This window comes from Pseudidiomarina donghaiensis, assembly GCF_900116895.1.
GTDB classification, from domain to species: Bacteria; Pseudomonadota; Gammaproteobacteria; order Enterobacterales; family Alteromonadaceae; genus Pseudidiomarina; species Pseudidiomarina donghaiensis.
On sequence record NZ_FPCF01000007.1, the window covers coordinates 1 to 57,671 of the forward strand.

Sequence of the window (57,671 nt, forward strand, 5' to 3'; positions counted from 1 at the left end):
CGCAAGGTGTAGGTGATGTCGTAGCGCGGTGCAGTAGTACCTAAGGCTGTACTTTTGATAACCGCAATGTCATCAACATAGGTGCGGGTGATGGTCTCACCGTTGACCAGCTCAATTTCAACCGTACCGTCAATGTAATACAGTGTGTTATCGCCGCCAATAACCTTCTTATAGCGCTGTCCATTGGCAGCATAGGCAAAGCTGACCGTGGTGCCACCTGCATTAATGTGGGTCGGCTTGTTCATGGGATTGTAGGTAATACGCTTGCCTGCGCCACTAATTAAGTTGCCGTTATTGTCATAACTGAAATTTGCGTTGCCACCACCACTAAGTGTCGCGCTAAGTACCGCGTTCGGCCCTGCATTACCGATATTGCTCTTACCGCTTGCGCCGTAGCTCATACTGCTCGCGTAATCGCTTTTCTGCGTTAAGTTACCAATTGCATCGTAGCTGTACGAAATCGTTCCGCCTGAGCTTAAACTACTACTCGTTAAACGGTGCAGGTCATCGTAGCTATACCATTCGCTGGTACTGCTCGCCCCGTTGTTGCTATGTACGATCTGGCTAGCAAGGTTACCGAAGCGACCATACGTATCGGTGATTTTACTCGATGAAGCAGGCCAATTAGCTACCCCGGATTTACTGCTACTGATGCAGACGGCGCACCGTGCTGTAGCCAAGCTGGTACTGGTCGGCGAGCAGCAGCAAATGGATGCGAGCACCCATGGCGGCAGTCTGCGCTATTTGTCACAGCGTCAGGGCTGTGCCCGAATAAATACCATCCGCAGGCAACGGGAAGCGTGGGCGCGTACGGCGGTTAACGACCTGAGAGGCGGCAACGCCAAAGCGGCGCTGGACAGCTTTCAGGGCAAGGGCTTGTTGCATATCGAGGACGACAGCCAAACCGCCCGTGCGCAACTGGTCAAGCTCTGGCAAGTCTACACTGAGGCCAATCCGGATAAAGAAAGCATGATCCTGGCGCAGCGCTTGAAAGACGTAAAGCCGCTCAACGAATTGGTGCGCAAGGTGTATCAGAACCAAGGCAAGCTGGGCACAGAAAACATTATGACCGAGTGTGTGGTGTCCAACCAGAGCCTGTATTTTGCGTTCTCAACAGGTGAGCGGGTGCGCTTTACCAAAAACGATTATAAGCGCGATTTCACCAATGGCGTGCAAGGCACCATTACCCAAGTGTTACAGCTAAAAGATGATATTCGCTATACCGTCAGGCTCGATTCAGGCCGCACGGTCAGCTTTTATCAGTCGGATTACTCGGACGAGCAAGGCAGGCTGCAATTGGTGCAGGCTTATGCCTGTACGATTTACTCAAGCCAGGGGGCTACCGTTGATGGCGATACCTTTGTGCTGTATACAACGGCGATGGACAGAGCAGCCAGCTACGTGGCCGGAAGTCGCCACAAAGATAACTGCAACTGGTTTATCAATGGCCAGGAGCTGGATGCGCAAAGCGGGCAACGTGATAAAGGCGAAACCCCAACCCTTGAGGCAAGGCTGAAAACCTTAGCCCGCTGCATGAGCATCAATAAACACAAGGCCATGGCCAGTGAGTATATCGCCGGGCAACAGGCAGAGCAGGAAGCCACGAAATAGGCCGAACAGTCCAACGACAACGAGTTGGCGGCATAGGCCAAGACATAATAAAGCCCGCAAGTGCGGGCTTTAAACAAGTTAATGTACTTTCCATTCAGAAAGTTTTGTTCTTATTAAATATCTGACATCCTGATGGTTCGATATATTGCTGCCACTTAATGAAAAAGTGTAATACACACCATCATCTACAAAGCCGAAAGTACAAGATGCTGGAGATGATTTAAGCTGTGAACACGTCGCAACAGGCTCAACATCAACAAGTGTCTTTCCATTATATTCAGGTGAGACTAATTGCCAGTGTATTGACTCTTTATCCTGAGACAATTTATACAAGCCAGATCCGTGTTGTTCTAGAATCCCACCACCTGTTGCTAAATTAAGTGCTCTTGCCTTTGCTTCATCATTCGAGAAATTACTTGCCGGTGTTAAGGTGTATTGCACATACTTGCCAACGATAGTATCCGATTGAAGTTCAACAGTTACATCATCTCTTGTTTCAGCCCCTATGCTATACAACCCCGAACCTCCTATTTCACCAAGAATATAGGATGCAGGTATTGAATAATCATGCCACTTTACAAACTCTGGATTTGTATCGGAACAACTTGCAAGCAAGCTAAAGATCAAAATACTTAAACGTTTCATACTTTCTTCCTTAATTGCTATCGCATGCAGGCTGGCAATAAAATAACTTTGAAAAGTTACGAACTGCATTGGATATTGGCGTTGGTAACTCTCCGTGGCCTAGAGTTCCTCCATATCTACCTACGTTAGCATTAAATTCCCTAAACACTTTATGGTGATAACTGGTGATCTGTCTCTCTGATAACATGCCTCGAATGCCTGTTCGATCATTGTTATAATCATTTTGAACGGCGTTAAGGTGCTCCTGCGCAATTCTAATAGCCATAGGTTTATTATGGATATGTGCCATCATTAATTTTACATTTGAATTTTCCATAAACGGAAAATATGCGGCATCACCTGATAAAGCAGCGTAACTGTTCAATTTTGTCAATGAGCCTACAAACGATTTCCAATAAATAGCACCTAAGAAGCCATGAACATCTTCATTATCTTTAAAGCTTCCCCACACCCCAAGGCCAACATTGCCTACATTGTCACCTTTCAAGGCTCTTGATTTATACAATGCGCCTAAATCACCTTCAGCTAGAGAGTCCCACTCGTTTTGGCTTACACTGAGGTTACTGGTTTGCCCTCCGTTCGAAACAGATATTTGCTGCTGCCCGCCGATATCTGTAATTGAGACACTATTTTTTCCATTGGTTGCACTTACCCCCTTAACTGAACCGTTATCACCAAATGTAGTCGTTACATTGGTACTTCCTTTGGTAACGCTCACGGATTCAACTTTAACGAGAGAATCTCCTCCTTGATCTACATATCTATTCCCATCAGCATCTTGAACTATTTTGTCACCTTCTTTTAGTTCAATGGTTTCTTTTTCAGGACTGTAACCCGTTGGATCCGTTCCTGACAGCGGGTTATTCATCATGTATGAATAAGGGTTGATACCTTGTGAGCCTTCATGAACGAATGGATCAACCGACAAGAACCTGCCGAGGTTGTAATCATACCCCCCGCCCGTTCATGTGAATCAACTGCGCTTCGTCTAAATGCTCGTGGTCAGTGAAGCCGCGCAATGTAATGGGGTCATTTCCGCCCAGTAAACCGCGCAGGGTTGCAGGTAAGTTCGCTTCCAGGCTGCCGTGGCGAGGTTTTCCAAAAGGGTCGTAGCTGCGGTGCTCAATCACGATGTTATCGGCATTGCTCAGCGTCACCACCGAGCCTAAACGGTCGCGGTGTGTATATGCAATGCTGTGATGGGCGCCCTCGGTGCCTGGCGCGTGGTTTCAACCCCTCGGGCGCTTGAATTGACTTGCTTGACCCGCATGCCATCCGCACCATACACCAAGGTACTCACCGCCGTCGGGCTTTCAATGCGGATTGGTTTGTTGTCGGTGTTGTATACAATGCTTTTGCCATCGCCACTGAGCAAGTTGCCGTTGTTGTCATATGTGAATGTGGCCGTGCTTCCGCTACCTTTTAGAACACTATGCACGGCGTTCGTGCCCTGTGACTAATTGGCTGACACATAATTCTGAACACCCTCGTCAATGCGCCTTACCAAATTTAAAAATCGCTTCTAAAGGATTAGTAAGGATGCCACTAAACCAAGAAAACTCATTAAAGTTCGTAATAATCCACGAAAACATCGCGAGCAAAAATATACTACTAAATAATGCCCCAATAATCGCATGATTCCTTAATACAGGTGAAAATTCTCCATTAGAAGGAATGAAAAAAGTCGTATACCAATAAATCACGTATCCAACGAACCAGACCAAAAAGAATGCAATATCTAGAGTAAATTGATTTGAATGTCTAAAGGCTACAATGATATATGATCCTGAAAGCAGCATTCGATAGAAAGCAAAATAGTAATCACTACTGAACTCAACCAAATTTTCTTTATCAAAAAAAATCTTTCCGGCAAGTTGCTCTTTAGCAATACATCTCGAACAAACAATAGCAATTAATATAAATAGCCCAGGCAAAAACGGCTCAACTAATAATATGCCGAACACAAAAAATGCTGCAATGATTGCAATATTTTTCCATCTGCTTTCCTCGCTAAAAATAAACATATTTTATCCATCTACTCCTGAAGCACGACTTCTATCTATAAATCGCCTTGGATGTATAATATGCCCACCAGCGGGCGCAAGCTTACTAGGTCCCGGTTGAGGCATAGTGTAAGGTGATTTAGGTTTGAGCAAATCATCCACTGGGCTTCCCGGACCACAGAGATTTAATGCAATCCCTACGCAGGCTTCCTTCTGGGCTTTAGGTAGCTCTCCGAACTTTCGAAATGGTTTAACTAGCCCAACGATTGTGGAGGTTCCTACTTTCGGTAGAGCCACCATAACTAACGGAATAGCTAGAACCGTCCCAGACGCAACTGCAGCTTGTCGACTACTATTTCTTATACTTATTTGCATTGCTGCGCGAGATAAATCGTTAGCAGTTATTTGACCAAATTCAGCCGCCTCTCGCTGGCATGAGTAATCACACAAAACTTCAGCACTACTGATATGCCCATTTTCATTGAGTGAAATATCTCCCCACTTAGCATCAACACCTCCATAATTAACATACGACCCATATCCCATTTCTACGCCAAGGTCCTCACCACCACGAACTATCGAATTATGAGCATCTGATTTGATTTGATCTTGGAGTGAGCCACTTCCTTGACTTGTCCCGCTATTTCCTCCGCCTGAGTTTTGAGTTATGTCCTTCTGCGACCCTATATCCATCGGTTTACCGACATTCGCGATTGAGCTTGCCTCAGCAGTTTGACCGTTGCTGGAACCATTACTCGATAACTGAGCGTAATCTTGGGTTCTAGATATTATTCGGACGCCATTTATCGGCTCATCACTATCACAGTGTATCGATAACACACACTTGGCAATATACCCGCTCGGGTCTGTTCCCGCCAGCGGGTTGTTCATAATGTAAGAATACGGGTTCAGGCTTTGGCTGTTGCCCGGCGCTTGTATGAACGGGTCGACACTTAAAAAGCGGCCAAGGTTGTAATCGTACACCCGCCCGTTCATATGAATCAACTGCGCTTCATCAATGTGCTCGTGGTCGGTGAAGCCGCGTTGGGTGAACGGTGTGCCGCTGGCGATGGTCAATAGCGTGGCCGTGGAGCTAGCCTGCATGGTGCCATAGCGTGGCTTGCCAAATGGGTCGTAGCTACGATGCTCCATAATGAGGTTGTGGTGGTTGGTTAGCGTTACCACCGAGCCTAAGCGGTCACGCAAGGTGTAGGTGATGTCGTAGCGCGGTGCAGTAGTACCTAAGGCTGTACTTTTGATAACCGCAATGTCATCAACATAGGTGCGGGTGATGGTTTCACCGTTTACCTGCTCAATCTCAACCGTACCGTCGTATGCATCGGCGACAAGCCCTCCAGAATGCGCCCACGGCGCGCAAAAGCGGGGTACTTCCTTGTTGAGTTTGCATGAGCGTCCGTGCTTTTATTGGTTTGTTATAAAGCGTTTATAACAATTTAATAACTAAAAGCAACAAGATTTTTAATCAACTCAATAGATTCTTAAATGTTTCATACCAACATATTTACCCTAGTTTCATGACCCATCTTAACGGCAGACGCTTCATTAAAAAGCCAATCAACGCCCAAGGCCAGCCCGGGACAAAAGCCTGTACGGGCTCTTTTTCAATGGCTTGCACTAACTTGCGACAGCCGGTTTCGGTGTCGATCATAAACGGTGTGTTTTTTACTTTTTCGTTTATTTCTGAGCGTATATAGCCAGGCAGTATTGCACTTACTTTTATGGGCGAGCGTGATTTGATTAAGTCAGCACGAATGCCTTCGGTTAAGGCCAGTAAGCCTGCTTTTGTGGCCGCGTAAACCGTCATGGCCCGCGGCATGCCGCGCAAGGCACTAATTGAACTAATAGTCACCAAATGCCCACTGTTTTGCTCACGGAAAATTTCTAAAGCGGCTTCACATTGAGCCAATGCCGCAACAAAGTTAGTTTGTGCGGTTTGCACGTTGGCATAAAAGTAGCCGGTGCCCAGCGAAGCGCCCTTGCCCATTCCTGCGTTCACGATCACGCGGTCAATGCTGCCGAATTCTTCTTTAAAAGCTTTAAACACCTCGAAAACATCGTCATGTTGATTTACGTCAAGCGCTTTCACTGACACTTTTATGCTTGGGTACTTTTGCTCAAGCTCTTGTTTTAACGCGTCTAAACGCTCGGTACGGCGTGCGCATAGGGCTAAATTACGGCCCTGTTTGGCAAATTCACGAGCCATACCTTCGCCTAAGCCAGAACTGGCGCCGGTAATTAATATTGTTTTACGCATGTCATTCCTTATTTAATTTATTCTTCATCAGTTTACGGGCACGCCAATGCAAGTAATTCACCAAAAACCAAAAGTTTTTGAAGGCTGGATTGCGAGTTTGCTTATGGTGATAGCGGTAGTAAATTTGCTGCGCGATAACGCTTAAACGAAATAGCCCAAACACTTCGTAAAAACGAAAATCGGCGACATTCACGCCCATTTTTTCGCAATAGTAGTTAATGACTTCGGCGCGGGTGAACATGCCCGGTAAATGGGTAGGTTGACGCCTTGTCGAGCGCGCAATACGGTCGTCATCCGCTTGAATCCAGTAGGCTAAGCTGTTACCGAGGTCCATCAGCGGGTTACCTAAAGTGGCTAACTCCCAATCTAATACGCCAATAATTCGAGTTGGGTCATTCACATCAAGCACAAGGTTATCAAAGCGAAAATCGTTATGCGTCATGCAAATGGTTTCGGTGGCAGGCATATTAGCTTTTAGCCACTGCATAATGCCCTTGCCTGACGGCACATTCCAGGTTTTGGCTTGCTTATAACGCTCACACCAGCCGCTAACTTGGCGTTCGGTATAGCCGGCACCTTTAGCTAAGTCTGTCAGGCCGGCAGCTTCAATATCTACTTGGTGCAGTTCAATTAACACATCTAAAGCGTTTTGACACAGTTGACGGGTTTGTTGCTCAGATAACTGCAGTTCGCGCGGCATGTTCTTGCGAGGAATAATGCCAGCCACCCGGTCCATAACATAAAACTCATCGCCAATAATAGTGTCATCATCGGTGTACAAGCGCATAGACGGCACATACGAAAATACCGGCTTTAGCGCTTTTTGAATACGATATTCACGGCCCATGTCATGGGCTGACTTGGCTTTGGTGCCAGCTGGCGGACGACGGAGAATTAAATCGGCGTTATCAAACTGCAAGCGGTAGGTCCAATTTGAGGCGCCGCCGCTATACTGGGTTACTTGCATGGCCCCCTGCAACTCAGGTAACTGTTGCTGTAACCACGCCGCTAGCTGTTCCTCAGGTAGTTGTTCGCCCTCGCGCACTTGCCCAGCAACGTCTTCAATGTGACTGGCCACTTATGCCTCCCGATACTTGGCTAATTCAACTTTAGCAATGGTATTGCGATGCACCGCGTCTGGGCCATCGGCAATACGCAGCGCACGCGCCATAGCAAACAAACCAGTTAACGGTGTGTCATGGCTCATGCCGGCACCACCAAACAGCTGAATCGCTTCATCGACCACTTGTTGTAGCACGTTAGGGGCAACCACTTTAATTGCTGAAATTTCCGCCAGCGCCTTCATGGCGCCAACTTGGTCAATTTTCCAGGCTGCATAAAAGGTGAGTAAACGCGCTTGATCAATGGCAATACGCATGTCCGCCACGCGCTCTAAATTGCCATTCAGTTGCAATAACGGTTTACCAAAGGCTATCCGTTCTTGGCCACGGCGCATAAACAGCTGTAAAGCTTTTTCAGCAGCGCCAATGGCGCGCATGCAATGATGAATGCGGCCCGGGCCTAAGCGCCCTTGGGCAATTTTGAAGCCATCACCCAAGTTTCCGATCACATTGGTTTTTGGCACCCGAACTTGGTCAAACAGCACCTCTCCGTGGCCATAGGGCGCGTCATATTCACCAAAAGCCGGCAACATGCGCTCAATAGTTACGCCTGGGGTGTCTAAGGGTACGATGACCATGGAATGGCGTTGATGTTTTGCCGCATCAGGGTCGGTAAGGCCCATCACAATGGCAAATTTTGCATTGGGGTGACCAAGGCCTGTGGACCACCATTTGCGACCAGTTATCACCACCTCATCACCGTCTGCGACAATGCGGGCTTGCATATTGGTAGCATCCGACGAAGCCACATCCGGCTCGGTCATGCAAAACACTGAGCGTATATCGCCATTGAGCAACGGCGTCAGCCACTGCTCACGTTGCGCGTCACTGCCAAAGTGGTACAACACTTCCATATTGCCGGTATCGGGCGCATTACAATTGAATATTTCAGGCGCGAGCAAACTATGCCCCATAACTTCGGCCAACGGCGCATATTCTAGCGTCGACAACCCAGCGCCTAACTTTTCATCCGGTAAAAACAAGTTCCACAGCCCCGCTGCTTTTGCCTTAGCTTTTAACGCTTCAACCGCTGGCGGCACCTGCCATTCACGCCAGTTCGCATCGCCATTTAAGCGGCGGTTTTCTTTGTGGTAATCCGCTTCAATTGGCTCAATGTGTTCACGCATAAACGCAATGAGTTGTTTGCGGTACTGCAACGTTTTTTCACTGGGAGTAAAGTCCATAACCGTGCCTTATTGTTATTTTTAAACGCTTGTTTGAATGATTGTAGTGGCTTGGCTTAAAAATAAAAGCCCTTATGTCGTATTTAGTGAGCGTTGCGCCGTAGTTGGTAAATGTTCAGCCAGATAATCGACAAAGACACGCACGGCCGGCAATAGCCCTCGTCGATAAGGATAGACCATGTGCATAATGCCCATAGGTAACGACCACTTGGGCAGCACCGGTTCAAGCAAACCGGCAGCAACAGCCTCTTCGCACATATAATTGGGTAGCGCAACAATACCAAGCCCTGCTATTGCAGCCTCGCGCAATACAATCATGTCGTCGGTGATCAAACGCGGACGAAAGCTCACCGTCAGCTTTTCGCCATGACTAGTCGTTAAATCATAACGATAGCGCCCGCTCGTGTAATGCAAACTTAAATGAGGAAAATGCACCAGATCAAGTGGGTGCTGCAACGACTGTTGAATGGCGCCAACGTCACCCTTGTTGGGGCTTTTGTATAAAGTTTGCGGTGCGTCAGATAATGGCCGCGCAATCAATGATGAGTCTTCAATAGTGGCGCGTACCCGCAGCGCCACATCAATGCCTTCGTCAATAAGATTAACCGGCCGATTGGTCACCATGAGGTTCACTCTAACCTCGGGGTATCGCGCTAAGAATTCTGGCAACAACTGCACCAACATGCTTTGGCTGATGGCGTAAGGCGAACTCACGTGAATATCGCCGCGCGGGGTTTCTTGCACCAATTGGGTCACTTGTTGCGCAGCCTCTGCAGCAGCCACCATGGTTTCACAATGCACTAAAAACGCTTGCCCAATATCGGTTAGCTTCAACCCTCGCGTACTGCGGTGCATTAATCGAACGCCTTGGGCTTCTTCAAGTTCGGTTAACCGGCGGCTAATGGTCGACTTGGGCATATTCAACTCGCGCGCACCGGCGCTAATACTGCCGGCAGCAGCAACCCGCGCGAATATCATGTAGTTGGTTAAATCTGGTAAGCTCATGGTGCCTCTCGCTGCTAGATGATAGCAATACCAACCGTTCCACTTTTGGAACGGTAATTCCCAATATAGCCCACTACCACTTAAAACGGAACGCTTATATCATAGCCACCATCAGCTTTTTAGCATACAGCGCACAACCGTTTTGAGAGGTTTTTATATGAACATTCTACACATTGATTCAGGTATTTTTGTTGAGCAATCGGTAAGCCGCAAACTAAGCCGTGACGTGGTAGCGCATTTAACTCGCAATGGCGATGCGCAAGTAACCCATCGCGATTTAGTTGTGAACCCGGTCCCCCACTTAGACGCAGAAACGCTATTGGCCGAGCAAAATGAGCTTAGCGAAGAATTACTGGCTGAATTACAAGCGGCCGACGTATTGGTGATTGGTGCACCTATGTACAATTTCACCATTCCTACGCAATTAAAAGCCTGGCTTGATCGCGTTCTTAAAGCCGGCGTAACGTTTAAATACACCGAGCAAGGTCCACAAGGCTTGTTGCAAGGTAAAACGGCGTATATCGCCTCAGGTCGCGGTGGTGTGTACAGTCAAGGCGAAGCCGCAGCGCTTGACCATCAAGAAAGCTACTTACGCAACGTATTGGCGTTTATTGGCATTACCGACGTACATGTTGTCCGCGCCGAGGGTGTTAACCTAGGTGATGAGCCTCGCCAGCAAGCCTTAGCGGCCGCTGAAGAAGCCATTGCTGCGCTATAACGCACATTTGTCATGGCTAAGAAAATAAGCTTAGCGCTGCTGCATAAATCGTAGCAGCGCAGCTTGTCGTTCATGGGTAGGTAATCGTAAAGCCCCTTCATAAACCGCGATAGTCGCCTGGCAAAGCAACCGGGCATGGGGCCGATAGTCACTAGGTTGCTGAAATACCTGCGGGTACAAGACGTCATATCGGCCAACTTCGCTGAGCACTTGTTCTAGCATGACGTTGGCAGTACCTGGTTGATAGCGAAAGTTATTTCTCAGTTGCGTACGTTCAACCAAATTGGTTTTGGCTTGGCGATATGCGCTAATCAAATTAATCGGTATCAGCGCTTCAACATCAATCGGTTGTTTGGCCCATTGCGGGTACAAATAGTCCACGCAATATTGCGCATCAACATAATTCAAATAGTTCATGATATCGACATTGGCACGCCAATAGGCCACTAACTCGTCGTCAGGCCCTTGCATGAGCAGCTCCGCGCGCCAGGTAGTCGCCAAGCTGTGGGTTGCATTACTTGGCGCAAAGCGCTCACTTTGCACTAATTCATCCACCACCCGCGCCTCAACCAACTCTAACGGCCCTGGGTACCATATATTTGCCCCGTCTACCCGCACGGCTTGGCGAATAAAGCTTTCGGAAACCCCATGCAGGCGATAAATGCGCTTAAAGTCGTCATTAATTTCTTGCACATCGGTGCCATCAATTTGGTGCAGCGACGCACTATGAAAGCCCAAAATTCCACGCTTGCTTAAGTACCGTTGTTGGCCGCCCATAAAAGCGATAGTACAGGCACTTGAGCATTCACTAGGCACATAAGTGTCTAGCTGATATTCTTGAATTAAATGATATAAATTCACACCTTCGCTAATACGTCCACCGGGCGAGTTTAAATGAATCACTCGCACTGATGAAAAACGCTGCAATATAGCTTGAACACTTTCACTGGTGCCTTGCGGCAACGGGCCTATCAGCTCTAGTTCCGTGCCTTGATTGAGCACTCGAAGTTCAACGCGACGGGTTAATTCGCTGGTGTTCATTAACCCCACGCTGCCTTGCATCATCGGCAATCCAAACTGGTTGAAGTCAAACACCGCACGCAACGCGGCAACCACCACCATCACTTGCGCGGCGGTTGCCCAACCTTGACGCCCACCGTGCGAGGTGTGGTACTTGGCGGAGCGCCAAATACCAACCAACTGCCAGATGGTAAATAGTGCGGTGAACGAATATAAACCGATCACTAAGGTGCTAAATAGCGACTGCCCAATCTCTAAACGAAGCAACAATTGATTGAGCGCATACGCCAGCAGACTTAAGCAGCAGGTTAAGCCAACACCAATAAGCCAATAAGCCTTACCAAGCGAATAATCGCCATGCCAGTGTTTCTTAATAAGATTAAAAACGCGCATCATTTTCACAAGGTATACCGTTGTGGTTGTCGTCTAGCTGCGCGTCAGGACAGAATCGTAGAAAGTACTCGGCCTCTTCACGAGAGGTCATTTCCGGGCAGTATTTTCGGGCATCGCATTGAAATTTAGGGTCTTTTTTTAATACTTGCCCCTGTACGCTTTGCACAAACTCAGCCAGTAAACCGCTACGGTTTTCTGGGCGAGGTTGTTGCTCTTCGTAGTAATTCCAAATTGCGAGTATTAGCGCAGCAATAAGTATTATTTTTTTCATGGAGAGAATCCTTATAGTTTTTAACACTCTCACCACATTTGTTATGCACTAATAGTAGACAGGTAATTCAAATATTACAATTTTATAAAGATCATAGTGACGCGTAGAGAATTTCAATTATTTTGTCGATTTTCGAATGACGATCAGCATGCCGCCAACAATAAGCGCCGCAGCAACCACTAATTGTTGGGTGATTAATTCGCTCGCGAATAGCACCCCGCCCGCTGCGGCAATCAGCGGTACCGAAAGCTGGCCAATAGCTGCCGTTGACACCTTGAGTTGAGGTAGCACCAAATACCAGATCGCGTAGCCAAGCCCCGAGGTCACCACGCCAGAAAATACAGCCAGAACCACCCCCTGCGTGCTAATGACCATGTCGCCCCACTGCCAGATAAGTAGCAAGGCCGCAACCGGCGTTGCGCGCACGAAATTAAAGGTGGTGTCTGTTAATGGTGAGGCACTGCCGCGACCATGCAGTGAATAAAGCCCCCAAGCGGTGCCGGCTGTCACCATGGCAACACAGGCCCATAGCGAACTCGGCACGCTAAGCGTTGGATAAACCAAATACATAAGCCCGGCCAGGGCCAAACTGCTACCAAGCGCTTCCTTTGTTGTGAGTTTGTTACCCTGTAACCAGCCAACGGCAAGCATGGATAACTGCACTGAAGCAAACAAGATGAGTGCACCAAAGCCTGTTTCCAATTGATTATAAGCTAACGAAAACGCGACCGCATATAAGGCTAATGTAAACGCGCCCCACCAAGTTCCGCGGCGGGCAACCTTAGTTATAGCTTCAGTAACCGCTGGCTGTTGACGCTTCGCTTGCCGCGATTTTATAACAACCGTCACCGCATACCATATTGCCAGCATGGCAATCGCGCCACTGACAATGCGCACCGCCACAAATGTATTCGGGTCAATATTCTGGTTCAATAACGCGTAGCGGTTAATCACCGAATTGCCGGCAAACGCGAGTAGCGATAATAAAAACAACATAGCGGTTCTGAACATGTTTATCCTTGTTGCTACAGCGCGTTAGTTACAAAAAAGCCGCTCAAATGAGCGGCTTTTATCGTAACAGACGTTGCAGTTAAAAACGTAGCTTACCAGCCAGTTTTCTCACGTAACGCTTTACCGATATCGGCAAGGCTACGTACTGTTTTAACGCCCGCAGCTTCTAATGCTGCAAATTTCTCGTCAGCAGTACCTTTACCACCAGAGATAATCGCACCGGCGTGGCCCATACGCTTACCTGGAGGAGCTGTAACACCAGCAATATAAGATACAACTGGCTTGGTTACGTTGTGCTTGATGTACTCAGCCGCTTCTTCTTCTGCAGTACCACCAATTTCACCGATCATGACGATCGCTTCAGTTGCTGGATCTTTCTCGAATAATTCAAGAATATCGATGAAGTTTGAACCAGGAATTGGGTCACCACCGATACCAACACAGGTAGACTGGCCGAAACCTTCGTCAGTCGTCTGCTTAACCGCTTCATAAGTCAAAGTACCTGAACGCGATACGATACCTACTTTACCTGCTTTGTGAATGTGACCAGGCATGATGCCGATCTTACACTCGTCAGGCGTGATAACACCTGGGCAGTTAGGACCGATCATACGCACGCCTTTGTGCGTCAAGTATTCTTTCACGTAAAGCATGTCTAACGTTGGAATGCCTTCAGTGATACATACAATCAGTTCGATACCGGCGTCTGCAGCTTCAATAATTGAGTCTTTACAGAATGGCGCTGGTACGTAGATAACTGATGCCGTTGCGCCAGTTGCTTCAACTGCTTCACGTACAGTGTTGAATACTGGTAAACCAAGGTGCGTTTGACCGCCTTTACCTGGAGTTACACCACCAACCATTTGCGTACCGTAAGCAATAGCTTGCTCAGAGTGGAAAGTACCCTGGCCGCCAGTGAAACCCTGGCAGATAACTTTGGTATTTTTATCGATCAAGATAGACATTATTGACCTCCTGCCGCAGCAACCACTTTATCAGCAGCGTCAGACAAGCTCTCTGCTGCAATGATGTTCAGGCCACTTTCTGCTAATTTCTGACGACCTAAGTCTGCGTTGTTACCTTCTAAACGCACAACTACAGGCACTTTCACGCCGACTTCTTCAACGGCGCCCATGATACCTTCAGCGATCATGTCGCAACGAACGATACCACCGAAAATGTTAACCAATACCGCTTTAACAGCGCTGTCAGACAGGATGATTTTGAATGCTTCAGTAACGCGCTCTTTGGTAGCGCCGCCACCAACGTCCAAGAAGTTCGCTGGTTGGCCACCAGACAATTTAACGATGTCCATTGTACCCATCGCCAAACCTGCACCGTTTACCATGCAGCCAATGTTACCGTCTAGTGCAACATAGTTTAGTTCCCATTTAGCCGCTTGTGCTTCACGCTCGTCTTCTTGCGACGGGTCGTGCATTTCACGGATTTTTGGCTGACGATACAACGCGTTGCTGTCAATGTTGATTTTACCGTCTAAGCAATGCAAGTTGCCTTGCTCAGTAATAACCAACGGGTTGATTTCTAACAATGCGAAATCATATTGTTCGAACATTTTCGCCAAACCCAAGAAGATTTTGGTGAATTGCTTCACTTGCTCTGGGTTTAAGCCTAATTTGAAGCCAAGCTCACGACCTTGGAATGGCTGTGCGCCTACCGTTGGGTCAATGATTGCTTTCAAGATTTTTTCTGGCGTTTCTTCAGCAACTTTCTCGATTTCAACACCACCTTCGGTTGACGCCATGAACACGATTTTACGTGTAGCACGGTCAACAACTGCGCCTAAGTACAGTTCTGAAGCGATATCAGTCAAGCTTTCTACCAAAATTTTAGCAACCGGCTGACCGTTTGCGTCTGTTTGGTAAGTCACCAAGTTTTTACCTAACCAGTTGCTCGCAAATGCGTGCACTTCGTCATGGCTAGAAACTAATTTAACACCGCCCGCTTTACCGCGGCCGCCTGCGTGTACTTGAGCTTTAACAACCCAACGATCACCGCCGATTTTTTTGGCAGCTTCAACGGCTTCGTCAGCAGTGTCAACTGCAAAGCCTTCAGATACTGGCAAACCAAACTCTTTAAAGAGTTGTTTAGCCTGATACTCATGCAAGTTCATGATGATCTTCCGATTCGTTTGAACAACAAAAGCAGCGTCATGCTGCTTACCCGAAAATTCGCGCGTATTTTACAGTTTTGCGCGCAAAAAATACAGCCGCTGCTTCAATTGACACGCAATTGCAACACAGCGGCTGTGCATTATGTTATAGGTCCAACAACAAACGTTGCGGATCTTCTAACAACTCTTTGATGGTTACTAAGAAACCAACAGATTCTTTACCGTCAATAATGCGGTGGTCATACGACAATGCTAAGTACATCATCGGCAAAATTTCCACTTTACCGTCAACAGCCATTGGGCGATCTTGAATTTTGTGCATGCCCAAAATAGCGCTTTGTGGTGGGTTCAAAATTGGCGTTGATAACAATGAGCCAAATACACCACCGTTGGTAATGGTGAAGTTACCACCTTGCATGTCGTCCATGGTCAACTTACCGTCACGGCCTTTGATAGCGAGGTCACGGATACCATTTTCAATTTCAGCAATGCTCATCTTGTCGGTGTCACGCAATACTGGTGTCACCAAACCACGTGGCGTTGATACCGCAATGCTGATATCAAAGTAGTTGTGGTACACAATGTCGTCACCGTCAATTGACGCGTTCACTTCTGGGAAGCGTTTCAATGCTTCAGTAACAGCTTTCACGTAGAAGCCCATGAAACCTAAGCGCGTGTCGTGACGTTTTTCAAATTCGTCTTTGTACTTCGAACGCAAGTCCATAATTGGCTTCATGTTCACTTCGTTGAACGTGGTCAACATAGCGGTTGCGTTCTTCGCTTCTAACAAGCGCTTCGCAATGGTTTTGCGCAGACGTGTCATTGGCACACGTTTCTGGTCACGGTCACCGGCAGTTGGCGCTGGAGCACTTGCAGCCTTAGCTGGCTCAGATTTCTTCGCTGCACCGTCTTTCAAGTGTTTCTCAACGTCTTCTTTCGTCACGCGCCCGCCTTTACCAGTGCCTTTTACGTCAGACACTTTCAAGTTGTTTTCCGCCAACATGCGACGTACAGCTGGGCCAGCAACTTCGCTATCGCCTTCGTCTGCAGCGTCTTCTTTGCTGTCGCTAGCCGTTTCTTTTGACGACTCGCTTGAGCCCGCTGACGCACCAGCTTCAACAATACCAATCACGTCATCAGCACCGACTGTTGCGCCTTCTTCTTGCTTGATTTCCGCCAACACACCGTCAGCTGGGGCAACAACTTCAAGCACAACTTTGTCGGTTTCAATATCAACTAAGTTTTGGTCGCGAGTCACTGCTTCACCAGCTTTTACGTGCCAGGTAGCAATAGTTGCGTCAGCAACAGACTCAGGTAACTGAGGTACCTTCACTTCAAGCTTTTCGCCTGAACCAGACGCTTTTTTGTCGGCTTTTTTGTCCGCTTTCTTGTCGTCTTTCTGCTCAGATTTTTTGTCATCCGCTTTCGCGTCAGATTTGTCGTCTGATTTGTCCGCAGCAGCACCGTCGCCTTCTTCAAGCTTGCCAATCACTTCTTCGGCGCCAACAGTGGCACCTTCTTCAGCGATGATTTCACCGATTACGCCATCAGCAGGTGCAACCACTTCCAACACCACTTTGTCGGTTTCGATATCGACCAGATTCTGATCGCGCGAGACTTTGTCACCTGGCTTCACGTGCCAAGTAGCCACTGTTGCGTCTGCAACAGATTCAGGAAGTTGTGGAACTTTAATATCAATAGCCATGGTCAATTGTCACCTATTTAATGGTTAGCGCGTCATCGACTAATTTTTGTTGCTGTTTGTTATGCTCAGATAAATAACCTACTGCTGGTGCTGCCGAAGCTTCACGACCTGCGTAAGTTAGTTCTGCGCCCTTAGGAATTGCCGCCCGGAAGTTGTGCTGACTACTGTACCAAGCACCTTGGTTTTGCGGTTCTTCCTGACACCAAACAAAATCTTTTACATGCTGATAATCTTTCATGATTTCAGCGACTTCTTCTGCAGGGAACGGATACAATTGTTCAATACGAATAATTGCAACGTCCTCTTGCTCACGCTTGCGGCGCTCTTGTAACAGGTCGTAGTACACTTTGCCTGAACAGATTACCACGCGTTTCACTTTTTTCGGCGCCAAAGAATCGATTTCACCAATCGCATTCTGGAACGTACCGGTGGTCATTTCATCCAGCTCAGAAACAGCTAACGGATGACGTAACAATGACTTCGGAGTCATGACAATAAGCGGACGGCGAACCGGGCGCAATTGCTGACGACGAATCATGTGGAACACCTGCGCTGGCGTGGTTGGCACACACACCGACCAGTTATGGTCAGCAGAGAGCTGTAAGAACCGCTCTAAACGCGCCGAACTATGTTCTGGGCCTTGACCTTCATAGCCATGCGGTAGCAATAATGTTAGACCACATAAGCGGCCCCATTTTTGCTCGCCTGAGCTTAAGAATTGGTCAATAACCACTTGCGCACCGTTCACGAAGTCACCAAATTGCGCTTCCCACATAACCAACGACTTTGGTTCTGCAGTGGCGTAACCGTATTCAAAAGCAACAACTGCCGCTTCTGACAACACCGAGTCATAAATTTCGATTTGGCCTTGGCCGTCACGAATATTGTTCAGCGGCATATACGTGGCTGCGTCTTTTTGATTGTGCAGCACCGCATGACGATGGAAGAAGGTTCCGCGGCCACTGTCTTGGCCGGTTAGGCGAATATGCACGCCTTCGTCAACCAAAGTGGCATAGGCTAAGGTTTCAGCAAAGCCCCAATCGGCGGCTTTTTCACCATTCGCCATTTTCATGCGTTCTTCATAAACTTTTTGCACGCGCGAATGCAGCTTGTGCTCTTTTGGCACCGTACTCATGGCAACGCCAATTTTCTCAAGCTGCTGCTTGCTAATTTTAGCGTCGTACTCAACGTCCCATTCTTGACCAATATATGGCGTCCAGTCAGATGAGTGGCTCTTCATTTCGCGCCATTCATCTACCACAATTTCCCCTTTATCTAGGGCATCGCGATAGTCGCTCACTAATTGATCATCGTCGCCAGATTCTAATACGCCAGCTTTGCTCAAGCGCTCAGCATAAATAGCTCGCGCAACCGGGTGTTTTTTCACCTTGGTGTACATCAATGGCTGAGTTGCACTTGGCTCGTCGGCTTCGTTATGGCCATGACGGCGATAACACACCAAGTCGATCATCACGTCGCGCTTAAACGTATTGCGGAAATCAAGCGCTAATTGAGTCACAAACACTACCGCTTCTGGGTCATCTGCGTTCACATGGAAAATTGGCGCCTGCACCATTTTTGCAATATCGGTACAGTACTGAGTTGAGCGTGTGTCTTCGCGTTTTGAGGTGGTAAAACCAACTTGGTTATTCACTACAATACGAATTGAACCGCCAACTTGGTACGCACGTGTCTGCGACATGTTGAAGGTTTCTTGCACAATGCCTTGGCCAGCAATGGCTGAGTCACCGTGAATAGTAATCGGCAACACTTTAGCGCCAGTTTTGTCGCCTAAGCGGTCCATACGCGCACGCACCGAGCCCATAACCACTGGGTTAACGATTTCTAAGTGCGACGGGTTAAACGCTAGGGCTAAATGCACATCGCCGCCTGGAGTAGCAAAATCAGACGAAAAGCCTGAGTGGTACTTCACGTCACCCGAGCCTTTGTTGTTGCTATGCTTACCGGCAAATTCGTCAAACAAGTCTTGCGGCTTTTTACCCAGTACGTTCACTAGCACGTTTAAACGGCCACGGTGCGCCATACCAATAACGACTTCTTTGCCGCCCTGCTCACCCGCGCGACTAATCAAGGCTTTAAGCATTGGAATAAGGCTATCGCCGCCTTCCAACGAGAACCGTTTTGCGCCTGGGAATTTAGAGCCTAAGTATTTTTCTAAGCCGTCAGCTGCAATCAATTCTTTAAGAATTTTTTGCTGTTGCTCAGATTTGAATTCCGGACGACCACGAACGCCTTCTAGGCGCTGTTGAATCCAACGTTTTTCTTCGGTTGAAACAATATGCATGTACTCGGCACCAATGGGGCCGCAATAAATATTGTTCAACACCTCGAAAATTTCACCAAGCTTCATGGTCTCTTGACCAACCGCTAGTGAGCCGACGTTAAACTCTTTATCGAAGTCGTCTTTTGATAAGTCGTGGTGCTCTAATGATAAATCGGCAACCGGTTCTTGTTTCCATAAATCGAGTGGATCAAGATTCGCGTGCTGATGACCACGGAAGCGATACGCGTTAATCAATTGCAGTACTTTCACTTGCTTTTGATCAGGAGCCCCCGCAGTTACCGTGCCGGCTTGCTTCAGCTTATTTTTTGCCAGCGTACGGAATTGCTCACGAACTGCACTGTGCTTTGTATCAACACCAGCGCCTTCGCGCGGCAATTGATCAAAGAACTTGCGCCACTCATCACCAACCGCTGTCGGGTCGTCAAGATATAACTCGAACAACTCTTCGACATAGGCCATATTACCACCAGCCAGGTGGGAGGATTCTAGCCAGGCTTGCATTACGCCATCTTGCATCGCTGTTCCTTCACACTCGTTTTATAAAAAAATAGCCATCCAAGCTGGATGGCTATTTCGATACAGCTCGGCCATTACTATAGCAAATCTAAGCAATTTTATTAAATTGCGCGATTCAATAGCATGGATTTGATGTTACCAATAGCCTTCGTTGGGTTAAGACCCTTAGGACATACGTTTACACAGTTCATAATGCCGTGGCAGCGGAATACGCTGAACGCGTCATCAAGCTCATTTAAGCGTTCTTCAGTTGCGGTATCGCGGCTATCAATTAAGAAGCGATACGCATTCAATAAGCCCGCTGGACCGATAAACTTGTCTGGGTTCCACCAGAACGAAGGACATGAGGTTGAACAACATGCACACAGAATACACTCGTACAAGCCGTCCAACTTCGCCCGATCTTCAACCGACTGCAAACGCTCACGCGCAGGTGGTGTTTTGTCGTCGTTGATAAGATACGGTTTGATTTTTTCGTACTGCGTATAGAACTGACTCATATCCACAATCAAGTCGCGGATAACAGGCAGACCAGGCAATGGACGAATCACGATTTTCTTGTCGCCGCCTTTCAGCGCAGACAATGGCGTAATACACGCCAAACCGTTTTTACCATTCATGTTCAACCCGTCAGAACCACACACGCCTTCACGGCATGAGCGACGGAACGCCAACGTTGGGTCTTGCTCTTTTAACAACAACAGCAAGTCGAGCACCATCATGTCACGGTTTTTTTCCACCTCAAGGGTGTACTCTTTCATGTAGGGTGCGTTATCAACGTCTGGGTTGTAACGATAAACTGAAATATTCAACTTCTTCATCGTTGTCACCTAACCTTAGTAAGTCCGCGCTTTTGGCGGGAATGCTTCACGCAGTTTTGGCTGCATATTCACTTCGCGCTTCACAATTGACTCGTCCTGCGGGCGGTAAACTGTGTGCACTAACCAGTTGTCGTCATCACGCTCTGGGAAGTCGGCACGACTGTGTGCGCCGCGACTTTCAGTACGGAAGTTCGCTGCAACCGCAGTTGAGTATGCGGTTTCCATTAAGTTATCTAACTCTAAGCACTCAATGCGCTGCGTGTTAAATTCTTTACTGGTGTCGTCCAGACGAGCGTTTTTAAGGCGTTCGCGAATTTTCTTAAGTTCTTCCAAACCTTCCGCCATTGACTTACCTTCGCGGAATACAGAGAAGTTAAGCTGCATGCACTGCTGCAAGTCTTTCTTGATTTGTACTGGGTCTTCGCCGTCTTTGTTGCCTTCCCAACGACGAACGCGTGCAAGTGCTGCATCGATATCGTCTTGTGAAGCTTCTTTGGCGTCGCTGAGTGACTTCATTGCGTCAGCTAAATGCAAACCGGTTGCACGACCAAATACCACTAAGTCTAACAACGAGTTACCACCTAATCGGTTGGCACCGTGAACCGATACACAGGCAATTTCACCACAGGCAAATAAGCCATGAATTGGGGTTGCGTTACCGTTGTCGTCAATTTGCAATGCTTGGCCGTTCACGTCCGTCGGAATACCACCCATCATGTAGTGACAGGTTGGAATAACTGGAATTGGTTCTTCCGCTGGGTCAACGTGAGCGAAGGTTTTCGCCAAGTCACACACGCCTGGTAAGCGGCTTTCCAATACGTCGCGACCTAAATGGTCAAGCTTAAGTTTCAAGTGCGGGCCTAATGGACCATCGCAACCACGACCTTCACGAATTTCGGTCATCATTGAACGTGCGACCACGTCGCGTGACGCCAAGTCTTTCGCGTTCGGTGCGTAGCGTTCCATGAAACGCTCACCGTCTTTATTCAACAAGTAACCACCTTCACCACGGCAACCTTCAGTCACCAAGGTACCCGCGCCGGCAATACCGGTTGGGTGGAACTGCCACATTTCCATGTCTTGTACTGGTACGCCAGCACGAAGTGCCATGCCAACGCCGTCACCAGTGTTAATGTGTGCGTTCGTGGTTGAAGCGAAAATACGACCAGCGCCACCCGTTGCTAACACAACGGCCTTGGCTTTGACGTAGAAAATTTCGCCAGTTTCAATATTCAGGGTGGTCACACCCACAATAGCGCCGTCTTCGTTTTTCACGAGGTCTAACGCATACCACTCAGAAAATACCGTGGTCTTGTTTTTAACGTTTTGCTGATACAGCAAGTGCAATAATGCATGACCAGTACGGTCAGCTGCAGCTGCTGTACGCGCCGCTTGCTCACCACCGAATGCTTTTGATTGACCACCAAATGGGCGCTGATACACTTTACCGTTTTCAAAACGTGAGAACGGCAAGCCCATGTTTTCCAGTTCCAAAATTGCTTCTGGACCGGTTTTACACATGTACTCAATGGCGTCTTGGTCGCCGATATAGTCTGAACCTTTGACGGTATCAAACATGTGCCATTCCCAGTTATCTTCGTGCGCGTTACCTAAGGCTACGGTAATACCGCCCTGCGCCGATACCGTGTGTGAACGGGTTGGGAATACTTTAGACATCAAGGCACAAGTCATGCCTGACTGAGAAATTTGCAAAGCAGCGCGCATACCAGCGCCACCAGCGCCGATAACTACGGCATCAAATTCGAGTGTTTGTACGCTCACTTAGACACCCTCCACAGGCCACACAACCAATAAACCAGCTAACCAGTAAACGATTAATGCGACGCAGACTGCGTATTGAAGAAAAGCTCGTAAGCCAGTGTGTTTAACGTAGTCGGTGAGTACTTGGAAAATACCGATCCAACCGTGAATAAGCACGGCTGTTAACGCCAACATAGTGAAGATTTTCATACCTAGGTGCGCGAACAAGTTGGTCCACGTTGCGTAGGTAATGGCGTCTGCAGAAACTAAGAAGCTCACCATAAAAATGGTGTACAGAGCCATAATAATGGCCGATGCACGCAGTAGAATAAAGTCGTGGCTACCGGTGCGGCCGAAAGTTGAAGCAGCTTTTACCATAACCAAACTCCCGCCAATACTGAAAGAATGATAGCCAGAACGAATACAATTTTGGCGCTAATGCGGCCAGAATCGAGTTCTTCAAAGTGGCCCATATCCATGAACATATGGCGAACACCGGCTAGCAAGTGGTAACCCAACGCAGTCATAATGCCCCAAGCAATGAACTTAGCAATAAAGCCAGTCAATAAGCCGTGCACCATGTCAAAACCTTCTGCTGACTGCAATGATGTCGCCAGTGCCCACACCAAAAAGCCGACGCCGACCAACATGATCACGCCAGAGATACGGTGCAAAATGGAACTAATGGCTGCAGCTGGAAAGCTGATAGTGTTTAAATCTAAATTTACAGGTCTTTGTTTTTTCACGATTGTTGTGCCTTAACGAAAAGCATTTGAAACATGCTCGGAACTTCAAACATCCTCGCCCTATCCAATTCAGAAGAGGACCCTGTGAGATCGCCGCCAAAGTATATAAGCCATGCTTATGAATTACAATTCCTTAGCGGTGTGTTTCCTATAAAAACGTAAATTTTTTCTGACTAGATCAAGACAATAAAATCCAGTACCGAAAGACAATTCTACCTTAGTCGCATTCAACGGGTTTTGATTTCAGCGTATAACATGCTGAGTCATCCAAATGTCACATTGATGCGTAACACTGTACGACTGAAATTTGCCAACGGATTGCATGCCATTTACCAAAGCTATGGACTGTTAAGTTGACATGAGTCATCAGTTTAATGCAGTTTAAACGACCGTTTGAATTGACATTGACGGTTAAGATCAAGTAAATTCTATCGCCCTTTTTAGTGATGAAGCAGACTTAAACAAGGAGATTTCCTTATGGCTGATCGTAAAGCCACCCTGCAGATTGACGGCCAATCCATTGAATTGCCAGTTTTATCTGGTACAGCCGGCTATGATGTAATTGACGTGCGTACTCTAGGCAAGCATGGGTTTTTCACCTTTGACCCAGGTTTCTTAGCAACCGGTTCATGTGAATCGAAGATTACCTATATTGACGGTGAGAATGGCATTCTACTGCATCGCGGATATCCAATTGATCAGCTTGCAACTCAAGCGGATTATCTCGAAGTATGTTACATGCTGCTGCATGGCGAAGCGCCAAACGAAGAACAATACGCGGCCTTTAAACAGACAATAACTAAGCACACTATGGTGCACCAAGGTTTGCATAACTTCTTTAATGGTTTCCGTCGCGACGCACACCCAATGGCAATGCTATGTGCGGTAACCGGCGCTCTGTCATCGTTTTATCATGACGACTTAGACATCCATGACGAAAAACAACGTCTTCGCAGTGGCTATCGCTTAATCGCCAAAATGCCAACGATTGCTGCCATGGCTTATAAATTCAGTATTGGCCAACCGTTCGTGTACCCACGCAACGACCTAAGCTACTCAGAGAACTTCTTAAACATGATGTTCTCGGTTCCAGCGGAAGATTACAAAATCAGCCCAATTGTTGCCAAAGCAATGGATCGCATCTTCACCTTGCATGCTGACCACGAACAAAACGCGTCAACTTCAACCGTACGCTTAGCCGGTTCTTCAGGTGCTAACCCGTATGCATGTATTGCTGCTGGTGTTGCGTCATTGTGGGGCCCTGCGCACGGTGGTGCTAACGAAGCTTGCTTGCGCATGTTGAAAGAAATTGGTTCGGTTGAAAACATTCCAAAATACATCGACAAAGCCAAAGACAAAAACGACCCGTTCCGTCTTATGGGCTTCGGTCACCGTGTTTACAAGAACTTTGACCCACGCGCTACTGTAATGCGCGAAAGTGCACACGAAGTACTGAAAGAGCTAAACATCAATGACCCATTGTTAGATGTTGCAATGGAACTTGAGCGTATTGCGCTTGAAGACCCATACTTCGTTGAGAAGAAGCTGTACCCGAACGTCGACTTCTACTCAGGTATTATTTTGAAAGCAATTGGTATTCCAACCAATATGTTCACAGTTATCTTTGCCTTGTCACGTACCGTGGGTTGGATTTCTCACTGGCACGAAATGATGGGTGAAGCGAATCAGAAAATTGGTCGTCCACGTCAGCTATACACTGGCGCGGCCCAACGCGAATTCAAACCAATTAAACGTTAATTTGTAAAATTCGCTAACTATTCGTCAAAAAGCACTCTTCGGAGTGCTTTTTTTTATTTTGTCACACCACTCAACCTTTTGCTCATCCCCACCATCTAAACACTAACCTTCTGCTAAGCCCTTTACTGACATAGCTTTTTCAAGATTTTTTAAACACTGAAAAAAGTTGGCACGAAGCCTGCATAACTCTACCCAGGTAGATACAAGAGCGTTATGGGTACGCTTCGCTGTTCGTCCGTTCACTACGTTCACTGGTTGAAGGTGCTCTGCACTGCTCAATCAGCCGAGCGGACGAACAGCGAAGCGCACGAAAAACGAATAACGAAAACGAATTGAGGACCAGAGTCATGAACAATACCAAGTTAACCTTAAGCGCCCTAGCTGTAGCTGCAATACTTGGGCTTAGTGGGTGTAGCGACGCCGGCGCGAGTAATGAAACCGCCAAAGCCGAGGCTGTTGCGCGCATTCCGGTAGCCACCCAAGTTGTTACCCTGGGTGAAATAACCTCAAGCTTTAAAACCACAGCAACCCTAGAGGCTCGTGCGGAAGCTGACGTAACCAGCAAGGCCAACGGTATTGTCGAGTCGGTTCTGGTTGAAGAAGGTGACTATGTTGAAGCAGGCCAGTTATTAGCGCACATTCGCGACGCCGAATACCGCATTCAAGTTGCCCAAGCCAAAGCCGATCTGAACTCAATTCAGCAAGAGCTGAAACGCGTGAAAGACATGGCAGAACGAGACATGATTAGCGCCGACGCCTATGACAAATTGCGCTTTCAAGCTGACATGCTGAAAGCCAAATACGACATGGCCGCTTTAAACTTGGCAGAAACCGAAATTCGGGCGCCAATTAGCGGCTATATTGCCACTCGCTACGTTAAACCAGGCAACTTGGTGCGCCAATACGAACAACAAAAGCTATTTCATATCGTTGCGTTAGACCAACTGCAAGGCAACGTTTATCTACCTGAGCGCGAATTACAGCACGTGCGCGTTGGGCAAACGGCACAGCTGCATTTGAGTGCCCTGCCCAATCAAGTGGTTGATGCCCAAGTAGAGCGCATTAGCCCTGTGGTAGACACCAGTTCAGGTACCTTCAAAGTCGTGCTTAACGTACCGAATCAGCAAGCCCAATTAAAAGCCGGTATGTTTGCCCATGTAGACTTGAACTACGCCACCAGCAAAAACACCGTTACCGTGCCACGTTATGCAGTGCAAAGTTTAGATAACCAGCACAGCGTGTTTACCGTTGATAGCGAAGGTGTTGCGCATAAAGTCGATGTTCAAATTGGCTTTGAAGACGAGCACCGATTAGAAGTTATTGGTGGATTACGTGCTGGTGAAGCCATTGTCGTCAGTGGTCAAGCTAACCTGAAAGATGCCGCTTTGGTGGAAGTGATTCGGGTAGATGACCAACCTGTGAACGAGCAGCCAGATGCCGCTCACCCCGTAGCAGCAGCAAGTGAGCAACAATAATGAGCATGGTTAAACTTGCGGTAAAACGTCCCGTAACCATTGCCATGCTTACCCTTGCCGTCTTGTTGTTTGGCATGGTCTCGCTCGGGCGCATTCCGGTTACTTTATTACCAGACTTAGCCTACCCAACCCTCACCGTACGCACGGATTACCCTGGTGGCGCGCCTGGTGAAGTTGAGCAGCTAGTGAGTAAACCCATTGAGGAAAACCTCGGTACGGTGAAAGGCTTACGCCGAATTGAGTCGATATCTCGCGCTGGCCAAAGCGATGTCTTGCTGGAGTTCAGCTGGGGTTCAGATATGGACATGGCAAGCCTGGATGTACGTGAAAAACTCGACTTGGTTGAGCTACCACTCGACATTGAGAAGCCGATACTGCTGCGTTTTAATCCAGCTGAAGAGCCGGTATATCGCCTTGCTTTAGGTTTTAACACCGATCAAGCGCCGTCTGTGACGCAACTCAAACGCTTGCGCACCTATGCCGAAGAAGACCTAAAACGACAACTTGAGAGCATTGAAGGCGTTGCTTCAGTGCGCTTAGGCGGCGGTTTAGAAGATGAAATACAGGTATTAGTGAACGAGCGCCAAGCGGCCAGTTTGCAAATTCCCATGACGCTTATTTCACAGCGTTTGCGCGAAGAAAACATCAACCTTTCGGGCGGCCGTATTGAAGCCAATCGCGCTGAGTTTTTGGTACGAACCTTAAACCAGTTTGAAAATCTTGACGATATTCGCTCCATTTATCTAACCACCCGCAACAATCGCCCGGTACTACTCAAAGACATAGCCACGGTAGAAAATAGCTACAAAGAGCGTGATTCTATTAGCCGTGTGGCCGGCATGGAAGCCGTTGAAGTGTCGCTTTACAAAGAAGGCGACGCCAACACCGTGCAGGTATCCAAAGCCATTCAGTCGGCGTTACGCCAGCTTAATGATGCCAAATTAATACCGAGCGACTATCAAGTAAAACCCATTTATGACCAAGCGGTATTTATTAGCGCCGCCATTGCTGAAGTTCGCGATGCTGCCATTATGGGCGGCTTGCTGGCCATGGTTATTATTTATCTGTTTTTACAGCGCGTTTGGCCAACAATTATTATCAGCTTGGCTATTCCTATTTCAATTATTGCCACCTTCAACTTGCTCTACGGTTATCAGGTTTCACTGAACATGATGTCACTTGGCGGCATTGCTCTCGCTGTGGGTATGTTGGTTGATAATGCCATTGTGGTGTTGGAAAACATTGCTCGGCATCAGCAAGATCAAACCAGTGAGGTCGCGGCTGAACGCGGCACACAGGAAGTTGCTGGGGCAATTACGGCCTCTACGCTCACTACCATGGCAGTATTTTTCCCATTGGTGTTTGTGGAAGGTATTGCTGGCCAGTTGTTCCGTGACCAGGCACTCACAGTGACCTTTGCATTAGCGGCGTCATTGTTGGTTGCGCTCACCTTAATTCCCATGCTGTCGAGCCGCAAAAAATCGACTGATAACGCCAATAACGCCGCACCACTGCCCTACGCTTCCGGCTGGCGTTTTTGGCTAAAAACGCCATTGTATTTGGTATTTCGTTGGTTGCCGTTGGCCATCATGACCGCAGTTATCGCCGTTTGGCGCCTGTTAGCGTGGTTGTTCTTCTTCGTTACCAAACCCGTATTAGCCCTATTCAATCGCGGCTACAATGTGTGCGAGCGGGCCTACCAAGGGTTACTACAGCGCTCCTTGCGGCGCGCTGGCCTTACCTTAAGCGTTATTTTGTTAAGTTCAGCCGCGTGCTACGCGCTGTTGCCGCAATTGCCGGTCGCGTTATTGCCAAACATGGCTCAAGGTGAGTTTTACGTTGAAGTTGAATTACAACCCGGTGCAACCATTCACGAAACCGACCAAGTACTTGATCAGCTCGGCCAAGTGATTGCTGACAACCCAGCGCTGAATTCAGCGGTGAATCGCTATTACACCATTGCCGGTACCGGCAGTTTACTGAACGCAGCGCCCGGGCAAAGCGGTAACCAGTGGGGCCGTCTAAATGTGGTGATGAACTCAGGTGCCGATGTCACCCCCGTACACCAAGCGTTGCGTGAGCGGGTACAGCGTATTCCTGGTGTCATGGCTAAATTTGGTTCGCCAGAGTTGTTTAGCTTTGCCAGCCCCATTGTTATTGAGTTAACTGGTTACGATTTGGCATTGCTGCAACAAGCTGCCGAGCAAACGGCTGAGCAACTTGGCGCCAACGAGCGATTTACCGATATTCGCGTGAACATGACCGACGGCCAACCTGAATTAGCGGTGTATTTTGATCAAGCTAAATTAAGCCAATACGGCTTAACCAGTGCCGAAGTGTCTGAGTTACTTGCCACCAAAATTGGTGGACGCGTGGCCAGCCAGTTTAGCCTTGCCGATCGCAAAATTGATATTTTAGTGCGTAGCCAAGCGGTAGATAGAGACTCTCTGCGTGACTTACAACAAGTGATCATCAACCCTGGTGCTGCACGTGAGGTACCCTTACAAGCCGTTGCTCGTGTGGTGCCGGTTATAGGCCCCAGCGAAATCACCCGTGTTGATCAACAACGCACGGCATTGGTAGAGGCCAACATTGCCTTTGGTGATCTTGGTGCTGGCGTTGCCGAAGCCGAGCGTTTATTAGCGCAAACTCAACTGCCACTGACCATTAACGGCCGAATTGCTGGGCAGAACGAAGACATGCAGCGTTCATTTACGTCGCTACAGTTTGCGCTATTACTTGCGGTATTTCTTGTCTACCTGGTGATGGCGTCGCAGTTTGAGTCATTTGTGCACCCACTGTTTATTTTGTTTAGCGTGCCACTAGCCGGTGCGGGTTCTATTTTGGGCCTGTACTTAATGGGCACCGAGCTGAGTATTATTGTGTTTATTGGGTTAATTATGTTGGCCGGCATTGTGGTTAACAACGCTATTGTTTTAGTCGACCGTATTAACCAATTGCGCAGTGAAGGGCTGGACCGCTTTGCAGCCGTTGCCCAAGCAGCACAGCAGCGTTTACGTCCCATACTTATGACCATGCTCACCACAGTGCTCGGCTTGCTGCCACTGGCCATTGGGCTAGGCGAAGGAGCTGAAATACGTGCCCCTATGGCCATTAGTGTGATTGCTGGCCTACTGTTTTCAACCTTACTCACCTTGCTATTTATTCCGTGCTTGTACGTACTTATTGACCGTAAGCAAATTGCGCCAACCACGGAGGACGCCGCATGAATGCTGCGCAAATCGGATCCTTGCTAGCTAGCTGGGCGCTGCGCCGCCCAGTCACTACCTGCATGATGTTTTTGTCCATGTTGCTGCTCGGCGCTATTAGTTCGCGACTACTGCCGTTAGAAAAGTTTCCGGGCATTGAAATACCTGAAATTGTGGTGCAAGTGCCCTACCCCAATTCAACCCCTGCCGAGGTTGAGCGCCTGATTACGCGGCCGCTTGAAGAAGCGCTCGCCACCCTAAGCAACGTGAAACGCATGCGCTCAACCTCGACTTCCGACTCAGCGCAAGTGCTACTGCAATTTGACTGGGGCCAAGACATTAATGCGCAAAGTTTAGAAGCTCGCGAAAAAGTCGACGCGGTGAAACACCTGCTGCCTGACGACATTGAACGTGTACTTGTGTTTCAATTTAATACCGAAGACATGCCGGTATTTCAGTTGCGCATTAGTAGCCAGCGTGATTTATCCAACGCCTATGACTTACTCGACCGCAGCTTGCGCAAGCCGCTGGAGCGCGTTGACGGTGTGTCACGGGTTACGCTGTACGGGGTTGAGCCGCAGCAAATTGTTATTCGTTTGAACCAGGCGGCGTTATTAGCACACCAGCTTGCACCACAAGACATTACCAAGCTGCTACAACAAGCGAACTTTTCGCTCACCGCGGGTTATATAGAAAATAATTATCAGCGCATTTTGGTCAATCCGGTCGGCGAATTTCAATCGCAATATGACATTGGCAACTTTCCTATTCGCGCGGGCTTAAAACTACGCGACATTGCGACCATTGAACGCGAGATGCCGCGCAAAGTCGATGGCCGCCATCTTGATCAACGTTATGCCATTGGTATGGAAGTGTTTAAAGAATCAAGCGCGAACTTAGTCGACGTTTCGGCGCGAGTGATGAAGGTTGTTGAAGAGATTCGCAATGACCCGCAGTTTAACGGCATTAACCTGTTTATTATGGACGACACCGCCAAAGGCGTGACCACCTCGCTCAGTGACCTCGTTAGCGCGGGCTTACTTGGCGCCTTGCTCAGTTTTATTGTGTTGTATGCCTTTTTGCGCAATATCGTCACCACCTTGGTGGTGGTACTCAGCGTGCCTATTGCCATTTGCATTGCGCTAGGCGGCATGTATTTCTTAGGCTATTCGTTGAACGTGCTGTCGCTCATGGGCCTAATGCTAGCCGTGGGCATGCTGGTTGATAATGCCGTAGTCATAACCGAAAGTATTCAGCACGAATATGAACAAGGGCTAACGGGTAAACAAGCCACTATCACGGGTGTTGGCAGTGTGTCGTTGGCGGTGGTGGCCGGTACCTTAACCACCGCCATTGTGTTTTTACCCAATATTTTTGGTAGCAAAACCGATCTCACCATATTTTTAGAACACACCGCCGTGGCTATCTGTTTGTCATTGTTGGCTTCATTGCTGCTATCACAAACCTTAGTGCCATTACTTATAACTAAACTTCGTCGCTTTAACTCCGCCTCGTTAAAGAAAAATGCGCAAGCGAAGCCGTCTGTGGGTCGTTATCAAAAAGCGCTAGAGTGGTCGTGGCGTCACCCGGTATGGACAGGTGTTTTCGCCGTACTCATGCTGCTAAGTATTGCCGTACCATTTAGTCAGGTGAGCGGTGACGAGGGCCCGCAAGGGTTTAATGACCGTTTATTTATTACCTATAATCTGCACACGCAATATAGCTTGGCTGAAGTTGAAGACGAAGTGACGCAACTTGAGAGCTATCTCTATGCGAATCAAGATAGCTTTGATATCGACGCTGTTTACAGCTATTACACGCCAAACTATGCAATTTCAACGCTGTTACTGAAAGAAAACCGCGATGAAAAGCTGGCTGACTTAATGGAACGTATTCGCGCAGATATGCCTACGCTACTGCGCAGTGAGCCTAAGTTTGGTTTTGGTGGTGGTCGTGAGGGTGTGCGCGTGACGCTAAGCGGTCAATCAACCGATGTATTGCAACAAATAGCCACCGATTTATTGCCACGGTTAGCCCAAATTGAAGGCTTAACCGACGTGCAAACCGAAATGGATGCGGGTCAATTTGAGCTAGTGATTCGTATTGATCGTGAACGCGTCCACCGCTTGGGCTTAAGCTCCGCTGATATAGCGCGCACCGTAGCTACGGCGTTGCGTGGCCAGCGCTTGCGTTCGTACCGCGGTGACCCGAATGGCGAAATTGACTTGCGCGTGGCATTTGCCAAAGAGTTAGAGTTTTCACTTGAGGCACTGTACACACTGCCGGTCATGCAAGCGGACAATCGTTTGTTAACACTGCAAGACGTGGCAACCATTACTAAGCAACCACGCTTAGGCCAAATTCGCCGTACCGACCGCCGTACCTCGTTAAACATTGATGCCAACTTAAACGGGTTAACGGTGAGCGAAGCACGCGACAAGCTCACCCAGGTGTTGAATCAAATTGAGCTGCCGCAAGGCTACCAATGGAGCTTAGATGGTAGCTTTCAACGCCAGCAAGAAAACCAAAGTGTCATGTTAGTGAATACCCTACTCGCGGTAGCGCTAATCTATATCGTCATGGCTGCCTTATTTGAATCAATACTGCTGCCAACGGCGGTGATTACGTCGCTATTATTCTCAATTGTCGGGGTGTTTTGGGCATTAATGGTTACTGGCCAGTCGATTTCAATTATGGCCATGATTGGTATTTTAATTCTTATGGGGATTGTGGTGAATAACGGCATTGTGCTGGTCGATCGCATTAACCAGCTGCTTGAGCAAGGTGCAACACTTGAGCGTGCCATTATTGACGGCAGTGTCAGCCGCTTACGGCCGATTTTGATGACGGTGTCGACCACCGTACTCGGGTTGGTGCCGTTAGCCTTTGGAACCACACAAATAGGTGGCGACGGCCCCCCTTATGCGCCGATGGCCATTGCGATTATTGGTGGCTTGGTGTTTTCAACGGTTACCAGTTTATTCCTAGTGCCCTACGCTTATGCGCGGCTACTGGGAATACGAGCACGCTGGCAACGGTTGCGCCAGCGCGCTCAAGCGCATGTTAGTCGGCTACTACCTGGTTAGCACGGGCTAAGTCGGCTGGCGTATCAATGCCAGCCGGCGGGTTCGCGATTGCTTCAGCAACGTGAATACGCTCGCCGTACCACAGTACGCGAAGCTGCTCTAATGATTCAATTTGCTCAAGTGGGCTTGGCTCCCACTCCACATAGCGCCAGACAAACCCAGCACGATAAGCGTAAATGCCAATATGGCGCCGGTAATCGGCTAACTCGCCTAATTTGCTATGAGTTAAACCGTCGCGCTCAAACGGAATTGGCGCACGGCTGAAATACAGCGCGTAGCCGTTCACGTCGGTGACTACTTTAACCGCATGGGGGCTAGTTACTTCGTCAAGCGAATGAATCGGGACTGCTAAAGTAGCCATTTGAGCCACTTTTTGATTGGCTAAATTATCGGCCACTTGACGAATAATTTCAGGTGGAATAAACGGCTCATCACCTTGCACGTTCACCACCACCTGATCGTCGGCTATGGCTAAATAATCAATCACTTCGGCAATACGCTCGGTACCTGAATTATGGTGAGCGGCGGTCATCATAGCGCGCCCACCAAAGGCTTCAACCGCATCCACAATACGTTGATCATCGGTGGCCACAATCACTTCGGCAGCACCGGCTGCTGCCGCCCGCTCGTATACCCGTTGAATCATGCTCTTGTTGCCAATCATGGCTAACGGTTTGCCGGGTAAACGTGACGATGCATACCGCGCCGGAATAATAACAGTGAAACTCATGACTTATGTTGCTCCATTTGCTCAAGCTCTTCACGACTTAATTCGCGAGCTTCGTGACTGAGTAACATCGGAATATCGTTACGCACCGGGAACGCTAAGCGATCGCCGCGGCAAATTAATTCGCTTTGTGCCGCCGCCCAAACTAATTTTCCTTTACATAACGGACACGCCAAAATATTCAGCGTGCGTTCATCAACCGCCATAAGTACTCCTTGCTGACTCATGAAGTTTTTGCTTGGTTTGCAACTGGTTTGCAAACTGCTGCCAAAATTCGGTTTCAAACTGCGCTGAAACCGGCAAATAATACCAATGGTCAGGGGCAAATGACTGACACTTTGCAGCATCTTTCTCGGTCATTAACACCCCTGTTAATGCATTAAATTGCGCAAAATCCGCTGCCGAAAACGGGTGGTGATCGGCAAAGGCTTTGGTTTCAACCACTCTTATTGTAGCTTCTGCCGCCAAGGTTGCTGCCACAGTGTCAAAAAAGCGTTGAGGATTACCAATGCCAGCCACCGCTGCGTAGTCTCCCGGCTCAAGCGTTACCGGCTCGGTTTGGGTGCCTTGTGCTTGATTAACACGTCGCCAGCCGTCTGGACGCAAATCAAAGCGCCAAAACGGCTGTTGTGCGCTGGCCAATTTTGGCGATGCTGACTCGCCATTTTGCACAATAAAATCAACGTGTTGCAAGCGCGAAAGAGGTTCGCGCAGCGGCCCTAGTGGCAACCGCCAACCATTCCCAAAACCACGCTGCCCATCCACCACCACCACTTCAATGTCACGGGCTAAGGCATAATGTTGTAGGCCATCGTCGCTAACAATAACCGACACTTCAGGGTGCTGTTTTAGCAACAGTGCAATGGCTTGTTGACGATTAGCCCCAACCACCAAGGGCACTTGGGTGCGGCTAGCCAATAATTTCGGCTCATCACCAACGGCTGTAGCCGATGACGTTGCCGTGACTAATTGAGGAAATGGCCCGCGACCGCCGTAGCCGCGCGAGATAATTGCTGGCTGCAAGCCTTGGCTGATCAGCCACTGAATAAACGCTTCAGTGACCGGTGTTTTTCCGGTTCCACCGACACTAATATTGCCCACCACAATAACTGGAACAGGCGCACGATAAACCGCCAATAGGCCAATCCGATAAAGCCACCGCCTTACAGCGCTTAGCCCACAAAATACCCAATGAAGTGGCAACAACAACCACAGTCTGAAGTCCACACCATGACGATACCAGGCGCGTTGCCAAAACATTTAGTTATCGCCCCCGCTAAACTGCAGGCTATACAGCTGATAATAAGCTCCTTGCTGCTCTAGCAGGGCTTGGTGATTACCGCGCTCTACCACACGCCCTTCTTCCATCACCAAAATTTCGTCCGCGTTTTCAATGGTCGATAAGCGGTGGGCAATGACAATCGAGGTGCGGTTTTGCTGCAAGCGGCTTAAGGCTTTTTGAATGTGGCGTTCTGACTCGGTGTCGAGTGCTGAGGTCGCCTCATCAAGAATCAAAATTGGCGCATCACGCAATAATGCCCGCGCAATGGCTATACGTTGGCGTTGTCCGCCCGAGAGCATGACCCCGTTCTCACCCACCATGGTATTTAAACCATTGGGCAAGTTGTCGGTAAATTCGGTAATAAATGCCTGCTCAGCCACTTCGCGAATACGTTCCGGCGTTACTTCGCCATGCGCGCCATAGGCAATGTTATTGGCAATGGTGTCATTAAATAACGTGACATGCTGCGACACCAACGCGAACTGACGACGTAAACATTTGAGTTTGTAATCGTAAATATCAACGTCATCCAAATAAATATGCCCGCCTTGAGGGGCGTAAAAACGAGTTAGCAAATTCGAAATGGTTGATTTACCGCTGCCTGAGCGCCCTACTAACGCAAGGGTTTTGCCAGGTTCAACACTAAAACTTACATGATCTAACGCGGGTGACTCGGCTTCGTCATAGGTAAACAAAACGTCATCGAAGCGAATGGCACCACGCGCGCGCTCTACTTTATGGGTGCCGGCATTTGGCTCGGCTTGCTCATCAAGTACTTCAAAAATACTTTGCGCAGCGGCAATACCCCGTTGAAAGTCGCTATTTACAGTGGTTAGCTGCTTCAGTGGGCGTAACAACATGATCATTGAGGTGAGTAACGTGGTAAACGCACCAGCCGACAGCTGCTCAAGCATTTCTGGATAGCTAGCCAATACCAACACCATCGACAAGCTAAACGATGCAATCAGCTGAATTACCGAGGTGCTGATAGTTTGTGCCGTAATCAATTTCATATTTTGATTACGAGTCATATTGTTAATGTCTTTAAAGCGTTTAGATTCGCGTTTTTGGCCCTCGTACATCACCACAACTTTATGCCCGTTGAGCATCTGTTCGGCAGTTGTTGTCACGGTGCCCATTGCCGTTTGAATACGGCGAGAAACCTGACGAAAACGCTTAGAAACCACAGAAACCACTTTGGCGATAAGCGGCCCTACCACCAAAAACACCAACGACAGTTGCCAGCTGATGTAAAACATGAGGCTTAACAAGCCAATCACAAAGGCGCCTTCACGAATGAGTATCAAGATAGCTCGTGAACTGGCTTCAGCCACTTGTTGAGTGGTGTAGGTAATTTTTGACAGCAGATCACCGGTTGAATGGCGGTCATGAAATGACACCGGCAGCTTCATCATGTGATCGAATAGTTCTTGGCGTAATGTAGTCACTACGCGAAAACCTACCCAGTTCAATAAGTAGGTTGAGATGAAATTAAAGGTACCGCGCGCAATAAACACTAACGGCACAAAAATAGCGCCATAAACCAATATGGTTGAGTCTTGCTCGGTCAAGCCTTCATCAATCAGGGTTTCAATTTGGGAAAAGAAAAATGTATCTACCGCGGCATAGCCAACCATAGCTATCACCGAGCAAATAAACGCCATTTTATATGGCTTGATATACCCCATTAAACGGCGAAAAATGCGTTTTCTTAGGGTGTCCGTTAAGTTTTCTGGATGAATATTAGCGCTCATGCATGTCTTTAAAAGTTTAACGATAGCAACATTCTAACCGCTTTGTAGGGGTACTGGCTAGTTATCTGCATCAAACCATGCACCATGGGCTGCTGCCCATGGCTGTGAAATTTCATAACGGTCGGCCTTAAAAATAATCGACAACTGCCCTCCTAACGCGGTATCTAGCAGTGGAATATTGCGATGTTGCAAGCGCTGTTTAACCGGCTCTGCCACCATACCGTAAGCATTATTACGACCGCGACTGGCAATCGCATACTGCGGCACAACTGCACTTAAAAAATAACCTTCGCTAGAGCTGTTACTCCCATGATGGGGCAACACTAAAATATCTGCCTTCACGTCAGCCGCGTGGGCAAGTAATTGCCGCTCGGCTCGCTTGGTAATATCCCCTGGCAATAATACCCGAGTACCATTTATCGTCAGCAGCAAGACACAGCTGTCATCGTTGTGGGCATTGTCGGTTACGGTGCGCGGATGTAATACCTGCCAATGTACCCGCCGCCAGTGTCCACTTTGCCCAGCCACACAAGGCGAGCCGCTGCCACTGCCAAACCAACGCAGTTGCGGGTACTGTTGTTTGAGTACGTCGACACCGCCGTTATGGTCATTGTCGGTATGGCTGACAAATGCCAGTTGAGGGGTCAAATCATGGTGCTGCAAAAACGGCAGAATAACGCGCTGCGCCATATTTCCGCCTAGCTCCCAGTTGGCTCCGGTGTCAATCAACATAGCATGCGCCCCTTGTTGCATCACCACTGCGCTTCCTTGGTCGACATCAAGAATATGTAGCACCAAATTATTGCGTTGCTGCGCAAGCTGCTGCATAACCAGTAAGCTCACCACCAGCGCCGCGGTTGTACCAAGCTTCCACGGCCATCGCCACGGCCAAAGCCATGCCACAATCAGCAAGCCAATGAGCACCACCGGCCCACTTTGTGAGCTGGCCAGCCATTGCCATTTTGCCTGCGCTAAATACTGCAATAGCGGCTCAAGATAATTCAGCGGTTGCTCCGCCAACCACAACAACCAACCGGCTAGGGGCATGGCATGCAGCATGCTAACAAGCATGGCAAGTAGGCTAAGCGGTAACACCCACATGCCGACAATGGGCACCACGAGCAAATTAGTTAGCGGCGCTAATAGCGGTAAGCCGCCAAATAAAACGGCAGTAAGCGGCCACATAAGCAGTGTCAGCACCAACTCAAGTCGCCATAACTGACGCACCGCTCGCCAGCGCCCCTGAATAGAAGGCCAACGCCAATGCATCAGCATAATGGTTGCCACCGCGCTCACTGAAAGCCAGAACCCTGGCTGCAACCATGCCAGTGGTTCAAATACAATCACTAGCCCCACCGCACGCAGTAATACCCGACTCATTGGCGTATGAATGGCGTACTGTTTATGCCAAATAACCACCGCAAACATGGCAAAGGCGCGTAATGTCGCGGTAGCAAACCCAGCGAGTGCGGCGTAACCAAAGGCTGCTACTAACGCAATAAACACGCCTAAATACCAACTGTTTAAATACTCGCGCCGACGCCGACTGCGTGCTGCAAATCGGCTGCTTAACTGGCTTAATACCAACACGCCACCGGCCACTAAACTTAAGTGTAAGCCCGATATAGCGATAAGATGCGCCAAGCCAGTACGTTGGTACATGTGCCATTGTTCGGCAGTTAATGCTTGGCGCTCACCCATCATCAAGGCAATGAGTACGCCAAAATTCTGTAACTGTGGCTGCAATGTTTGTAAACGACTAAATAGTTGTTGCCGCCACGAGGCTTCACCACGCAAGTAATGGCCACTGCGTATACTTCCTAGCCCATGAAGCTGACGGCTGACCAAATACCGGTGATACAAAAAACCGCCGTCATTACGAACGCCCTGCGGTGCTTTAAGCCGCGCTTGAAAATACCACTGCGTACCCGCCATCGGTGGCTTTAGGTTTGCCGGGGGCTCGTACCAATTCAAACGCACCAAAGCTGGGTTGGTTAGCTGCGTGCTGCCCGTCTGCAGCAATTTGCCTTCAATACGCCAAAACTGATCGCCAACCTGGGTAATTTCCGTAATATCAACAATAATCGGAGTGGTTTGCTGTAATAACTGAGGCGGCAGCTGACGCTGAAAATGCAAATAAGCATTGCCAGTACCCCATGCAATACCGCACAATACGCAACCGAGAACGAGCATCAGCGATCGCTGACGCACATGCAACTTACAGGTTAACGCCATGGCAGCAAACGCTAAGAAAATAGCGAGCCATAACCATGGTGCAAGAACCAGTTGCTTGCTGAAAAAAAATGACAGGGAATAGCCAAAAAGTGCTGCGCACAACCACCTATCCATGGACGTTGTACCTGTTTCTCGTAAAAGTTAGCTTGATTTAGACGGACAAAAAATGCCACGTAAGTTTATTCAACGCATCATGCCAAATCATGAAACCGTGAAGAACAGCCGAAGCTTAAAGATCTTTGGTCGGTTACTGCACGACGCGAACTTATGGCACCTCAACCGTCGTTCGGCAGCAGGCGCATTTGCAGTTGGGCTATTTTGCGCATTTATACCGGTTCCTTTCCAAATGGTATTAGCCGCCGCTGCTGCAATTCCGTTTCGGGTGAACTTACCCTTATCGGTGGCTCTTGTTTGGGTATCAAACCCAATTACCATGCCAGTGCTGTTCTACTTTTGTTATCTACTTGGCGCGTTTATTCTGGATCAGCCGTCACAAACATTTAGCTTTGAATTGTCTTGGCAGTGGCTTGGCGAAAGCATTAGCACCATCGGCCCCGCATTTTTGTTAGGTTGCTTAATTATGGCGGTCATTAGCAGTATTATTGGTTATTTTTCAATAAGCCTGTTGTGGCGCCAGTCCGTTGTTAATGCGTGGCGTGAGCGCGCGCAGCGTATGATTGAAAAAGCCAAGCAACGGGTTCATCACGACTAACCGCTAATGGCGCGCACTATTTCGGTTTTTGCAGCTCGCCAAGCAGGATAAATAGTGGCCAGCACGCTCATAATGACAGCTATGGCTGCAACCATGACAACATTCCAAATCTGCAAATCAACTGGAATTTGATTAATAAAATAAACATCGCTCGCCAACAGCGAGCTACCAGTAAGCCATTGTAACGCCGCCATTAAATTAGGTAACGCCAGTGTTAAGGCCACCCCTGCCAGGACGCCAAAAGCCACGCCGACTAAGCCATTTTGCAGCCCTTGCCAAATAAACACCCGCATAATTTGTTGAGCGCGCAGGCCCATGGTGCGCAAAATACCAATGTGTCGTTGTTTCTCTTGTACAGTCATAATCAGGGTTGAAACAATGTTGAAGCATGCCACTGCAAGCACCAAAATTAGCACCAAATACATCACAAAACGTACAAGTTGAATATCACGATATAAATGGCCTTGGGAACGCATCCAGTGGTCAATGTACACATAGTCTTGAATACGGTAGCCGACTTCGTTAGCCACTTGTTGCGCCTGCATAACATCATGCAAATACAGCTCAATCGCCGTTGCTCCCTGCTCTAGGCCTACCAAATCACGCCCTGTTGCGAGGTTGACATAAGCATATTGATGGTCAACTTGACCGCCGAAATTGAAGGTGCCAACCACTTCTAGCCGCACCCGTTTAGGTTCTTTAAAGTTGGCATTTTGTGCCACTAACAACATAAGTTTGTCACCAGGCGTCAGCTTGAGCTTTTGCGCTAACTGATGCCCCAGCACCACACCACCGGAAGTTTTCTGTAACGCCTGCCAAGCGTCCGCGGCAACATAATCGACAATGGCCTGGGTTTGGCTGGTGTCAATGGCGTGCACCTGCACACCGGTAAATTGCGCACCTTGCTGAACCATCGCTTGCGTGCGAATGACTTCGTTGGCATAACGCACAGCTGGGTGCGCACGGCTTACGGCTAGAATATCGTCAGGGCTCTTCAGTTGTTGATTCACCGCGGTGTATTCAACATGAGGGATTAAACTCAAGAAGCGTTCTTGCAATACCTTTTCAAAGCCGTTCATGACACTTAAACCGGCAATAAAAACCATACATCCAAGCGCAATACCCAGCGTTGACGACGCTGAAATAAACGAGATAAACCCTGATCGTTCGCGGCGGCCGCGAAAACGCAGGGCTAGCTGCCAGGTTAAATTCCACGGCTGCATCATGCCGTTTGCTCCACCTGTTCAAGTTGGCCGTGATGCAGGTTGAGCGTTCGCGGCAGTTGCGCTGCCAAATTTTGATCGTGCGTAACAATCACAAATGCCGTGTCGAGCTCTTGGTTCAGCTCTTTCAGTAACTCAAATACTTGCACGGCTGTTGCGTCGTCAAGATTCCCAGTGGGCTCATCGGCTAAAACTAAACTTGGTTCATTCGCTAAAGCTCTCGCAATAGCCACGCGTTGGCGTTCACCGCCCGACAATTCAGCTGGCCGGTGTTGCGCGCGCTGCGCAAGGCCTACCCGTTGCAACAACGCCATGGCGCGCTGTTCGGCCTGGGCTGCTTTAATACCACCAATAAGCAGTGGCATGGCGACATTTTCCAGCGCCGTAAACTCAGGCAACAAATGGTGAAATTGATAAATAAAGCCAAGTTGTTGGTTACGCCAGTCGGCAAGCTTGTTAGCAGACCAGTCTTGAATGGCTTGCCCACCGAACAACACCGAACCCGCGCTTGGCTTATCAAGCCCACCCATACAATGCAGCAAGGTACTCTTGCCCGAACCCGAGCTACCGACAATGGCTAACATTTCACCGGCCGCAACCGATAAATTAATGTCTTGCAACACCTGTAGCTGCCGATCACCGTCTTGGTAACTACGCGATAAATGACGACATTCCATGAGCATGGGCGAATCCTTTTTATTATTCATAACGCAATGCTTCTGCTGGCAATACGCGACTAGCGCGCCACGCTGGGTACAACGTGGCTAACAGGGTTAGCAGCATAGCCGCGAGTACAATGATAGTAATTTGCAGCGGCTGCATCAGTACCGGCAACCCGAGTTGCCCAGTAAAACTTAAATCGATACCGAGCCCCTGAATAATTTCATTCAGATAGTTGCCAACCACGAGGCCGATCAGCAGCCCGACTAAGCTACCTACTAAACCGTTAAACAGCCCTTGTACCATAAACATCAGGTGCAAATGGCTACGGCGCAAACCCATGGTTTGCAAAATAGCAATATCGGCACGTTTGTCCTGTATAACCATCATCAGCGCCGACACAATATTGAACGCGGCAACCGCAATAATAAGACCAAGCATTAGGCTTACCATGCGTTTTTCCATGCTCACTGCATCAAACAGCTCGCCATATTGGGCACGCCATGACTCTGTTTTGTAGGCATCGCCAACGGCTGCCTGCAACTGGGCTTCCACCTCAAGTGCACTGAATGGGTCGTTAAAGTAATAGCGTACCGCAGAAACGTGATTTGCGGGTAGCCTCAATAGTCGTGCGGCATCGGCGCCATGCATTACCAGTAATTGACTATCTGCTTCAGACTGCATACCGACAATGGCGGCAACCGTAAACTGACGTTGCGCCGGCATCAAACCTAGCGGCGTGTAAACACCACCAGCTGCGGCAACCACGCGAATAGTATCACCCGGCCATACCCCAAGTTCTTGCGCCAATGCTTGGCCTAAGATCACGCGATACTCACCAGAGCGCAGTTTTTCAACGTCGCCATATACTTGATAGTCGCGCAACGGCTGCCATTGCACCGCCGCATCGGGTGTTTGCGGAAACAGCCCTTGAATATAAACCGGCCGTAACTGGCCACTGCTTTGCACCACGCCGGCGCTACCCACTTGCGGCACCGCAGCAATTTGGTCGGTTAACTTAGGTACACCTGCGGCCAGTTCAGACCAATTCTCAACACTTGAGCCATCGGCTGCAGTAACCACCAGTTGCGGCACTACACCGAGAATTCGTTGCTTAAGTTGCTGCTCAAAGCCGTTCATAACCGAACTGACAATAATCAGCGCAGCGACACCAATTAAGATGCCCGCCAATGCAAAGCGGTTGATGAATCGCGTAAATTTATTGCCATGTCGAGCACGGCTGTATCGAAACCCTAAAAACAGGGTGGCAGGCTTAAACATATTTATTCCTAAATAACTTAGCGCTGCAAGCATAAAGAAAACTGACGACTGATCCAAGCGCCAAGTTGCGGTATACTCTCAACAAAATTTCGTTTCCCAATGAACATACGCAGTAGAGAATTCAGAAACCCATGACCAAGGCCTCCATTCTTAATCCGCCCAAGCCGAAAGACAGCGCGCGCGACATGACTTGGCAGCAGTTAGCTGGCAGTAGCATTGCGTTAGCACTTGGCCAACTTATTGAGCAACATGACGGGCCAGTACTCATTGTCACTCCCGATGCGCCCCAAGCACATCGCTTAGAGCACGAAGTGCAATATTTTGCTCCGTCATGGCGCCAACAGGTCATGGTATTTCCAGACTGGGAAACCCTACCCTATGACAGCTTTTCGCCCCACCAAGATATTATTTCTGAGCGCTTGAGTGTGCTTGCCCGCTTACCGGATATGCAGCGCGGCGCACTCATTGTGTCATTAAACACACTCATGCATCGGGTTGCGCCAACGGATTATGTCAGCGGCCAGGCAATTCAGGTGAATAAAGGCCAGAAGCTAGATATTCATGGGTTACGCCAACGCCTAGAACGAGCTGGTTATCGTCATGTCGCCCAAGTGATGGAACATGGCGAGTTTTGTGTACGCGGTTCTTTGCTCGACTTATTCCCGATGGGTAGCGCAGCGCCTTTTCGCATTGACTTTTTTGATGACGAAGTGGACTCCATTCGCTCCTTTGACCCAGATACTCAGCTTTCTGCGGGTGAAATTGACGCCATTAACCTACTTCCGGCGCACGAGTTTCCAACCCACACCGCGGCTATCGAGCGTTTTCGGGCCAACTATCGAGAGCAATTTGAAGCCTCGAACGCGCGCGATTCTGTGTATTACCAAGTGTCGAATCAGCAATTTCCAGGCGGCATAGAATACTACTTGCCACTATTTTTCGAACAAACCGCAACGCTGTTCGACTATCTGCCAAACAATACACTGTTAGTTAGTTTTGGTGATTTACAAGGCAGCCTTGACCATTTGTGGCATGACATTAACCAACGCTACGAACAGCGTCGCTATGACCCCTTACGCCCGTTACTACCGCCACAGCAGTTATACCTTAGCGTTGACCAAGTGCATGGGGCGTTTAAAGCCATGCCGCGCATACGCGCGATGGTACCCGGTGATAAGCCGCAACCTGGGCCGCAGCAGTTTGCCAGTGAAGCCATTGGCGAAATAGCCGTTAATCACCAGCTGAAAAACCCGCTCGAAAGCCTACAGCAGCGCTTGGCTAACGCGTTTGATGCCAACTACCGAGTACTATTTTTGGTGGAGTCGGCTGGGCGCCGCGAAACCTTACGCGAATTATTAGCGCCGCTGCAATTAGGTTTAGCTGAATTTGAAACCTTTCAAAGCTTTGTTGACGGCGATGACCCATGCGGTGTCAGTGTTAGCCCCATAATCAACTCATTTGCATTGCCTGAACACAAACTGCTGGTCATTACTGAAACCGAGTTACTCGGGCAACGCATTGCACAGCGCCGTCGCCGCGACCAAAAAGCCACTGTCAACGCCGAGAATATGGTGCGTAACCTAGCGGAATTGCGCATTGGTCAGCCGGTGGTTCATATTGACCACGGTGTAGGCCGCTACCAAGGTTTGCAAACCTTAGACACCGGCGGTGTCACCACCGAGTTTGTCACCATTGAATACGCCAACAACAGTAAGCTGTACGTGCCGGTTGCTGCGTTGCATGTGCTAAGCCGTTACAGCGGCGGCGAAGAAAGCTCAGCACCGTTGCACAAACTAGGCAATGACCAGTGGGAAAAAGCCAAACGTAAAGCGGCTGAGAAAATTCGTGACGTGGCCGCTGAGCTGCTAGACGTTTATGCTCGCCGCGAGGCCAAACCTGGTTATAAATATCGACTTGATCACAACGAATATCAGCGCTTTGCGGCAAGCTTTCCATTCGAAGAAACCGATGACCAACAAGCGGCTATTGCCGGTGTGCTTGGCGACATGCAGTCGGACCGCGCCATGGACCGGTTAGTGTGTGGCGACGTTGGTTTCGGTAAAACCGAGGTCGCTATGCGCGCTGCCTTTGTTGCCGTGAATGACAACAAACAAGTGGCAGTGCTAGTACCCACCACCCTGCTTGCGCAGCAGCACTACGAAAACTTTAAGGATCGTTTTGCTGATTGGCCCATTCGCGTTGAAGTTCTGTCGCGATTTAAAACGGGCAAACAAACCCAGAAAATTCTCGATGACATGGCCGAAGGCAAAATTGACCTGGTTATTGGCACCCATAAGTTACTTAGTGCCGACGTGAAATTTAAAGACTTAGGGCTGCTGATTGTCGATGAGGAGCATCGCTTTGGTGTGCGTCAAAAAGAAGCTATAAAGAAGCTTCGCGCCGACGTCGATATTCTTACTCTAACCGCAACCCCAATACCTCGAACCCTCAACATGGCTATGCAGGGCGTACGTGATTTATCGATTATAGCTACCCCACCGGCGAAGCGATTAGCGGTGAAAACCTTTGTTCGTGAATATGACGAGCCCACCATTCGTGAGGCCATATTGCGCGAAATTTTGCGTGGTGGGCAGGTGTATTTCTTACACAACAATGTCGAAACCATTGATAAAACGGCTGAAAAACTGGCTGAACTTGTTCCCGAAGCACGCATCACCGTAGCCCACGGACAAATGCGTGAGCGCGAGCTAGAGCGAATTATGTCAGATTTTTATCATCAGCGTTATAACGTCTTGGTGTGCACCACCATTGTCGAAACCGGTATTGACGTACCTACCGCAAATACCATTGTCATGGACCGTGCCGATCATCTTGGCTTGGCACAAATGCACCAACTTCGCGGCCGGGTTGGCCGCTCGCATCACCAAGCGTACGCATACCTACTTACCCCGCCGCCTAAGCGTATGACCAAAGACGCCTTGAAGCGCCTTGAGGCTATTTCACAGCTAGAAGACTTGGGCGCTGGTTTTATGTTGGCAACTCACGATTTAGAAATTCGCGGGGCTGGTGAACTGCTTGGTGATGAGCAAAGCGGCCAAATTGAAACCATTGGCTTTACCCTGTACATGGAAATGCTTGAACAAGCCGTCACCGCGCTACGCGACGGCAAGCAACCGGCGCTCGACCAACTGCTGAAAGCACAGTCAGAAGTCGATTTACGTGTGCCAGCTTTGTTGCCGGACACCTACATTGCCGATGTAAACACCCGCCTTAGTTTATATAAGCGCATAGCCAGCAGCGATGACAGCCAAGGCCTGCATGAAATTCAAGTTGAGCTGATTGATCGTTTTGGTTTATTGCCAGATGCCGTGAAAAACCTCATTCGCGTGACCGAGCTGCGTAATCGCGCGGGTAAACTGGGTATTCGTAAAATAGACGGCGGCCCGCTGGGCATCAACTTTGAGTTTGCCGACGACACCCGCGTGTCACCGCAATTATTAATTGGTTTGATTCAATCACAACCGAATTTATATCGCCTGGAAGGCCCGAACCGTTTACGTTATCTTGGGAAAATTGAAGATACTCAAAGCCGCCTGAAACTGGTAGAGTCATTACTTGAAGAATTCGCACGAGGATAGTTATGACAGCATGGTTGCGTAACAGCATAATCGCCGTGATGGGGCTTTGTAGCGCTAGCGCTTTGGCCCAGCAATCACCTGCCGATTGGCGCTGGTTTGATGTTGAGGTGTTAGTTTTTAAACACGCGCCGAACGATGAAAACGAAAATTTCCCATGGCATCCGCCGCGTCAATTCGAAGCGCAAAATGATCTGCTGTCAGCGTTTTATGCTCCCGACTTTAGCGCTTTTTTGCACGCGCTTGATATTTGTCCTGAAGAAAATCTATCACGCCCAGTATTCTGTGCCTTGCCAAGTGAACAAGACCCATATTCGCTATGGTATAACCCAGAGCGCATTATGAGTGGCTTTCGTGAAGCCCCAGCAAAAATAATTGATGGTTATGGCGGCGACATGCACACGCAGAAACGTCCATTTTTATTAGCCTCAGAAGAATTCGAGTTTACCGACTTTCGCGAACAACTTATCCGCCGCAATGTTGGTACACCACTATTGCATGCTACTTACCGTACACCGGTATTTAATCGAGCCAACAATTACCGTGTTCGACTATTTGGTGGGCGCAATTTTGGCCCTGAATTTTTACCTAATGGCTACCCGCAACCACCATTTATGGCACTTGATTCAGCCGTTGAGAACTCAACCAAGCAAGTACCGCAATTATTTGAAGAGCTAGAGAATTTGTTTAGCAGTGTTGAGCAACAACAATTTCAACTTAGTTACCGCGATCACCGCACACCAAACCCGCCGCCATTACTCGCTGCAAGAGAACGCTCACAGCGCCCTACCCCAGTGTGGGAGTTAGACGGTACGTTACATATTTATTTGGTCGGTAATTACTTACATATTGATAGCGATCTCGAGCTACGAGAACCCCAGCGCGTGCAGTTTAATCAACGCGAATTAGCTGCTCAAATTGAACAGGCCTTGCAACCTCAGCTAGACTCTAAATTCTTGCGTAGTTATCGGCTCAATCAATTGCGCCGTGTCATCAGTCACGAAACCCATTACTTTGATCATCCGCGGCTTGGGCTAGTCGTACAAATTCGTCGTACTGAATTATCAGCGCGACGTTAATACATCGAGAACAAACGGAATTACTTATGGAAAAGTACGAAGAGCTGTTGCTTGCATTACGCAAAGTTATTCGCGCAACAGATTTGTACTCAAAACAGTTAAATAAGCGCACCGGACTAACCGCACCACAGCTGTTAATATTGCGCGAAATTGCCGCTGCGCCCGATGGCATTACGGCAAGTTCAGTCGCACAAAATATTACCTTAAGCCCAGCAACCGTGAGTAATGTTATCGACCGCTTAGAACATCGTGAACTTATTCACCGTGAGCGTAGCGTGCAAGACCGGCGCCGTGTGGTGTTGTCGCTTACTGCGCGAGGTCGCGAACGACTTGCAGAAGCCCCTCGCCCTTTACAAGAAGACTTTATACACAAATTCCAAGCACTCGCTGACTGGGAACAATCACAATTAGTTGCAGGCATGCAGCGAATTGCCACCATGATGGACGCGGAACGACTTGATGCCGCAGACGTACTTGAAGTAGGAACCTATGAACAACAAAAATATCGTACGCCTAAGCGTAAGTAGCTTATCGTTACTTCTGTTAAGTAGCTGTGCTCAATTAAATAAACCGGCGTTATGCGATGCTGACATTACGCCAATTCCGCACATTCAAGGCAGCGGCGCTGTATCACCGCTGCTTGACCAAACGCTGACAACACGCGGCGTTGTTACCGCCAGCTGGTACCGTGAAAATCAGCTGGGTGGTTATTTCATTCAAAGCGCAGAAGTTGACGACGACAACGATGCCACAACCTCAAACGGCTTATTTATTGCCCAGCAAAATGCCGCCGTGAAGGTTGGTGATGCGGTATACCTTACCGGCGTTGTGCACGAGCACAACGGCGTGACTCAATTGCAGAACATTAGTGCAAGTGCCGTTTGCGCATCGGAGCAGGCCATAGAAGCAACGCCGTTTACACTGCCAGTTGCAGCCACTGAAGCATTTGAAGCCGTTGAGGGCATGCTGCTTTCACTGACGCAGTCACTTACCGTGAACGGCCACTATCAACTGCAGCGACACGGCCAATTTGACGTTGCTCCCATGCGGTTATACACACCAACACAGCATCACAAACCCGGCGCAGAGGCACAAGCTCAAGCTCAAGCCAATAGTTTGGCGCGATTAGTTATTGACGATAATTTAGCGCCAAACCCAGCACAGATTAACGTGCCAAAGCCCTCACTTACGGCTGAGAACACGTTACGAAGTGGCGATGTTATTGCCCCGCTAACCGGTGTATTGAATGAGTTCAAGGGCTCGTACCGGCTGCAACCAACAACTGCCGTAACGGTGATTGAAACCAATAAACGACCACCGGCGCCAACCGCACCAGCTACCAATACGGTTCGTGTGGCTGCGTTTAACGTATTGAATTATTTCAATGGCAACGGCGCCGAGAAAACCTTTCCCACCGAACGCGGCGCTAAATCTGCTGCTGACTTTCAACGTCAACACGACAAAATCATTGCGGCATTAAGCCAACTCGATGCTGATATTGTTGGCCTGATGGAAATTGAAAATGACGGCTATGGCAAATACAGTGCTATTTCTGAATTAACAGCGGCGCTAGCCGAACAAACGGGACACCCTTGGCGCTTTATACGTGCGGGGGTAAACAGTTTTGGTGATGATAGTATTACCAACGGTTTAATCTATCGTAGCGACAAAGTAGAGCCTCAAGGCCAGCCACTGACCATTACCGAAGCGTCTTTTGGAACCCGTAGTCGCTTGCCTTTGATTCAGCGTTTCGCACCCAACAACACGGTGGAAAATTTAGTTATTGCTGTGAATCACTTTAAATCAAAAGGTAGCTGCCCTAAAGATGCGGAAAACCCCAATGCTAACCAACACGATGGTCAAGGCTGTTGGAATGCAGCTCGTACTGAATCAGCCAAGCACCTCGCCGCATTTATCGACCGTCATCCGGATTTAAAAAATCACGGCTTGCGTGTGTTAATGGGTGACTTTAATGCCTATGGTCAAGAAGACCCAATTCAGACCTTGCTGGCGCAAGGGTACTACAACCGAATTGATGCTTTTGACCCACAAGCTTACAGCTACGTTTACGACGCACAAGCGGGTAGCTTAGACCATTTATTGGTTTCTGGCCTGTTAACGGGGCGTGTGGTCAATCAAGCGGTTTGGTCAATCAATGCTGATGAGCCAACACTTTTGCAATATGATCGTGCTGCGCAAAATTCACAATGGTATGCGCCTTCGGCCTATCGATCGTCAGATCATGATCCTGTCTATGCTGATATTCAATTTTAATTAGAATCAAAAAAATAATTAAACTTGTCACAGCTCTCGCCTTTGTTGCATCTTAACTGTAGTCATCATCACACATGAGCAACAAAGGCGAATTGAGTGGAACACAAACGAATTGGTTTTGGTTGCGCGCTAAGCCCAGCCATATTTAACCAAGCCATACGTGGCAAACCGCAAGCGCAAAGGGTTGTTTTTGAAACCTTTAAACCTGCGGTTTTGCGCACCTTAATGGGCTTATGTCACGACCGCGAGTTAGCGCGTGACTTAGCGCAAGACGTGTTTATTCAAACCTTTCGTAAAATTCATCAAATTCGCAAACCTGAAGCTTTTGGTGGTTGGTTAAAAAAGTTAACCATTCGCACCGCATTAGCAGAGTTTCGTCGACAACAACCGCAAACCAACAGTGAGCCACCAGACATTGCCGATACGTCATGGCACAACATGGCCGACTGGTTGACTCAACTGGATGATATTGAACGGTTAATTAACCAGCTTGATACTCAGGAGCGAACTCTTGTTTGGCTGTATCTCGGTGAAGGCTACAGCCACGAGGAAATTGCAGAGCTTATGCAGCAACCTTCGGCAACAATACGACAACGTTATCGACGAGCCTTGTTAAAGCTCCATGAATTTTTAAATGAGGAACAACATGATTAACGATCACGAAAAAGCCTTACAACATCGTTGGAATAACCATGTTGAGCAGCAAGTCGACTCGATAGAATTGACTTGGCAGCAGGTGCAGCCAAACGACAACCCAAGGCGCGTTTGGAAATTTGCTACCGCTGCAGCTATTGTTGTGGCCGTGAGCTACATTGGTTGGCACTTTCATGCACAACCAAACGCTGGGCCTTCCACTGGTAGCGACGCACCAATGTTGCTTGCCAGTAATTATACCCTAGCGGCGCTCGACGAACGTATTCAGTTGGCCTTGCTGCACGGTGCAGATGAGGCAACTTTAGAGTATTTGTGGCAGCAACGTGCGCTATTAACGCAATAGGAGTGAATGAAATGAAACGCTCAATGGTAACCCTCGCTTTACTGCTGACAGGCTTTTCCCCATTGTCATCGGCTTCCTCGACAGCTGTTACCGCGGCCAATATGCAGCAGCAAGAGGCGCGTGAAAACGCGCGCGCCGCCGCCATTGCTGCAAGTAAAGCCTACGGTTCACAAGAACAAGTTGTGCTGGAAGAGCCGGCTCGAAGCTTTGTCGACTGGGGAGCCATTATACAACCCAATGGAACCGTGCTAACAGTGCGTGCACAATCGGTAGCCGCCACTATGGGTTTGCAAAAAGATGACAAGCTTACTCACATAAATGGTAAAGCGATAAACCCGCGTGAGCTGGCTTCCACACTAGAAACCATCGAACGGCTTGAACATAACGAAGCATTTACCGTGACTATCCAACGCGGTTCAGACACCCTTGAGTTGCAGGGAGTCGCACAAGCAACTGTCATACCTGGTTGGCGCCTAGAAGTTGACAACACAATTAACGAAACCACAGTTACTGACGCAACGAATCAATCTTGCGGCCGCGTCAGTGTGTTTTTTACGCCACCAGTTACGCGAGATTTCTTCCCTGCATTTATCAATACGATCGATGACAATAACGTACGTCATAAAAATCCTAATTTTAAATTGGCAACCGGTGAGCATATTATTGGCGTGCATGAGCTGATTTCCGATCGTACGTTACGTCGCGGTTCAAGTCTTGATACAGCAAAACAATTGACGCTCAACGTTGAAGCGAATAAAACCTACTATATTGCTGCCCATTTTATACGTGAAAAACGATTTTCACGTACCGATGGCGGCTATTGGGAGCCGGTTGTTTGGAAAGTCACCGAGCATAGTTGTTCACTCGACTGATTAAGTCACTAAGCTGTCATAAGCTCGTGCTATGATTGGCGAAATTGTTTACTTAGAGGCTCTAAGCGCTTATGAATAAATTTATTTCAGCGGGTGCAGCTACGCTAATTGCGAGCGTAACACTAGGCGGTTGCGCAAGCACCACAACTCCTGAATCTGCGGCAACACCAGCGCCGAATATTATTTTTATGATTGGCGATGGTATGGGGTTTGAGTATATTTCAGCGTACCGCTATGCCATGAGCCAACTCGGCGCCCACGAACTTGCTACGACACCCTTTGATGATTTGTTGGTTGGTGCAGCAACGACCTATCCAGATGACGATACTTGGGTAACCGACTCAGCAGCAAGCGCAACAGCGCTCGCGACCGGCGTAAAGAGTTTCAACGGTGCCATTGGTGTAGACAGCCAGAAAGCACCGCAGCGCACGTTAATGGAACTAGCTCGTGAACATGGTTGGGCAACCGGAGCTGTCGCAACAGTTCAGGTTAACCATGCAACACCAGCTAGTTTTTTCACTCATCACCCCTCACGCAATATGTACAATGACATCGCCGACTCATATGCAACGCAAGTTGCTCATGGCGGTTGGAGCTTCGATGTGCTTTTAGGGGGTGGTTACGACTACTTTCATCGCGATGACAAAAACTGGTTACCTGAACTTGAGCAACAAGGTTTACAGGTCGTTACTCGCATGGACGATTTAGCCCAATACACGCAAACCCCTGTGATGGGCTTATTTGCACCCAAAGCCTTGCCATTTGCCATTGACGATAAGCCCGGCCGATTAGCCAATATGACAACTCATGCCCTGCGCCTATTGACCGAACAAAGCACCGCCAACGGCAAGCCGTTTGCGCTAATGGTTGAAGGCAGCATGATTGATTGGTGTGGGCATGCCAATGATATTGCCTGTGCGGTGCATGAAATGGCTGACTTTGCCGCTGCGGTACAAGTTGTCCGTGATTACATCGCTGAGCACCCGAATACCTTGTTAGTTATTACTGCCGACCACTCAACTGGCGGTTTAACCCTTGGTCAAGGCGGTGAATACGCTTGGCATTCCGATAAAGTGAATGCGATTAGCCAGTCAATTGAGGGCATGGCAACCCATTTGTTCGACATGCCGCGCCAGCAATGGCGTGCTTATGTGGAAGAGAAATTAGCGTTTACCCTCACTAGCAAACAGTGGAAGCAACTGGGCGAAGTGAAGCTAGATAAAGAGTTGCAAGGGCGCGACCGATTAAAACCCATTCACCAAGTTCTAGTAAACATTGTGAGTGAGCATACCCGCACCGGCTGGACCACCGGCGGCCATACCGCAGTAGACGTACCCGTAATGGCTACCGGCCCTGGTGCAGAGGCGTTCAAAGGCTATATCGACAACACCGATATAGCCAAAGCGCTACTTAAACTCGTGCGTTAAGCGATTAGGCGTGCCAACCTAGTTCGTTGGCACGCTGTTGCGCTAACTGCGGTACGTCAGTTTTAACAAAATGGTGGTGAAGAATTTGCACCCCAAGCATGTGATTAATTACCGCGTCTAGCTGTACTTTTTCGTCAATCGAAACCGCTTCTGATTCATGCCGAGCAAAGGTTGTTTGTACGGCCTCAAAATCAAGTAACCCAGCCTCTTCCACGGCTTCTTTTGATAAGAACTGTTCAGCCAACTTCAGCACAGCCTGCCACTTTTTCGGATCGGTATGCGCCGGCGGCGCCATAAAGGCAAACTTCTCGCGCTTATACAGTGTCTCAGGCAATAAGCCCTTCATGGCCTCGCGCAGTACATATTTTTCTTTATTGCCTTTAATGCGCAAATGCGGGGGCACGGTAAACGCGTATTCCGCCAAGTGGTGGTCTAAAAATGCTGGGCGGGCTTCCATGGAGTTCGCCATATCAACGCGATCACCACCCCAAGTTAAAATTTGCCCTTCTAGCATGGTTTTAATCCACACGTATTGGGCGCGGTCCAATGGGTGGCGGCCTTTCAGCATCGTTTCGTCCAAGGTTTCCGCAATGGCTTTACCAGCGTCATAGTCCGTAAGTTTTTCCCGACGTGCTTTTGCAATCAACGGCAGCGCAATCTCTCCACACGACAACCAAGGCTGCACACAACTTGGGGTAAAGCCCATTTTCGCGTTAAACGCTGGGCTGACAAACTCTTCGCGGGCTAGCATGGCGCCTTTGAACAACTTATTGTTTTTCTCAAGCAGCTCTTGCCATGCCTTGCGTTCACTATCCGGTAAGTGGTCTAAACCGTGCAAAAACATGTCTTTACGAAATGCTGGGTAGCCCGCAAACAGCTCATCTGAACCTTCGCCAGTCAGCACCACTTTATAGCCGACTTGGTTAACCTGTTGGCTCATTAAATACTTCGCAACGCCTAGTGTGTTATAGATAGTGCGTTCGGTATGCCAGATAGTTTTTACAAAATGATCATACAGGTCGTCGGCGTTCAAACGCATAATGTGATGATCGGCACCGGTGGCTTCAGCCATTTCTTGGGCAATCGGCGTTTCATCATACTCATCCGAGTCAAAACCAATGGTGAAGGCTTTCACTGAGGTTTGCGTTGCGGCTGCCGACAGCCCCAATATAGCGCACGAATCAATACCACCCGACAAGTAACAACCAACTGGAACATCGGCGGTTAAGCGATGTTGTACAGCTTCCAGCAGGTGTTTACGCACACCTTCAATGTACTGCGTTTCGTCCACGTCATCGCCGGGGTACTCGTGCGCTTGAGGAAAATTAACGTCCCAATATTTGTCTTCAGACAGCGTTAACTTACCATTTTGGCGCTGTATTTTTACCACATGCCCGGGCGCCACTTGTTTTACCCCGGCAAAAGCCGTAGAACCTGGCACCATCACTTGAATAAGTTGATGGTACAAGCCTTCCGATGAAAACTCGCGCTTCACGCTCGGGTGCGCAAATAATACTTTGAGTTCAGAGCCAAACACCACACCATCGTCGGTTTCAACGTAGTAAAGCGGTTTAATGCCAAAACGGTCACGCACCAAATACATGGCGTCGTCAGTTTGATCATAAAGGGCAAAGGCAAACTCACCGCGCAGTTCGCTCAACGTGCGTTCTAGCCCAACACGCTCAAACAAGTGCAGCACAATTTCTGAGTCACTTTTGCTATGAAAGCGCGCCCCCTGCGCCGTTAAATCGGCACGGATGCGTTTAAAGTCATAAAATTCACCGTTGTGGGCTAACAACAAATTGCCGCTTTTGTTTAAAAACGGCTGGCGAGCTCGATCTTCGTTTAAATCGATAATTGACAGTCGCGCATGGCTAAAACCCACGCCGGTGTTTGGCATAACATGGTAGCCAAAACCGTCAGGGCCGCGGTGGTGCATAATGGCAGCCATATTAACCAAAGTTTGCGCCTGCGGCGCTTGGCTAGCGTCGCGATTAAAAATTCCTGCTATTCCACACATACTTCAAACTCCTCGGGTTATACCACGTCAATAACGCGCTCAGCACGTTCAACCATACACGTCAGCAACGCCATGCGTAAAAACACAGCGCCGCGCGCTTGGCTGAAGTACCAGTTGTGTGCGGTATGATCTAAATCGGTCGATAATTCTTCGCCACGCGCCAGTGGGTGCAAAATAATGGCATCGTCTTTAAGCGGCGAGTTCGCGGTTAAATGGAACGCACTACCATAGGTGTTGAAGGTGTCGCCTTCCCAAGATATCGCGTTAATGTAAACCACATCTAACTGCGGCAGCACGTCATCAAGCTCGGTGGAGGTGCTAATGTTAATGCCACGCGCTTCAAGTTCTTCGCGCTGCCCCGCGCCAAATAAGTCGTTAGCACTGGCTTCATCATGAATAATCACAAGTTCTTCGACCGCATGAGGAAACACCGACAAGCATTTTAAGAAGCTACGTACCGTGCGCATTTTATTCGGCACCCCAATAACGCCAATACGAATTTTGCTGTTGTTAACAGGGTCAATCAGCTCTGGGCGCCATTTGAAAATGGCATACATGTCTGACAGCGCCTGGGTTGGGTGTTCATCAACGCCGTTACCGGCATTAATAATGGGAATGCGCAGGGCATCCATCATTTCGTACAACGAACTTTCGTTATTGTCGCGCAGCACCACGCAATCGCCGTAGTTATTGAACATTTCCGCCACATCGGCCAAACACTCACCTTTCGCAATGCCAGTGGTCGAACGGTCAGTAATGGACATAATATCGCCGCCTAGGCGGTGCCAGGCACTCTCAAACGACAGTCGCGTGCGCGTGCTGGGTTCATAAAATGCGCTGATCAAAATTTTGTTTTGCAACGGTGAGCTAAAGCGCTTTGGATTACTCTCAATTTTAGCCGCCAAACGAAACAACTGCTTCATGGTGTCTTGATCAAATTGATCGCCCGACACAATGTGCTGATTGGCCAACTTAACTAAAAAATCACCGTCTTCCTGAATGACTCGCAACAGCGCTTTTGGGTGTGCATCGCCATACACATCAGGCCGTTCGCGTTCAAACGAAACGTCATTTACATTCATAATGGGTTACCAAAGTTGTTTAGAAAATAAATCTTTTAACCATAGCCCCAATAAAACTACTGGCGCTAAAGCCGTTAAAATTAAGCACACCGTGACCAACACACTAAAACCAGTTAAGCCGAGCATTACGCACGCTCCTGCATGTCTTGCCAATTAAATAAGGTGCGACTACGCCACAGGCCAACAGCACATATTAATGCTGAAACAATGCAGCTAACTAACGCCGCCACATAAAAGCCAATCGCAAAATAACTCACCAAGCCTGCCATAGTGCCGACCGCCATTGCTAAAGCCGCATAACCACCCGTTAAACGACGTTGGTATAGGCCAAAAACTATTGGAAAAATAGTGCTAGCCACAAAGGCGCCGGCAAAATTCAGTAATGCGCCTAGGGTCGCAATTTGCGGCAAGCATAATAACCACGTCAGTATGCCAAGGCCGGCAATGCAATAACGGTTCATCCGCAATAGCTGATGATCTGTCGCTTCAGGTCGAAACTTTTTATGGTAAAAATCACGCGTAACTAAGTCAGATGTCGCCGCTAACAATGAATCAAGACTAGACGCTAATGCGGAAAAAACCACGATGAACACCACGATGGCGCCCACTTTGCCAAGTACTTCGGCGGCCACCATAGGCCCGACCATGTCGGCCGTAGGTGGGAAAATTCCCAGCTGCGGCGCAGCGAGCGCAATAAAGCCGGTAACGATAGGAATGGGCAACCACAGCAGCCCCCCAAGCATAAAGGCTTTAAAGGCGACCTTACCTTTGAACGCCAGCGCCCGTGACCACCACACGTTCGAGTGAAAAATCTCACCCAAACCAAAGAAAATATTATTGAATAGAAACATCACTGCTGCAGGAAACAGCAAGTCAAGTAGCTGCGGGTGGTCCGTGCTGAGCTCTGTATGAATAGTCTCTAAGCTGACGGTGTCGATTAAAAACCACGCAATACCCACCACCCCAACAATAATGATTAACGCTTGAATAAAATCGGTGGCGATAACGGCGCGTAAGCCGCCAAACAAGGTGTAGCCCACGCAAATAAGTAAAATTGCGCTCATGCCTATGTGATAATCCAAGCCACTAAGCGCTTGCAACAAAATACCGCCAGCCATGCCTAAGCTAACCAACCAGCCCATGGCATAGACCACAGAAATGACCATGAATACCCACCACGCAGCGCGGCCAAAGCGTAATCGAATAAAGTCGCCCGAGGTGTAACCATGTGGCATTAAACGTTTAATTCGCGCAGCAAGAGGGGCAAATAAAATGAGCCCTAAGGCGGCAAATGAATAGCCGACCATGCCCCAAACCCCAAGCTGATAGGTTAATTGTGGGGCAACCAAGGTGGTGTTGCTGGTTACCCACGTCGCCATCGCGGTGGCTGCGGCTAATGCAAAGCCGACATTGCGCCCAGCTAAGGCAAAGTCTTCGTGCGACTTGTTTTTGCGGCCCAAATACCAACCAAATGCTATCCACAGTACGCCAAAAATGCCGACCAAGGCGAGGCCGAGCGTGCTGTCGAGGGCAAAATCAGTGGCTTTATTCATGCTCAGTACCTTTCGATCGCGATACCTTAGCGCGTGACGCCGCGCGATGGTTGGCAATAATCAATACCACCAGAACCATAAACACCGTTAAACCCGCAAAGAATAATCCGAGCGCTTGCCACAATGG

The 57,671-nt window shown here is 48.7% G+C and carries 48 protein-coding genes and 1 pseudogene (1 of these 49 running past the window's edge); 15 read left to right on the top strand and 34 right to left on the bottom strand.

From position 1 onward, the window contains the following. A pseudogene (locus BM334_RS12860) lies at nucleotides 1–401 on the bottom strand (hypothetical protein); the annotation flags it as partial. Nucleotides 402–597: 196 nt separating this feature from the next. Here BM334_RS12860 and BM334_RS10650 point away from each other — a divergent pair. Next, complete coding sequence (locus BM334_RS10650; protein ID WP_157981885.1) at nucleotides 598–1,611, top strand: AAA family ATPase; 1,014 nt, start codon at nucleotides 598–600, stop codon at nucleotides 1,609–1,611. A gap of 78 nt (nucleotides 1,612–1,689) precedes the next feature. On the opposite strand, the gene BM334_RS10655 is transcribed toward BM334_RS10650, so the two are convergent. The 10 genes from BM334_RS10655 to BM334_RS10700 all read right to left on the bottom strand — a co-directional run bounded on the left by BM334_RS10655 (nucleotide 1,690) and on the right by BM334_RS10700 (nucleotide 9,844). After that, entirely contained in the window at nucleotides 1,690–2,256 is a 567-nt protein-coding gene (locus BM334_RS10655) for a hypothetical protein (RefSeq protein WP_092841572.1), read from the bottom strand. Nucleotides 2,257–2,266: 10 nt separating this feature from the next. After that, entirely contained in the window at nucleotides 2,267–3,184 is a 918-nt protein-coding gene (locus BM334_RS10660; protein WP_092841574.1) for an RHS repeat-associated core domain-containing protein, read from the bottom strand. Nucleotides 3,185–3,203: 19 nt separating this feature from the next. Continuing rightward, on the bottom strand, nucleotides 3,204–3,413 hold the full coding sequence (locus BM334_RS10665; protein WP_092841576.1) for a hypothetical protein: 210 nt from the start codon (nucleotides 3,411–3,413) through the stop codon (nucleotides 3,204–3,206). An 8-nt stretch (nucleotides 3,414–3,421) separates the two neighbouring features. Beyond that, entirely contained in the window at nucleotides 3,422–3,694 is a 273-nt protein-coding gene (locus tag BM334_RS10670; protein WP_092841578.1) for a hypothetical protein, read from the bottom strand. Between the two features lie 52 nt (nucleotides 3,695–3,746). Continuing rightward, the gene (locus BM334_RS10675; protein ID WP_092841580.1) at nucleotides 3,747–4,280 is read right to left on the bottom strand and encodes a hypothetical protein; all 534 of its coding nucleotides are present in this window, start codon (nucleotides 4,278–4,280) and stop codon (nucleotides 3,747–3,749) included. A gap of 3 nt (nucleotides 4,281–4,283) precedes the next feature. Further along, nucleotides 4,284–5,411 carry an RHS repeat domain-containing protein gene (locus BM334_RS10680; RefSeq protein ID WP_092841582.1) on the bottom strand — a complete coding sequence of 376 codons (1,128 nt, stop codon included), beginning with the start codon at nucleotides 5,409–5,411 and terminating at the stop codon, nucleotides 4,284–4,286. Nucleotides 5,412–5,781: 370 nt separating this feature from the next. Further along, nucleotides 5,782–6,534 (bottom strand): SDR family oxidoreductase, encoded by a 753-nt coding sequence (locus BM334_RS10685; protein WP_092841584.1) that lies wholly within the window; start codon nucleotides 6,532–6,534, stop codon nucleotides 5,782–5,784. A gap of 1 nt (nucleotide 6,535) precedes the next feature. Continuing rightward, a complete protein-coding gene (locus tag BM334_RS10690; RefSeq protein WP_092841586.1) occupies nucleotides 6,536–7,612 on the bottom strand; it encodes a phosphotransferase family protein in 1,077 nt (358 codons plus the stop codon). Beyond that, the gene (locus BM334_RS10695) at nucleotides 7,613–8,839 is read right to left on the bottom strand and encodes an acyl-CoA dehydrogenase family protein (protein WP_092841588.1); all 1,227 of its coding nucleotides are present in this window, start codon (nucleotides 8,837–8,839) and stop codon (nucleotides 7,613–7,615) included. It abuts the gene before it with no gap. 72 nt (nucleotides 8,840–8,911) lie between these two features. Then, a complete protein-coding gene (locus BM334_RS10700) occupies nucleotides 8,912–9,844 on the bottom strand; it encodes a LysR substrate-binding domain-containing protein (RefSeq protein ID WP_092841590.1) in 933 nt (310 codons plus the stop codon). A 157-nt stretch (nucleotides 9,845–10,001) separates the two neighbouring features. Between BM334_RS10700 and BM334_RS10705 the strand changes: the two genes are divergently transcribed. Then, complete coding sequence (locus BM334_RS10705; protein WP_092841592.1) at nucleotides 10,002–10,562, top strand: FMN-dependent NADH-azoreductase; 561 nt, start codon at nucleotides 10,002–10,004, stop codon at nucleotides 10,560–10,562. Nucleotides 10,563–10,592: 30 nt separating this feature from the next. Here the strand turns inward: BM334_RS10705 and BM334_RS10710 are convergent, their stop codons facing one another. From BM334_RS10710 to sdhC, 11 genes are all read right to left on the bottom strand, one after another. Next, nucleotides 10,593–11,984, bottom strand: a complete 1,392-nt coding sequence (locus tag BM334_RS10710) for a COG3904 family protein (RefSeq protein ID WP_126801849.1) — start codon at nucleotides 11,982–11,984, stop codon at nucleotides 10,593–10,595. Continuing rightward, nucleotides 11,962–12,246: an excalibur calcium-binding domain-containing protein gene (locus BM334_RS10715; protein WP_092841596.1), complete on the bottom strand. Its 285-nt coding sequence runs from the start codon at nucleotides 12,244–12,246 to the stop codon at nucleotides 11,962–11,964. The genes BM334_RS10710 and BM334_RS10715 overlap by 23 nt, the downstream gene beginning before the upstream one ends. Before the next feature lie 117 nt (nucleotides 12,247–12,363). Next, a complete protein-coding gene (locus BM334_RS10720) occupies nucleotides 12,364–13,257 on the bottom strand; it encodes a DMT family transporter (RefSeq protein WP_198677377.1) in 894 nt (297 codons plus the stop codon). Nucleotides 13,258–13,349: 92 nt separating this feature from the next. After that, nucleotides 13,350–14,222 carry a succinate--CoA ligase subunit alpha gene (sucD, locus tag BM334_RS10725; RefSeq protein ID WP_055438749.1) on the bottom strand — a complete coding sequence of 291 codons (873 nt, stop codon included), beginning with the start codon at nucleotides 14,220–14,222 and terminating at the stop codon, nucleotides 13,350–13,352. Then, complete coding sequence (gene sucC / locus BM334_RS10730) at nucleotides 14,222–15,388, bottom strand: ADP-forming succinate--CoA ligase subunit beta (protein WP_092841598.1); 1,167 nt, start codon at nucleotides 15,386–15,388, stop codon at nucleotides 14,222–14,224. Before sucC ends, sucD begins: the two co-directional genes overlap by 1 nt. Nucleotides 15,389–15,533: 145 nt before the next feature. Further along, entirely contained in the window at nucleotides 15,534–17,093 is a 1,560-nt protein-coding gene (odhB, locus tag BM334_RS10735) for a 2-oxoglutarate dehydrogenase complex dihydrolipoyllysine-residue succinyltransferase (protein ID WP_092841600.1), read from the bottom strand. Between the two features lie 13 nt (nucleotides 17,094–17,106). Then, nucleotides 17,107–19,914, bottom strand: coding sequence for a 2-oxoglutarate dehydrogenase E1 component (sucA, locus tag BM334_RS10740; protein WP_092841602.1), 2,808 nt, complete (start codon nucleotides 19,912–19,914; stop codon nucleotides 17,107–17,109). Between the two features lie 101 nt (nucleotides 19,915–20,015). After that, nucleotides 20,016–20,735, bottom strand: coding sequence for a succinate dehydrogenase iron-sulfur subunit (locus tag BM334_RS10745; protein WP_055438745.1), 720 nt, complete (start codon nucleotides 20,733–20,735; stop codon nucleotides 20,016–20,018). Nucleotides 20,736–20,750: 15 nt separating this feature from the next. Next, a complete protein-coding gene (gene sdhA / locus BM334_RS10750; RefSeq protein ID WP_092841604.1) occupies nucleotides 20,751–22,517 on the bottom strand; it encodes a succinate dehydrogenase flavoprotein subunit in 1,767 nt (588 codons plus the stop codon). Continuing rightward, entirely contained in the window at nucleotides 22,518–22,874 is a 357-nt protein-coding gene (gene sdhD / locus BM334_RS10755; RefSeq protein ID WP_055438743.1) for a succinate dehydrogenase, hydrophobic membrane anchor protein, read from the bottom strand. Continuing rightward, on the bottom strand, nucleotides 22,868–23,242 hold the full coding sequence (sdhC, locus tag BM334_RS10760; protein WP_055438742.1) for a succinate dehydrogenase, cytochrome b556 subunit: 375 nt from the start codon (nucleotides 23,240–23,242) through the stop codon (nucleotides 22,868–22,870). The genes sdhD and sdhC overlap by 7 nt, the downstream gene beginning before the upstream one ends. Before the next feature lie 477 nt (nucleotides 23,243–23,719). Here sdhC and BM334_RS10765 point away from each other — a divergent pair, with 477 nt between their 5' ends. The 4 genes from BM334_RS10765 to BM334_RS10780 all read left to right on the top strand — a co-directional run bounded on the left by BM334_RS10765 (nucleotide 23,720) and on the right by BM334_RS10780 (nucleotide 32,770). Further along, nucleotides 23,720–25,000 carry a citrate synthase gene (locus tag BM334_RS10765; RefSeq protein WP_092841606.1) on the top strand — a complete coding sequence of 427 codons (1,281 nt, stop codon included), beginning with the start codon at nucleotides 23,720–23,722 and terminating at the stop codon, nucleotides 24,998–25,000. A 347-nt stretch (nucleotides 25,001–25,347) separates the two neighbouring features. Beyond that, complete coding sequence (locus tag BM334_RS10770) at nucleotides 25,348–26,475, top strand: efflux RND transporter periplasmic adaptor subunit (protein ID WP_092841608.1); 1,128 nt, start codon at nucleotides 25,348–25,350, stop codon at nucleotides 26,473–26,475. Further along, nucleotides 26,475–29,705, top strand: coding sequence for an efflux RND transporter permease subunit (locus tag BM334_RS10775; protein WP_092841610.1), 3,231 nt, complete (start codon nucleotides 26,475–26,477; stop codon nucleotides 29,703–29,705). Before BM334_RS10770 ends, BM334_RS10775 begins: the two co-directional genes overlap by 1 nt. Beyond that, nucleotides 29,702–32,770 carry an efflux RND transporter permease subunit gene (locus BM334_RS10780; RefSeq protein ID WP_092841612.1) on the top strand — a complete coding sequence of 1,023 codons (3,069 nt, stop codon included), beginning with the start codon at nucleotides 29,702–29,704 and terminating at the stop codon, nucleotides 32,768–32,770. Before BM334_RS10775 ends, BM334_RS10780 begins: the two co-directional genes overlap by 4 nt. Here BM334_RS10780 and kdsB read toward each other — a convergent pair. From kdsB to BM334_RS10805, 5 genes are read right to left on the bottom strand one after another with little or no spacing between them, the layout of a single operon-like run. Continuing rightward, on the bottom strand, nucleotides 32,748–33,500 hold the full coding sequence (gene kdsB, locus BM334_RS10785) for a 3-deoxy-manno-octulosonate cytidylyltransferase (RefSeq protein WP_092841614.1): 753 nt from the start codon (nucleotides 33,498–33,500) through the stop codon (nucleotides 32,748–32,750). The two genes, BM334_RS10780 and kdsB, sit on opposite strands and share 23 nt — an antisense overlap. Then, the gene (locus tag BM334_RS10790; protein ID WP_092841616.1) at nucleotides 33,497–33,703 is read right to left on the bottom strand and encodes a Trm112 family protein; all 207 of its coding nucleotides are present in this window, start codon (nucleotides 33,701–33,703) and stop codon (nucleotides 33,497–33,499) included. Before BM334_RS10790 ends, kdsB begins: the two co-directional genes overlap by 4 nt. Continuing rightward, nucleotides 33,693–34,757, bottom strand: a complete 1,065-nt coding sequence (gene lpxK, locus BM334_RS10795; RefSeq protein ID WP_092841618.1) for a tetraacyldisaccharide 4'-kinase — start codon at nucleotides 34,755–34,757, stop codon at nucleotides 33,693–33,695. Before lpxK ends, BM334_RS10790 begins: the two co-directional genes overlap by 11 nt. Further along, nucleotides 34,758–36,533 (bottom strand): lipid A export permease/ATP-binding protein MsbA, encoded by a 1,776-nt coding sequence (msbA, locus tag BM334_RS10800; protein WP_092841620.1) that lies wholly within the window; start codon nucleotides 36,531–36,533, stop codon nucleotides 34,758–34,760. 57 nt (nucleotides 36,534–36,590) lie between these two features. Further along, nucleotides 36,591–38,882, bottom strand: a complete 2,292-nt coding sequence (locus BM334_RS10805) for a DNA internalization-related competence protein ComEC/Rec2 (protein WP_092841622.1) — start codon at nucleotides 38,880–38,882, stop codon at nucleotides 36,591–36,593. 52 nt (nucleotides 38,883–38,934) lie between these two features. Here BM334_RS10805 and BM334_RS10810 point away from each other — a divergent pair, with 52 nt between their 5' ends. Further along, entirely contained in the window at nucleotides 38,935–39,480 is a 546-nt protein-coding gene (locus BM334_RS10810) for a DUF2062 domain-containing protein (protein ID WP_092841624.1), read from the top strand. On the opposite strand, the gene BM334_RS10815 is transcribed toward BM334_RS10810, so the two are convergent. Genes BM334_RS10815 through BM334_RS10825 form a run of 3 tightly spaced genes read right to left on the bottom strand, consistent with a single transcriptional unit; the run spans nucleotide 39,477 to nucleotide 42,644 of the window. Continuing rightward, complete coding sequence (locus BM334_RS10815; RefSeq protein ID WP_241970979.1) at nucleotides 39,477–40,706, bottom strand: lipoprotein-releasing ABC transporter permease subunit; 1,230 nt, start codon at nucleotides 40,704–40,706, stop codon at nucleotides 39,477–39,479. The genes BM334_RS10810 and BM334_RS10815 overlap by 4 nt on opposite strands. After that, complete coding sequence (lolD, locus tag BM334_RS10820; protein WP_092841626.1) at nucleotides 40,703–41,410, bottom strand: lipoprotein-releasing ABC transporter ATP-binding protein LolD; 708 nt, start codon at nucleotides 41,408–41,410, stop codon at nucleotides 40,703–40,705. Before lolD ends, BM334_RS10815 begins: the two co-directional genes overlap by 4 nt. Beyond that, nucleotides 41,403–42,644 (bottom strand): lipoprotein-releasing ABC transporter permease subunit, encoded by a 1,242-nt coding sequence (locus BM334_RS10825; protein ID WP_092841628.1) that lies wholly within the window; start codon nucleotides 42,642–42,644, stop codon nucleotides 41,403–41,405. The genes lolD and BM334_RS10825 overlap by 8 nt, the downstream gene beginning before the upstream one ends. Before the next feature lie 131 nt (nucleotides 42,645–42,775). On the opposite strand from BM334_RS10825, the gene mfd reads away from it, so the two are divergent. The 8 genes from mfd (at nucleotide 42,776) to BM334_RS10865 (ending at nucleotide 52,889) form a co-directional block, all read left to right on the top strand. Beyond that, nucleotides 42,776–46,243 (top strand): transcription-repair coupling factor, encoded by a 3,468-nt coding sequence (gene mfd / locus BM334_RS10830; protein ID WP_092841630.1) that lies wholly within the window; start codon nucleotides 42,776–42,778, stop codon nucleotides 46,241–46,243. A gap of 2 nt (nucleotides 46,244–46,245) precedes the next feature. Next, on the top strand, nucleotides 46,246–47,319 hold the full coding sequence (locus BM334_RS10835; RefSeq protein ID WP_092841632.1) for a CsiV family protein: 1,074 nt from the start codon (nucleotides 46,246–46,248) through the stop codon (nucleotides 47,317–47,319). A 26-nt stretch (nucleotides 47,320–47,345) separates the two neighbouring features. After that, nucleotides 47,346–47,846, top strand: a complete 501-nt coding sequence (locus BM334_RS10840; protein ID WP_092841634.1) for a MarR family winged helix-turn-helix transcriptional regulator — start codon at nucleotides 47,346–47,348, stop codon at nucleotides 47,844–47,846. Beyond that, nucleotides 47,809–49,593: an ExeM/NucH family extracellular endonuclease gene (locus BM334_RS10845; protein ID WP_092841636.1), complete on the top strand. Its 1,785-nt coding sequence runs from the start codon at nucleotides 47,809–47,811 to the stop codon at nucleotides 49,591–49,593. The genes BM334_RS10840 and BM334_RS10845 overlap by 38 nt, the downstream gene beginning before the upstream one ends. Nucleotides 49,594–49,689: 96 nt before the next feature. Continuing rightward, nucleotides 49,690–50,247, top strand: coding sequence for an RNA polymerase sigma factor (locus BM334_RS10850; RefSeq protein WP_092841638.1), 558 nt, complete (start codon nucleotides 49,690–49,692; stop codon nucleotides 50,245–50,247). After that, on the top strand, nucleotides 50,240–50,590 hold the full coding sequence (locus tag BM334_RS10855; protein WP_092841640.1) for a hypothetical protein: 351 nt from the start codon (nucleotides 50,240–50,242) through the stop codon (nucleotides 50,588–50,590). Before BM334_RS10850 ends, BM334_RS10855 begins: the two co-directional genes overlap by 8 nt. 11 nt (nucleotides 50,591–50,601) lie before the next feature. Further along, nucleotides 50,602–51,462: a PDZ domain-containing protein gene (locus tag BM334_RS10860; RefSeq protein ID WP_092841642.1), complete on the top strand. Its 861-nt coding sequence runs from the start codon at nucleotides 50,602–50,604 to the stop codon at nucleotides 51,460–51,462. Between the two features lie 71 nt (nucleotides 51,463–51,533). Continuing rightward, complete coding sequence (locus BM334_RS10865) at nucleotides 51,534–52,889, top strand: alkaline phosphatase (protein WP_092841644.1); 1,356 nt, start codon at nucleotides 51,534–51,536, stop codon at nucleotides 52,887–52,889. 4 nt (nucleotides 52,890–52,893) lie between these two features. Here BM334_RS10865 and asnB read toward each other — a convergent pair whose 3' ends face one another. From asnB to BM334_RS10885, 4 genes are all read right to left on the bottom strand, one after another. Continuing rightward, the gene (gene asnB, locus BM334_RS10870) at nucleotides 52,894–54,909 is read right to left on the bottom strand and encodes an asparagine synthase (glutamine-hydrolyzing) (protein ID WP_092841646.1); all 2,016 of its coding nucleotides are present in this window, start codon (nucleotides 54,907–54,909) and stop codon (nucleotides 52,894–52,896) included. Nucleotides 54,910–54,926: 17 nt separating this feature from the next. Beyond that, nucleotides 54,927–55,991, bottom strand: coding sequence for an aspartate/ornithine carbamoyltransferase family protein (locus BM334_RS10875; protein WP_092841648.1), 1,065 nt, complete (start codon nucleotides 55,989–55,991; stop codon nucleotides 54,927–54,929). Between the two features lie 125 nt (nucleotides 55,992–56,116). Next, nucleotides 56,117–57,544 carry a sodium:solute symporter family protein gene (locus BM334_RS10880; RefSeq protein ID WP_092841650.1) on the bottom strand — a complete coding sequence of 476 codons (1,428 nt, stop codon included), beginning with the start codon at nucleotides 57,542–57,544 and terminating at the stop codon, nucleotides 56,117–56,119. Continuing rightward, nucleotides 57,537–57,671 carry the 3' end of a hypothetical protein gene (locus BM334_RS10885; RefSeq protein ID WP_092841652.1) on the bottom strand. Its footprint extends 381 nt past the window's final position, so the window shows 135 of its 516 coding nt (coding positions 382–516); its start codon lies beyond the right edge, outside the window; it ends in the stop codon at nucleotides 57,537–57,539. Before BM334_RS10885 ends, BM334_RS10880 begins: the two co-directional genes overlap by 8 nt.

Excerpts from the sequence above, each read along its gene's own strand:
- BM334_RS10655 (WP_092841572.1), bottom strand. The coding sequence starts at position 2,256 with ATGAAACGTTTAAGTATTTTGATCTTTAGCTTGCTTGCAAGTTGTTCC.
- BM334_RS10675 (WP_092841580.1), bottom strand. The coding sequence starts at position 4,280 with ATGTTTATTTTTAGCGAGGAAAGCAGATGGAAAAATATTGCAATCATT.
- BM334_RS10680 (WP_092841582.1), bottom strand. The coding sequence starts at position 5,411 with ATGGAGCATCGTAGCTACGACCCATTTGGCAAGCCACGCTATGGCACC.
- BM334_RS10685 (WP_092841584.1), bottom strand. The coding sequence starts at position 6,534 with ATGCGTAAAACAATATTAATTACCGGCGCCAGTTCTGGCTTAGGCGAA.
- BM334_RS10695 (WP_092841588.1), bottom strand. The coding sequence starts at position 8,839 with ATGGACTTTACTCCCAGTGAAAAAACGTTGCAGTACCGCAAACAACTC.
- BM334_RS10700 (WP_092841590.1), bottom strand. The coding sequence starts at position 9,844 with ATGAGCTTACCAGATTTAACCAACTACATGATATTCGCGCGGGTTGCT.
- BM334_RS10705 (WP_092841592.1), top strand. The coding sequence starts at position 10,002 with ATGAACATTCTACACATTGATTCAGGTATTTTTGTTGAGCAATCGGTA.
- BM334_RS10715 (WP_092841596.1), bottom strand. The coding sequence starts at position 12,246 with ATGAAAAAAATAATACTTATTGCTGCGCTAATACTCGCAATTTGGAAT.
- BM334_RS10720 (WP_198677377.1), bottom strand. The coding sequence starts at position 13,257 with ATGTTCAGAACCGCTATGTTGTTTTTATTATCGCTACTCGCGTTTGCC.
- sucD (WP_055438749.1), bottom strand. The coding sequence starts at position 14,222 with ATGTCTATCTTGATCGATAAAAATACCAAAGTTATCTGCCAGGGTTTC.
- sucC (WP_092841598.1), bottom strand. The coding sequence starts at position 15,388 with ATGAACTTGCATGAGTATCAGGCTAAACAACTCTTTAAAGAGTTTGGT.
- odhB (WP_092841600.1), bottom strand. The coding sequence starts at position 17,093 with ATGGCTATTGATATTAAAGTTCCACAACTTCCTGAATCTGTTGCAGAC.
- sucA (WP_092841602.1), bottom strand. The coding sequence starts at position 19,914 with ATGCAAGATGGCGTAATGCAAGCCTGGCTAGAATCCTCCCACCTGGCT.
- BM334_RS10745 (WP_055438745.1), bottom strand. The coding sequence starts at position 20,735 with ATGAAGAAGTTGAATATTTCAGTTTATCGTTACAACCCAGACGTTGAT.
- sdhD (WP_055438743.1), bottom strand. The coding sequence starts at position 22,874 with ATGGTAAAAGCTGCTTCAACTTTCGGCCGCACCGGTAGCCACGACTTT.
- BM334_RS10765 (WP_092841606.1), top strand. The coding sequence starts at position 23,720 with ATGGCTGATCGTAAAGCCACCCTGCAGATTGACGGCCAATCCATTGAA.
- BM334_RS10770 (WP_092841608.1), top strand. The coding sequence starts at position 25,348 with ATGAACAATACCAAGTTAACCTTAAGCGCCCTAGCTGTAGCTGCAATA.
- BM334_RS10775 (WP_092841610.1), top strand. The coding sequence starts at position 26,475 with ATGAGCATGGTTAAACTTGCGGTAAAACGTCCCGTAACCATTGCCATG.
- BM334_RS10780 (WP_092841612.1), top strand. The coding sequence starts at position 29,702 with ATGAATGCTGCGCAAATCGGATCCTTGCTAGCTAGCTGGGCGCTGCGC.
- kdsB (WP_092841614.1), bottom strand. The coding sequence starts at position 33,500 with ATGAGTTTCACTGTTATTATTCCGGCGCGGTATGCATCGTCACGTTTA.
- BM334_RS10790 (WP_092841616.1), bottom strand. The coding sequence starts at position 33,703 with ATGGCGGTTGATGAACGCACGCTGAATATTTTGGCGTGTCCGTTATGT.
- lpxK (WP_092841618.1), bottom strand. The coding sequence starts at position 34,757 with ATGTTTTGGCAACGCGCCTGGTATCGTCATGGTGTGGACTTCAGACTG.
- msbA (WP_092841620.1), bottom strand. The coding sequence starts at position 36,533 with ATGAGCGCTAATATTCATCCAGAAAACTTAACGGACACCCTAAGAAAA.
- BM334_RS10805 (WP_092841622.1), bottom strand. The coding sequence starts at position 38,882 with ATGGATAGGTGGTTGTGCGCAGCACTTTTTGGCTATTCCCTGTCATTT.
- BM334_RS10810 (WP_092841624.1), top strand. The coding sequence starts at position 38,935 with ATGCCACGTAAGTTTATTCAACGCATCATGCCAAATCATGAAACCGTG.
- BM334_RS10815 (WP_241970979.1), bottom strand. The coding sequence starts at position 40,706 with ATGATGCAGCCGTGGAATTTAACCTGGCAGCTAGCCCTGCGTTTTCGC.
- lolD (WP_092841626.1), bottom strand. The coding sequence starts at position 41,410 with ATGAATAATAAAAAGGATTCGCCCATGCTCATGGAATGTCGTCATTTA.
- BM334_RS10825 (WP_092841628.1), bottom strand. The coding sequence starts at position 42,644 with ATGTTTAAGCCTGCCACCCTGTTTTTAGGGTTTCGATACAGCCGTGCT.
- mfd (WP_092841630.1), top strand. The coding sequence starts at position 42,776 with ATGACCAAGGCCTCCATTCTTAATCCGCCCAAGCCGAAAGACAGCGCG.
- BM334_RS10835 (WP_092841632.1), top strand. The coding sequence starts at position 46,246 with ATGACAGCATGGTTGCGTAACAGCATAATCGCCGTGATGGGGCTTTGT.
- BM334_RS10840 (WP_092841634.1), top strand. The coding sequence starts at position 47,346 with ATGGAAAAGTACGAAGAGCTGTTGCTTGCATTACGCAAAGTTATTCGC.
- BM334_RS10845 (WP_092841636.1), top strand. The coding sequence starts at position 47,809 with ATGAACAACAAAAATATCGTACGCCTAAGCGTAAGTAGCTTATCGTTA.
- BM334_RS10855 (WP_092841640.1), top strand. The coding sequence starts at position 50,240 with ATGATTAACGATCACGAAAAAGCCTTACAACATCGTTGGAATAACCAT.
- BM334_RS10860 (WP_092841642.1), top strand. The coding sequence starts at position 50,602 with ATGAAACGCTCAATGGTAACCCTCGCTTTACTGCTGACAGGCTTTTCC.
- BM334_RS10865 (WP_092841644.1), top strand. The coding sequence starts at position 51,534 with ATGAATAAATTTATTTCAGCGGGTGCAGCTACGCTAATTGCGAGCGTA.
- asnB (WP_092841646.1), bottom strand. The coding sequence starts at position 54,909 with ATGTGTGGAATAGCAGGAATTTTTAATCGCGACGCTAGCCAAGCGCCG.
- BM334_RS10875 (WP_092841648.1), bottom strand. The coding sequence starts at position 55,991 with ATGAATGTAAATGACGTTTCGTTTGAACGCGAACGGCCTGATGTGTAT.
- BM334_RS10880 (WP_092841650.1), bottom strand. The coding sequence starts at position 57,544 with ATGAATAAAGCCACTGATTTTGCCCTCGACAGCACGCTCGGCCTCGCC.